The organism is Streptomyces sp. NPDC086519 (genome assembly GCF_040686075.1).
Taxonomy (GTDB): Bacteria; Actinomycetota; Actinomycetes; order Streptomycetales; family Streptomycetaceae; genus Streptomyces; species Streptomyces shenzhenensis.
The window spans coordinates 57,672-115,342 of the sequence record NZ_JBFBJL010000010.1; the positions used below are offsets into that span (position 1 = coordinate 57,672).

Consider the following 57,671-nt stretch of genomic DNA (forward strand, 5'->3'; position numbering starts at 1 on the left):
CCCGGACCCCCGAACACCCCTACACCCAAAGGCTGTTGCTCGCCGCGCCGGTCGCGGATCCGGCCGAACAGCGTCGGCGGCGCGAGGCGCGGCAACGCCTGTGACGTCCCGTCGCCACCGCAAAGGTGTCTTCACCCACGACCGCAGACCCAAAGCACCGGAGCACGAACCGCGGCGCCGCCGGCCGGGACCGGCATGCCGCAAGCCGTCGTCCGCCCGGAGCCGAAGACCTCAGAACCCGTTGATCGGAAACCCTCACATGACATCTTCAGAACGCACCTTCTGCAATCCGCTCGATATTTCCTACCGCTATCAGGACATCCGGTTCTCCGGCATGGTCCGGGGCATCAAGCTCGGCGAGCCGCGGCGGAGCGTGCACCGGGAGGCCGCGGATCCCTCGATCGTGCGGTACCGGGACCGCTACTACATGTTCGTCTCGATGTCCGCGGGGTTCTGGCACTCGGCCGACCTCGTGCGGTGGGAGTACCGCGCGACGTCCAAGCTGCCGGCCCTCGACTACGCGCCGGACGTCCGGGAGGTGAACGGGGCGCTCTACATCAGCGCGTCCCGCAAGGAGGACAACTGCCCCTTCTTCCGGAGCGTCGACCCCCTGTCCGACGACTTCGTCGAGGTCACGCCGGGCACCTTCCCCTTCTGGGACCCGAACCTCTTCCAGGACACCGACCAGTCGGTATACCTCTACTGGGGGTGTGACAACAAGACACCCCTCTACGGGGTCCGGCTCTCGGACACCTTCAGTCCGGTCGGCGAGCCTTCGCCTCTGATCAGCTCCGATGTCCTCGCCCACGGCTGGGAGCAGCTCGGCGAGGACTACGTCGTCGTACCGCCGCAGACCGAGCGGGAGAAACTGCTCAGTCAGGTCGTCGGCACCGCCCCCTACATCGAGGGCGCGTGGATGACCGAGCGCGACGGTACGTACTACCTGCAGTACTCGGCGCCCGGCACACAGTTCAACACCTATGCCGACGGGTACTACACGGCCTCCTCACCCCTGGGGCCCTTCACCTACTCCCCCGACAGCCCGTTCTCGTCCAAGCCGGGCGGATTCATCACCGGCGCGGGACACGGCAGCACGTTCCAGGACCGGCACGGAAACTGGTGGCATGCGGCGACCATGCGCATCTCGGTGAACGACGTGTTCGAGCGCCGCGTCGGGGTCTTCCCGGCCGGCTTCGACGACGACGGTGTGCTGTTCTGCAACCAGAACTTCGCCGACTACCCGACAGCCGTCCCGGACGGCCCGTTCGATCCGTGGACGCCTCCCGCCTGGATGCTGCTCTCCTACAAGGCGGATGCCGTCGCCTCGTCCGCGGCTCCCGGCCACGAGCCCGCGTCCGCCGTCGACGAGGACATCCGCACCTGGTGGGCGGCCGCGAGCAGCGAACCGGGCGAGTCCCTGACCATCGACCTCGGGGCGGTCAAGACCGTGCACGCCCTGCAGATCAATCTGGCGGACCACGAGTTGGCCGACGGCGCGCCGTACGCTCCCGACGGAGTGGACAAGGGCCATTCCTGGCGAGCCATCTTCCCGAGCCACCAGCCGGCGGAGTTCGTGGTCCAGATCTCGCGGGACGGGCAGGAGTGGACCGTCGTACGCGATTCCCGCGGGACGGGCCTCGACGCTCCCCACGCCTACCTCGTCCTGGACGCGCCGCGGCAGACCCGCTTCGTCCGGGTGACCAGCGGCCGGCTGCCGTTCGACGGCGTCTTCGCCGTCAGCGGGGTGCGCGTCTTCGGGACCGGCGACGGCGACGCCCCGCCTGCAGTCCGTGCGCGGGCCACCCGCGTGGACGACCTCACCGCCAGGATCGAGTGGGACGCCGCGGCCGGAGCCATCGGTTACAACGTCCGCTACGGCCGTCACCCGGAGAAGCTGTACCACAGCTGGCTGGTGTACGAGCGCACGGCCCTCGACCTGCGTTCCCTCAACGCGGGTGCGGAGTACTGGGTGGCCGTCGACGCGTTCGGTGAGGCAGGCGTCACCTCCGGCGAACCCGTGCCCGCGGCATGGGCCGAACGCGCCGCGGACGACGACCACATCTGACCGCCTGTCGCATCTCGTTCCGGGTCGCCTTCCCGCCGACGGCACTTCCCCCTTGTTCACGCCCAGGACTCAGGAGTACTCATGCGCGGCACAACTCCGTTCCTGTGGGGAGCCTCCAGCTCCCCGCACCAGACCGAGGGCAACAACGTCAACAGTGACTGGTGGGCCCTGGAGGGGCGGCGACCCGGGCTGGAGCGCAGCGGCGACGCACTCGACAGCTACCACCGTTTCGAGGAGGACATGCGGCTACTCGCCGACGCCGGGCTCAACGCCTACCGGTTCGGCGTCGAGTGGGCGCGCGTCGAACCGGTGCCGGGACACTTCTCCCGGGCCGAACTCGCCCACTACCGGCGGATGATCGACACCGCCTTCTCGCTCGGTCTGACACCCGTCATCACGCTCCACCATTTCTCCAACCCGCGGTGGTTCGCCGAGGAGGGGGGCTGGCTCGGCGAGCAGGCCGTCGACCGGTTCACGCGTTACGTCGAGACCGTCACGGGAATCCTGGCCGACGTCCCCTGGGTCGCCACCATCAACGAACCCAACATGCTGGCGATGATGATGACCGTCGAACGCCAGGGGCCAGCCCGCCTCAGTGGCGTGTCGCAGGGCCTGGCCGGCGCCGACAACGCGCCTGTGAAGCTGCCCGCCCCCGACCCGGAGATCGGTGCCGTCCTGGTGAAGGCCCATCACGCGGCCCGGGAGGTGGTCCGGGCGAACACCGGCGCGGCCGTGGGCTGGACCATCGCGAACCGCGCCCTCGCCGCGAGACCCGGAGCCGAGGACAGGCTCCGCGAGATCGCGTACGTCTGGGAGGACCTGTACCTCGAAGGCTCGCGGGGTGACGACTTCGTCGGTGTCCAGTCGTACACCAGCGAGTGGGTCGGACCCGAGGGCATCGAGCCGCATCCGCCGCACCCCGACAACACCATGGTGGGCAAGGCGTACCGGCCCGACGCTCTCGGCATGGCGGTCCGCCACACCTGGGACGTCACGGACGGGATCCCGATCCTCGTGACCGAGAACGGCATCTCCACCACCGACGACAGCCGACGGATCGCCTACACACAAGGGGCTCTGAACGGTCTGTTCGCCGCGATCGACGACGGCATCGACGTCCGGGGCTACCTGCACTGGAGCGCCCTCGACAACTATCGCTGGGGCGACTGGAAGCCGACTCTCGGCCTGATCGCCGTCGACCGGGAGACCTTCGAACGCCACCCGAAGCCGAGCCTCGCCTGGCTGGGCGACGTCGCCCGGCGCGGCGCTCCTGAACGACGGACACCCATGCGGTGACGGCAAGGGTGCGGCTCAGGCCCAGGGGGTCACCGGAACGAAGGAGCTGTCCTGCCGGAACAGGTCCGTCACGTCCGTCACGGTTCTGTCCGTTGGCCGACCAGACCCACGCTCAGGCGTTCCGTGCCTGCCAGGCGCGCACGTAGGCGCGGCCGTAGTCGTTACCGTGCGGAGTGCGCAGCACGGTGTGGATGTGGAACGGCTTCGGGGTGTCGTAGTCGAGGAAGACGCCGCAGTGGTGGTCGAGTTCGGCGATGAGCACCGGCGACTGGAGCCGGTAGTAGAAGACGTCGCCGGCCTCGTGGCCGCCGATCCAGCTGAGCCAGGTCTCGTCGAGGTGGTCGCGGATCTCGCGCATCCGGGCCGCGCGCGGGCCGTCCGGCAGCAGGGACACGAACGACTCGGCGATCTCCAGGAGGATCTCCCGGGCCCGCTCGGGCATGTCCGCGGCCCGCAGGCCCTCGACCGGGATCACCCGGTTGTCCTGGAAGGCCCCGGCGAGATGCCGTTCGTCGCCGGGGTGGATACGGCCGGGTGGCATGGCGGGGTCGACCATGTGCTCGTACACGGTCGCGGTGGCGCGCTGGTCCGGCGGGAGCGCGGCCATCAGGTCCGTGCCGAGCCGGATCCGGTCGGTCAGGGCCACCGTGCCGGCGCGGGGGCCGTCGTCGATCTCGTTGGGTTCGGCGCCGAGGAAGACGGGGCTGACGACCATGCGCCCCTCGACGATCAGGCAGTGCACGGCGCAGTGGTGGCCGAACAGCTGCCAGCCCCACGGAGCGGTGGGGTCGGGATTCCCGTAAAGCGCGAAGTTGTAGCTGAACTCGTTGAGGATGCTCTGCAGGCCCACGACCTCGCCGAGGAAGCCGTTGATCAGCATCATGTCGTGCACCAGGCGGAAGCCGTCGGCGCTCAGCGACGCCTCCACCAGGGCGAGGGCCTTCTGCCGGACCTCCGGTGGCTGGAACTCCAGGCGGAGGCCGGTGTCGAACTGCAGGAACTCCGGGTTGGCCCAGGTCTGCCACTCGACCGCGTCCACCGGGTGTCTCAGCTTGGCGCGACCGTCCTCGTCGAGTGCCGCCAGCAGGTCCCGCGCCGCGGCGACCATGGCGGCGACGGGAGCCTCCTCACCGGGGCGGGCCGGCTCCCAGGCGTGCGCCTCGGGCCGTAGTGTGCCGTCCTCGGTCACTCCCCGGAACTCGGCGTGCTGCAGGGGTTTCCAGCCGCGGATCAGCTCGCCGGTGAACGGGGCAGCCTTGGCCGCCTCCCGGTATTCGTAGGCGTCCAGGCCCCTGATCGAGGCCAGGCGCGGCGAGTTGGACGGGTAGAGGTACTTGCGGTACTCAGCTGGTGACATGACGGCTCCCGTGACCCCGTGCTTCAGTCGGTATGGTTGTGGCGCGCGACGGCGGCGCGAACGGCGTCCTCGTCCCCGGCGGCGATCGCCTCCACCAGGTCGGCGTGGATCCGCAGCCGCCTCGCGCGGTAGGCGCCGGCGTCCCGGTCGGCGGTGCGCGCGGTGGACGACGTGAGGTGCCCGAGCGTGCCGATGTAGACCGCGCGGGCCATGGCGTTCGGGCACAGCTGCGCGATGCGCTCGTGCAGGGCCCAGTTGGCGCGCATGAAGGTGTCCCAGTCCGGCGCGGCCGCCATGTCGTCCAGGCAGGCCCGCAGCGGCAGGATGTCGCCCGCGCCCGCGCACCGGGCGGCGCCGACGTCGACGAGCTCCTCCAGGTGGTTGCGGAGTTCGATGGCGTCCGCGACCGTGCCCGGTTCTCCCGCGACGCTGAGCAGGGTGTGGCGCAGCCGCACGACCGGGCTCTGGTCCGCGACGAACAGTCCGCCGCCGCGACCGGGGCGGATCTCGAGCACCCCTCGGTCACGCAGGAGCCGGATGGCTTCGCTGACCGTGGCGCGCGCCAGACCGGACTCTTGGCGGATCTCCTCGATGGTGCCGATCGCGGAGCCGGGACTCAGTCCGCGGACGCGGTCTTCGAGGGCGCCGGCGAGTTGCTCGGCCCGTGTGCCGCCGGGAGCGCTCAGGCCGGCCAGCACGGCGCGGTTCTCGGTAACCATGACGGCATTCAATCATAAAGGTTATAACCTTTAGAAGGTTATGGAGTTACTGTCTTCCCCGAGCGGAGGAGTGCGGATGCAGATCGTGGGAGTGGCGTACGGCGACGAGGTACGGGTGGCCAACCTGTCGCCGGACGGCGACCGGCTCACCGTGGTGGCCGGCGTGCGGGAGTTCTGGGCCGACCCCGAGGTATGGCTGGCCCGTACCCCTGCCGGCGAAGCGATATCGGCGGGTGAGGCGCGCCTGGTGCCGCCGGTGCTGCCGGAGGCACAGATGCTGTGCGTCGGTCTGAACTACCTCGAACACGCCGCCGAAGGGTCCTACCGGGACCAGGAACTGCCCGAGCACCCCACGCTGTTCGCGCGGTGGACGCGATCGCTGACGGTCGGCGGGGCCGAGATCCCCGTGCCCTCCACCGAGGACGGTCTGGACTGGGAGGGCGAGATCGTGGCCTGGGTGGGCCGGACGCTGGTGGACGCCGACCCCGCCGAGGCGCTCGAGGCCGTGGTCGGCTACTCGACGTTCAACGACGTCACCGCGCGGCGGGCGCAGAAACTGACCTCGCAGTGGACCCTCGGCAAGAACGCCGACCGCTCCGGCCCGCTCGGTCCCATGGTGCCCGCCGGCGAGGTGGGCGACCTGCGGGACGGACTGCGGGTGCGGACCCGGGTCAACGGCACGACCGTCCAGGACGCCTCCACCAGCCAGATGATCCACCACGTGGGCGAGACGCTGGCCCACATCTCGCGCACCCTCACGCTGCGCCCCGGCGACCTGCTCGCCACCGGCACCCCGTCAGGTGTCGGCTACGCCCGCACCCCGCCCTGGCTGCTGCGGCCCGGCGACATGGTGGAGGTCGAAGTCGAGCGCCTCGGGATCCTCCGCAACACGATCGTGGGCGGGGAGCACCGCCGGAAGCCCCTCTCGGGTCCGCTCGACTGAGGACGCCGGTGGCCCCGGGGTCGCCTCCGGGCGGCAGCAGTGGCCCTTCCCCGAGGGACAGGCGGGCTGCCCCGGTTCCGGACGCGGGAAGACCCCTCGCCGTGTCCGGAACGGGGGTGCTGGGCCCGCCGGCGAAGGGCCGCCTGACCGCTCCGGGCATGACCCGCGCTCAGGGTGTGGATCTCGCACGGTCGCCTCGTGGTGGACGTCAACGATCCGCGGGCGGACCTCGCGGAGGAAGCGTGCAGGTTCCCTACCAGGGCGTGCGTCAGCCGCTGAGCCAGGGATCCGGAGTGTTGCCGAAGGACGCGAGCACGTCCGGTCCGGCTCGTCCTCGCTCTGGTGCTGTCAATGATGCTGTCAATCCGTGGTGACAGTCACGGTGGGGTTCCTTCGGTGGCCGAACCGGAGTTCACGAAATGGGCACCTCCTCGGCGTCGTAGCCGTAGATCCAGCCGTTGCCCACCAGGGGGTCGGACCCGGCGAGTGCCGTGTCGCGGGCCTGTTGCTCGGGGCCGTCGGGCAGGTGGTTGACGTCGCGGCGGCCATGACTGATCTGCTGAAGACGTGTGGTGCGTTCGATGCGTACCGCCTCGTACTGCTTCAGCGCCTGCTCGGGATCGTCGGCCGACTCAGCCAGGCAGCGCGCCAGTACCGCGGCGTCCTCGATGGACTGGGCCGCGCCCTGGGCGAAGAAGGGGAACATGGGATGCGCGGCATCCCCGAGCAGGGTGGCCCGGCCCCGGCTCCAGCGCCGCAGCGGCGCCCGGTCCAGCAGAGCCCAGCGGCCGGGGACGCTGCCGGCGGCGATGAGGTCCGTCACCCGCGGGTCCCAGCCGGCGAACTCGGCGTGGAACTCCTCGATCGTGGCCTTCGCGCTCCACGACTCGTCGGTGTAGTCCCCGGCGGGGGCGAAGGCGACGACATTGACGGCCCGTCCACCATTCATCGGGTAGTGCACGAAGTGCCGTCCCGGCCCGAGCCAGAGGGTCTGGGCGGGGCGCAGGGCGAAGTCGGGTGCGGCGTCGGCGGGCACGATGGCGCGGAAGGCGCAGATGCCGGAGTACTCCGGCGGTGTGGACTCGGCAACCATGCTCCGGACGACGGAGTGCACGCCGTCGGCGCCGATGACGACGTCCGCCTCTGCGCGGCTGCCGTCGGCGAAGCGCAGTTGCACACCGTGCGGACTCTCGTCGACCGAGGTGCACCGGGCGCCCAGGCGGATCCGGTCGCCGGGTACGGCCGACTTGACGGTGTCGAGCAGGTCGGCCCGGTGGACGACGTAGGTGCGCTCGCCGTAGAGCCGCTCGCACACGCCGCTCAGCTTCTCCACCGACAGCACGCCGCCATCAGCCCAGCGGCGGAACTCCCAGCCCCAGTCCAGCGGCACGGCCCCGCGCAGGAACCGTTCCATGACGCCGAGACGGCGCAGCAGCCGTACGGCGTTGGGGGCCGCGACGAGTCCGGCGCCGACCTCGCCGAGCGCGGGCGCCTGCTCGTAGACGGTGGCGGTCAGTCCCGCGCGGTGCAGGAAGGCCGCGGCGGCCAGACCGCCGATGCCGCCCCCGACGATGGCGATCCGCGGGCCGGGCACGTGGGTGGGCATGGATCCACTCCTCTGACTCAAGGGCGAGCGTCCTACTGACCCGGATCCTTGCCCACGCCCCGACAGCCGCGAAAGGTACTATGTTCATTCAATGGACATCGTCTTTCGATGCCCCCCCGGAGTTGAGGACTGATGCCGCGTACCAGTCAGCCCGGCCGCAGCGTGAGTTCGCGGCTGCTCGACGTTCTCTTCGCGTTCCGGCCCGGCCGGTCTCGCCTCACCCTGGCCGACCTGACCAGGGAGACCGGGCTGCCCCATGCCACAGTGCGCCGACTGGCGCTGGAACTCGCCGAGGCGGGAGCGCTGGAACGGGCACCGAACGGCTCGCTCAGTGTGGGCATCCGGCTGTGGCAGCTGGGCACACTGGCACCGCTGAGCGTTCCGCTGCGCACCGCCGCGCTCCCTTTCATGGACGACCTGCACACCGCGCTGCGCCAGCACGTCCAACTCGCGGTGCTGGAGGGGACCGAGGCCGTGCTCGTCGAGCGGCTGTCGGCGGGCAACGCGGTGGACGTCATGTCGGAGATCGGCGGAAGGCTGCCGCTGCACTGCTCCGGCGTAGGCAAGGTGCTGCTCGCCCACGCCGGTTCCCAGCTGACGGAACAGGTCGTCGCACAGGGCCTGCCCGCCTACACCGAGCGCACCGTCACCGATCCCGCGCGGCTGCTGGAACAGTTGGACGAGTGCCGCGAGACCGGCGTGGCCGTCGTCCTCCAGGAGACGACACCCGGCGCCGACTCGGTGGCCACCCGCGTCCTCGACGACGAGGGCAAGGTCGTCGCGGCCCTGTCGGTCGTCGTGAGCGCCGGGTCGGTCGATCTGCGGACGGTACGGCCGGCCGTCATCGCCTCCGGACTGGCCGTGTCCCGCAGACTCGGGTGGCATCCCTCGGCGGGAGTCGAGCAAGCGCGGTCGGACAGGTCTCGATGACGGACCCGTCAGGGATCCACCCCGGGACGTCGCCGGTGCTTCGGCCAAGGCAGTGGCCGTACGTCCCGCCGGACCGCTGCGCGGCCGGTGGGGACCATCAGGCGCACCGTTTCGCCGGCTTCGGCACCGAGTCCCTCATCGCGGGCAGCGCGGCAGGACACAGGCCACCGCAGGCACCGACGACGCGTTCCGAGCACATGATGAGCGACGACGAACGGCCGACGGGACGACGGAGATGCCGAACGACATGCGACGAGGCGCCCAGCACGCCTCGCTACCGGCGGTTTGCGTCGCTCGGGGCCAGCAGGCCGTCCACCACCAGTCCGGCCAGTGCGTCCGCCCTGGCGAGACGTTCCGCGTGCGACATGTGCTCGGGCCGGCCCAGGCGCCGGGCGAGGGGCTCCTGCACCAGTCCTGACACGGGAGTGATGATGGCGAAGAACAGGACGTCCATCGGAACCCGGACCATGCGCCCGGATGCCATCAACCTCTCGGTACTGGGCGCGACGAGGGCCAGCGCCGGCTCGATGTAATGCCGGCAGAGGTAGTCCAGCCGCTCGGTGTCCCGTGCGGACTCATCCGCCATCAGCACGGCCAGGTACGGTTCGCCGATGTTGATCCGGTAGAAATCCGTGACGAACCGCCGCACCACGTCCTCGTCGTCGCTTCCGGGTACGGCCGGCGCCAGGCGCGTGACCTGAGCCCCTAGCGCGGCGTCCACCACCGCACGCCAGAAGGCCGCCTTGGAGCCGTAGCGGTCGTTGATGAAGGTGTGGCTGACGCCGAGACGGCGCGCGAGCTCCCGTGCCGACGCCCGGTCGTATCCCAGCTCCGCGAACGCCTCCAGGCCCCGCAGCAGGACGTCTTGCTCCGCGGGCACTTCGGGGGAATCCGCGCCGGGGCGCCCTGGGCGTCGAGTGGTGCTCGCCTTGCCTCCCACGTGCCCTCCTCAGACGGCTGTACGGGCGCGCGCCCGACAGTGGGGCCAGCGTAGCCGCCCGGATCGGCGCATCGCGAGCACTGCGCCTGGTCAGCGCCTCATCCCGAACCCGCCGCCCCGGCCTCATCACCGGTTGACAGATGCCGGGCAACGAGTAATCTGACAAGTGTCGGATATTGCGGCGGGCACCCCCTCGGGGTGCGACTTGAGGCCCGCCACGCCATCGAGCAGGCCGTACCGGCACACCCACCCCTCCCCCGCCGAACGGACCACCTTCCCCTCATAACCACCGACAGTACGAAACAGTTTCGTTCACATACTGACCGTATGCATCCCTGCAGGGCATCCACACAAGGAGCCGTCATGCGTAAGACCACCGTCGGCGCGGCCGCCATCGCTTCCGCGCTGATCGCCTCACTCACCCTCGCCTCGGGAGGACCGGCCACCGCGACAACCGGCGCCGGCTCGGCCGCGGCGCACAGCACCACCTCCGGGCAGGGGCCGGCCCATACGAGCCTTCCGGTCCTCGTCGACCCCGCCGCCGACCTCGCATCCAACCCCGACAGGCTCAACCAGTCCTGGTACGTGACCGCGCACGTGACCGCGGGGGGGCACCGGTACGGATTCCTGGCCCACTACCTGAGCGCCGGCGACGCCAAGCAAGGGCGCGCCCTCTCATCGGTGTCGATCACCGACGAAGACACCGGCTGGTACACGAAGTCGGAGATCGTCCTTCCTCCCGGGACGGGCCTCTCCGACAAGCAGGGCGTGGACATCCACACCGACAACATCACCTGGACGGGCAGCGCCAAGGAGATGAGGCTGCGCGCCAAGGTCCCCGAGGGGACCATCGACGTCACGCTCCGCCCCCGCGGAAACGTCCTCTACAACATGGGCACGGGCTACTTCCCCATGTTCGGCGACGCGAAGTACCCGAACTACGAGTACGCCCTCCCCGCCGTTGACACCTCCGGGACGCTGGCGCTCAACCACCGCACCGAGAAGGTCCGCGGGCAGTCCTGGGTGGACCGCCAGTGGGGACCCCTTCCCGACATCTCCTCGGGCCGCGCCTCGTGGGCCTGGATGAACCTCAACCTGTCCAACGGCGACAAGATCAGCGTCTGGAACCAGAAGTATGACAAGCAGAACAACTTTGCGACCATCCTGAAGCCCGACGGCACCCAGACCCTTGCCGAGGCGACGCTCACGCCCGACACCTCCACCCTCTGGACCAGCCCGACCACCGGAAAGAGCTACCCCACGCGCTGGAAGGTCACCATCCCGGGCGAGCACGCCAAGCTGAACGTCACCGTCTACGCCAAGAACCAGGAACTGGTGACCACCGGGCCTCGCTACGAGGGAAGCGCCGCCGTCACCGGCACCTACGACCACCGCCCGGTCACCGGCACCACCTACATCGAGGTCACCGCCCCCCAGTAGCCGTCCACGGCCGCCGAACAACGGGCCTGAACACCGCGCCAGCGTCTGTGTGACCGTGGCCCGCACAGCCGTAGCCTGTCGGCTCAAGTCCCGCTGACCGGCCTCCGCTTGCACAGGAAGCCGACGGTCGCCACCGTTCCATGACTCTCCCGACCGTCGGCGGCACGCCGCCGAGGACCCCGGCCAGGCTCCGGTGTCGACCCTCGCCGGGGTGCCGCACTGCGCCGAGCACCAGGCCTCGGGCGATCGTCACCTGCGCCGCTTCCCGCTCTTGACCACCTGCCTGATGGAGGCCTAGCTTCCCAGTGAGCCACTTATGGTCCACCGGTCCGCGATGCGGACCAACTTCCGCTTCAGGACGGGCGGTGCTCGATGAGGGAGCGACGAAAAGATGCCGACGAAGCAAACCGCCGCAAGCCGGGGACGTCGTCCACACGCACGTTCTCGTCGTCGGCGCCGGGCCTGCAGGACTGACGGCGGCTGCGTTCGGGATCTCGCCCCCGGCACCGATGTGCTGTGGAGCCCGTGGACCACCGCCGTGCCCCACACGGAATGGATGGCCCTGTTGCTGATGCACGACCCGCTGCCCGCCGACGCCTCGGACCAGGCGATCGCCGAAATCGTCCGGGCCGGAATCAGGGATCCCGACGGCGAGTTCAAGATCAAGCACATCGGGCGCCGGCAGATCAACCACATGGGGGCCGAGCAGTACCGCAAGGACCGGGTATTCGTGGCCGGCGGCGCGGCACACCGTCATCCGCCGGCCAACGGACCCGGCAGCAACACCTCGATCCAGGGCCCCCTACGACCTGGCCTGCAAACTCGCCCCCGTGCTGCGCGGAGACGCCGGTGAGGCGCTGCTGGACACCTACCACGACGCGCGCGAGCCGGTGGAGCGCCAGATGATCGACCGGGCGATCGAGAGCATCGCCGAACTCCAACCGCCCAGCGAGGCGACCTGCTCGGCTTACGGGCAGACCGCCGAGCAGGTCTGGGCGGCCGTCGACGATCTCTTCGCCCCGGGCGAGGCCGGGGCGGACCGCCGAGCCGACCTGTCTGAAGGCAGTGCGGCTGATCGACCACCAATTCAACTGCTACGGCGTGGAGTCGGGACTGCCGTACACATCCGTCGTCGACGACGGCACGCCGTTGCCCGCCCACACGCGAGCCCCCGAGCTCCACTGTCACCCGACGACACGTCCCGGCGCCCACCCGCCGCATGTCCGGCTCCCCCACGGCACCGAGTACGTCTCGACGCTCGGCCTCGTCGGGCAAGGCCGGTGCACCGTGCTCACCGGTGTCGGCGGAGCGGAGTGGACCACGGCCGCGGCGGCCGTCCCGCTCGAAACCGGTCTCACCGTCGAGGCGCGGACGGTCGGAATGCGCGCCGACGACGTGCTCGGTGCGAGGACCCGCGTCCCGGTGCGGTGACTCGGCTGTGTCAGCGTGCATCAGCCGTTTGGAGGGTGACGTCGCTGAGGCGCCCCTCAAAAGCCCTTGGCTCGGACACGGGAGTCCTCGTGGAGTCGACCGTCACCCCGAGGCCGTGCCGCTGAACCAGCGGGACCACGACCGCCCACGACTGGAGCGCTCCATGGCAGCCTCGTCCCCAACGCCTCACTCACTCCTATTGTCACGCCGTGACCTGGAGTTCATGCTCTACGACTGGCTCGGCGTCGAAACGCTCATCAAGCGCGAACGGTACGCCGATCACACGCGGGAGACCTTCGACGCCGTCCTGGACCTCTGCACCCAGATCGCCGAGGAACGCTTCGCACCGCACAACAGGCTGAACGACGAGCAGGAACCGAAGGTGGTCGACGGCCTGGCCGTGGTACCGCCCGGCATCAAGACCGCCCTCGACACGGTGGCGGACGCCGGACTGCTCAGCGGCGGCATGGACGCCCGTGTCGGAGGCCTGCAACTCCCGCAGGTCGTCCAGACCGCCTGTTTCCTCTGGTTCCAGGCTGCCAACATCAGCACGTGGGCGTACGCCATGCTGACGGTGGCAGGCGCCAACCTGCTGCTCACCCACGGCACCGACGAACAGGTCGCCGCCTACGTCCGCCCCATGGTCGAGGGTCGCTTCCACGGCACCATGTGTCTGTCCGAGCCGCAGGTGGGATCCTCGCTCGCCGACATCACCTGCCGCGCCGAGCCCCGCGACGACGGCACCTTCCGGATCTTCGGCGCCAAGATGTGGATCTCCGGAGGCGACCACGAGCTGGGCGAGAACATCGTCCACCTGGTGCTGGCGCGGATTCCGGGCGGCCCGCCCGGCGTGAAGGGCCTCTCGCTCTTCCTCGTGCCCAAGTACCTGGTGAGAGCCGACGGCGCGCTGGGCGAGCGCAACGACGTGGTCCTCGCCGGGCTGAACCACAAGATGGGATACCGCGGCACGACGAACACCCTGCTGAACTTCGGCGAGGGCGGGTACCGGCCAGACGGCCAGCCGGGCGCCGTCGGTCACCTCATCGGCGCACCGCATCAGGGTCTCGTCGCCATGTTCCACATGATGGACGAGGCGCGGATCGGCGTCGGAGCGGGGGCGACGGCACTGGGATACACCGGCTACCTGAAGTCCCTCGCGTACGCCCGGACACGCACCCAGGGACGTCCCGCGGGGGTGAAGGACCCCGCCGCACCGCCGGTGGCCCTGATCGAGCATGCCGACGTCCGGCGGATGCTCCTGTCTCAGAAGTGCTACGTGGAAGGCGCGCTGGGACTCGTCCTCTACTGCGGCAGGCTGCTCGACGACGAGCGGAGCGCGGCCGACGCCGCGGCGCGGACACGGGCCCGTCTGCTGCTGGGGGTCCTCACGCCGATCGCGAAGAGCTGGCCTTCCCAGTGGTGCCTGCACGCGAACGACCTGGCGATCCAGATCCACGGCGGCTACGGGTACACCCGCGAGTACGACGTGGAGCAGCACTACCGGGACAACCGGCTCAACGCCATCCACGAGGGAACCCACGGCATTCAGGCCCTCGACCTGCTGGGCCGCAAGGTGGTCATGGACGGCGGGGCGGGCCTCGGCGCTCTCGAAGCGCTCGTCCGGGCCACGATCGAGCGGGCCTGTGCCGTCGGCGGGGAGGCGCGCGACCTCGCGGCGGCTCTCGATCACGCCCTCACCCGGCTCGTAGAGGTGACCCGGACGATCCACACCGCCGACGTGCCCGCCGGCGTTCGCCTGGCCAACGCGTCGGTGTATCTGGAGGCCGCCGGCCATGTCGTCGTGGCCTGGATCTGGCTGGAGCAGTTCCTCGCCACCTGCGACGGCGACGATTCCCTGCGGCAGGGCAAACGGCAGGCCTGCCGCTACTTCTACCGCTGTGAACTGCCCTGCGCCGAGCCGCAGTTCGACCTCCTCGCGCGCCTGGACACGACGGCGCGCGATACCGATGACACATGGTTCTGAAGGGACGACACCGATGACATCACCGGTCCGCATCGAGTACGACAGCGACGGTGCCCTCGCGGTCGTGATACTCGACAAGCCGCCGCTGAACCTCTTCGACGAGGCGCTGTTCGCCGCGTGGGAGCAGGTCGTCGACGAGCTTGCCGCCGTCACCGATCCGGCGCGCCCCGATCGTGCCAGAGCGGTGCTCATCGAGGCACGGGGCACAGTCGTCTCCGGCGGCGTCGACGTGGCGACGTTCGCCGCGATCGCGGAGAGCCCCGGTGCGGTGCAGCGCGCCGGGGCCCTGTGGAAGCGGCTGGTGCGGATCGTCCAGGCGCTGGAGGAGCTGCCGGTGCCGACGGTCTTCGCCGCGCACGGGCTGACCCTCACCGCGGCGTTCGAGATCGCTCTGGGGTGCGACATCCTGCTTGCTGCTCAGTCCGCGTCATTCGGGCTGGTGGAGATCGTCGTAGGGCTGACGCCCTCGATGGGAGGGCCTCAGCGCCTGGCCGAACGTGCCGGGCCGGCCAGAGCCCGTGAGCTGATCTACACAGGGGAGCGCTGTTCGGCGGCGACCCTCGAGCGCTGGAACGTGGTGAACCGCGTTCTCCCGGACGAGGGTTTCACCGAGGCGGCGCGGGAGTACGCGCGCCTCGTCGCAGCGGGCCCTACCTGCGCCCACGCGGCGACCAAGCGGCTGGTCGCGACGGCTGTCCGCGACGGCGTGCGGGCCGCGGACGACGCCGTGCCGGCGGTGTCCGGTGCCCTCTTCGCCACCGACGACCTGCACGACGCGGTCACCTCGTTCCTCCGTGACGGCCCGGGCAAGGCGACCTACCAGGGCCGATGAACCGGCCGCTGGTCAGCGTCGGCTGCTGGCGGGGCAGTCCGTGCGGGACATGCGGCACGCCTGCCGCTACCGCCCGGTGTGTGACCGGTTCTCCGGCCACACACCGGGCGGTCATCCGGCCTGCGGCGGATCCACGAAGAAGTCGAGCTCCGGCTGCGGCCCCCCGCCGTACCCGGCCAGGTCCGTGATACCGGCTTCGGCCAGGACTTCGGCGTCGACGAGGGTCTCGCCGGTCCGCTCGCGCGGCGGGCGGGAGAACACGGCGAGGGCCGCGTCCGCCGTGATCTCGGGGCTGCGTGACCGGGAGGCGACGTTCTCGCCGCCCAGGACGTTGGACACCGCGGCGGTCGCGATCATGGTCTGCGGCCAGAGGCAGTTCGCGGCGATGCCGTGCTCCGCGAACTCGGCTGCCCAGCCGAGGGTGAGCAGGGTCATTCCGTACTTCGTGTGTGTGTAGGCGGGGTGGACGCCGAGCCAGCGCGGGGCGAGGTTGAGCGGCGGTGACAGGGTCAGGATGTGGGCCTGGTCGGACTGTTTCAGGTACGGCAGGCAGGTCCGGGTCAGCAGGAAGGTGCCCCTGCTGTTGATCGACTGCATGAGGTCGAAGCGCTTGAGGGGCAGCTCCTCGGTGCCCCGCACATCGAGGGCACTGGCGTTGTTGACGCAGATGTCGACGCCGCCGAACCGATCGACCGCGGTGGCGACCGCCCGCTCGACGTCGGCCTCCTCACGGACGTCGCCGACCACGGCGACGGCGGATCCGCCGGCGGCCTCGATCGCGTCGACCGCTGTGTGCACGGTGCCCGGCAGCCTCGGGTCGGGCGTGTCGGTCTTGGCCAGGAACACCGCGTTGGCGCCCTCGCGGGCCGCGGCGGTGAGGATGGCGAGCCCGATGCCGCGGCTGCCGCCGGACATCACGATGGTCCGGCCCTTCAGTGATGTCCCCATGACGGGGTTCTCCCATCGTCGGTCTTCGGGTGCGTGTCAGTGGCCCTTGAAGCGCGCGGGCCTCTTCTCCAGGAAGGCCAGGGCGCCTTCGCGGAGGTCGTTCGAGGTGCGGCAGCGGGCGACGGCCTCGATCGCGTGGCCCAGCGCGACGCTGCCTGCCGCTTCGTCGCCCTCGCTCAGGCGTCGGACGGCTTGTACGGACGCCTTGGCGGCGCGGACCGACAGAGGGGCGTTCGCGGCGATGGTCGCGGCGAGTTCGTCGACGGCCTTGCCCAGCTCGTCGGGTTCGACGACGCGGTCCACCAGCCCAACGGCGTGTGCCTCCGCAGCCGGGAGACGACGTCCGGTGAACAACAGGTCGCTCGCGACGGCCGGGCCCACGGTCTGTACGAGTGCGGCGGTCTGCTCCAGCGGGTAGCCGACGCCCAGTCGGGCGGCCGGGATGGCCAGGACGCTGCGGGTGTCCGCGTAGCGGAGGTCCGCGCCCAGCGCGAGGGCCATGCCCGCGCCCAGGCAGTAGCCGTGGATGCGGGCGATGACGGGCACGGAGAGCGCGGACAGCCGTGTGAACAGCGTCGTGGCCGCGTCGTCCGCCGCCCGCCGTGCGGCATCGTCCTGTCGCCCCGGGAACTCGCTGATGTCCGCGCCGGAGACGAAGGCCCGTTCACCGGCGCCGCGCAGGACGACCACGCGTACGTCCGGATCCTCGTCCATCGCCCTTAGTGCGACGGCGAGTTCGGTCATCATCGCCACGGACAACGCGTTGTGCCGAGCCGGGTTGCTGATCTCCACGGTGCAGACCGCGTCCCGTACCTCGGTGCGGATCCTTGGTGAGAAGGTCACGGTCAACGCGGTCATCCGGTCTTCTCGTCGACGAAGCGGTTGCGCAGCGCGCCGATCCCCTCGATGCGCACTTCGAACTCCGAGCCATGCTGGAGAAGGACCTTCGGCTCACGCACGAACCCCACCCCGGACGGTGTGCCCGTGATGATCAGATCACCGGGCTCCAGGGTCATCATGGTGGTGATGTAGGCCAGCAGCTCCGGTATGCCGAAGATGAGCCGGGAGGTGCGGTCGTCCTGGAGCACCTTCCCGTCGAGCGTGCCCTTGATGGCGAGGTCGGGCCGTGCGCCGCCGAGTCGGGCGGCGGGCACGACAACCGGGCCGAGGGGAGTGAGACCGTCCCATGCCTTGCCGGCGATCCGCCCCGGCGTGTGGAACTGGAAGTCGCGGACGGAGACGTCGTTGGCCGCGGTGTACCCGAAGACGACGCTCTCCGCGTCCTCGACCGCGATGCGACGCGCACGGGCACCGATGACCACGGCGAGTTCGCTCTCGTAGTCGATCTGGTCCGATTCCGGCGGCAGTGCCACGTCGGCGTAAGGCGCTGCCAGCGAGGTGTGCCACTTCGGAAACAGATCGGGATGAGCGGGTCCCGCGTCGCGTCCGCCCTCGTGCACGTGCGCGAGGTAGTTCTGGCCGAGGCAGATGACCTTGCCCGGCCGACCGACCGGACTCAGCAGCTGATGGTCCGGCGCGTCGATCACGGTGCCGGCCTCGATGGCCGCCGGGTCGCCGCCAGCCGCCTCCAGCAGCAGGGGCAGGTCGTCGAAGACCTGGCCCTCGACCAGGGCGAGGCGCGCCTTCGGCGCCCCGTCCCGCCGCAGCGCGACCACGGGTCCACCGCCGTGCAGGACCCGGGCGAGACCGAGCCCGTCCGTCCAGTCCAACGGTGAAGCGTGAGTTGGAGTGGTCATGAAGGTGCCCTCCTGATTCATTTCCGCGCCTCGGCGCTCCGGGCGGTCGCGGTGGCCGCCTCCGTCCTCGCGCGAACAGCGCCGGTCGCGGCCCCACCGGCATCGTGCACTCCGACGACGCCTTCCTCGGCCAGGTCGGCGATCCGGTCGTCGTCGTATCCCAGTTCGGCGAGGATCGCGACGGTGTCCGCGCCCACTTCGGGCGCGCGGCCACGGGCACGCGGCGCCCCGTCGGCGACGATGGGTGTGTTCACGATCGTCGGTTCCGCGAAGCGCTCCTCGTCGTGCACGAACAGGCCGCGTACGGCGAACTGCTCGTCGGTGAGGATGTCGCCGATGCCGTTGACCGGGCCGCAGGGGACACCGGCCGCACGGAGCGCGCTCATCCAGTGATCCCGTGGAGCCGCGGCGAAGCGTGCCTGGATGATCTCCGCCAGGGGCACCCTGTGCAGGAAGCGCTCGTACTCCGTGGCGAAGCGCGGATCGTCGCGCAGATCGAGCTCCAGGACGGCGCAGAGCGCCTCCCACGCCCGGTCGACCGCACCGAGCACGAGGGTGGCGCCGTCTGAGCAGGTGAACGCCTCGTAGGGGGCGGCCAGTCGGTGTGCCGTGCCCAACGGGGCCGGTTCCACCCCGGTCGCCACGTAGTCGGCGACCTCCCACAGCGACCAGGCGGCCACCGAATCCGCGAGCGCGACGTCGACGTACGCACCGCCGCCGCCGGCACGTGCGCGCAGCAGGGCGGCCAGGACACCGATCGCGCCCCACATTCCGGTCCCCACGTCGGACACGGGGAACCCTGCCTTGGCCAACCGCCCGTCGGTGGTGCCGGTGACCGACATCAGCCCGCTGTAAGCCTGCGCGATCAGGTCGATGCCCTTCGCGTCGCGCATCGGCCCGAACTGCCCGAAACCCGAGATCGAGCAGTAGACGAGGCCGGGGCACTCCGGACGCAGATCCTCGTAGCCCAGTCCGAGCCGCGCCATCGCGCCCGCCCGGAAGTTCTCCACCAGGACATCACTGCGCTGTGCCAGGGACCGCACGATGTCGGCTCCCGCCGGCGACTTCATGTCGACCGCGAGGCTCCTCTTGTCCCGATGAGTCAGGTCGAAGGGGATCGGTCTGCGATCCGGGCCCATCCGTCGTGCGCGCATGCGGTCACCCGTGACCGGTTCGATCTTCAGGACCTCCGCGCCGAGGTCGGACAGGACGGTCGTGCAATAAGGGCCGGCCAGGGCCCCGGTCACATCGAGGACCCGCACACCCCGTAGGAAGGCCGGGCCGGGCTCGGCGGACTCCGCGGTCGCTGTCATTGCGCCCCTTCATTGGAGACTGGTCCGCAATACGGACCAGTGGACCGTCTTGTGAACCCCTGGCAAAGTTAGGCCTGGGATTCCGGGAGCGTCAAGCGGGTGGGACGGGGGCCCTTGGTCCCGCGAGCCGATGTTGTCCCGCACCCCGCTTCCGGAGGCGTTCTCGCCCAGCGGCTCTTCGAGACCGGGCGCGACGGGGGCACGGAGATCCGCACCGTCTCGACGGACCCGTCCAGGGCGGGGCGGCCCCGGCACACCGTCCCGCCGGTGTGGGAGCATCACGGGGAGAGGCGCCCAGCGAGATGCCCGGAAACGAAGCGAGGACGATGCGAAGCGTCACCACCGCACTGCAGGTACTGGAAGCCGTGGCGGTCAACCAGCCGGTCGGGTTGAGCGCACTGACGCGGACCCTCGGCCTGCCGAAGACCACCGTGCAGCGCAGTCTGGCGACACTCGCGGAGTCCGGCTGGATCGAGCAGCAGGCGGGCACGGGCCGGTGGCAGGTCGGCGTCCGGGCCTTCGTCGTCGGCAGCGCCGTCGGCGCCCGCGGAGGACTGCACTCTGCCGCGCTGCCCACGATGAGGGACCTCGGTTCCGAAGTCGGCGAAACGGTGCACCTGATGGTTCCCGCCGGCCGGGAAGTCGTCCTCGTCGAGCGGGTCGACAGTCCCCAGCCGGTCCGAGCCGTGGCACCCCTCGGGGCACGGGGACCGCTGCACGCCACGTCGAACGGCAAAGCCGTCCTCGCCGCCCTGCCGCAGGAGGATGTGGACGCGTACATCGCCGGCGGCCTGCCCGCGGTCACCCCGCACACGATCACCGACCCCGACCGACTCCGGGCCGAGCTCCGCGCCATCACCGAGGCCGGCTTCTCGGTCTGCCGGGAGGAACTGGAGGAGGGCGTCGTCTCCGTCGGCGCCGCCGTCCACCCCGGACACGGGCAGCCGGTCGCGTCACTGTCGATCTCGGGCCCCAAGAGCCGCATGTCTCCCGAACTCCTCACCCCGTACGGCGAGAAGGTCCGCCTAGCCGCAGAGGCCATCGCCTTCGCCCTGCCCGTCGGCGCCGACGTGCCCTGACCCGGGTCCGGAGCGCACGGGTCACGGCCGGCGACGGTTACGCAGGCGCCAAGGCGTACAGCCGCGCCGGCGGGGTCCCGCGATCTCGCCGGGGCTTGTCCGCCCCTTCGGCTTCGGCGTCGTCGGACGCCACGCCATCAGCTCCGCTTCAACCGCGCAATCGGATCCTGGTAGTCGGGCCGTCCGCGGCATGTGGCCGCGGTACGCCTCAACTCTCGCGGGATCGCGCGGCGACCTGCCCGGCCACCACGCGGTCCCGCCCCCTCCCACGTCCCGGTCTCTGAGCAGCACGGCCGGCGCGCACAAGGGGAAACAGTGATCGGCCGACTTGGCACGCGGCCATTGACAAACCCTTTTCGTCGCTGTTTCGTGGACCCCACAACTTGAAGTATCAGATAAGGCGATCTGAAATTCCAGAGTTGGCCTTCCCCACGACGGCACCCCCTGGGCGGACGCCCGAGCCCCTCGCGCGCGAGACCACGGACGACGCGACCATCCCATCCGAGCTCACCCCCCACGGAGCACACCATGACTGCCCCTCCCCCGGTCCGGACACCCATACCGTCGCCTGCTCGAGCGCACTGCCCAGCGACCTGACGCATCGCGCCCGCGTCCCGGGCGAGGACCTGATCGCCTTCCACGGAAAGCAGGCATGCCGCTCTGTCCGGCCGTTCAGCCGTCCCCGGCCTTCGAGCGGCCGACATCGATCGACCGGGTGACGGCCGGAAGAAGGCGGCGACAGACGTACCCGTCGCAGCCCCCTTCGCACCGGAGCCGTAGCAGGCGGCCTGCCTTGAGCCACGCACAACCCATCGCCGTCAGCAAGAAGGAAAGTGAGAGGAAATTGGCACTCCTAGAGGGCAAAGTCGCGATCGTTACGGGCGGTGGCCGCGGCATAGGCAGAGAGCACGCCTTGGCACTGGCCGGCGAAGGTGCGGCCGTGGTCGTCAACGATCTCGGTGAGTCAGAGTTCAACGGCGAAGGCGACTCGAACAGCGGGCCGGCCGAGGAGGTCGCGCAGGCCATTGTCGCCGCCGGCGGCCGAGCCGTGGCCGACACCCACGACATCTCCGACTGGGACGGCGCCGGTGCCCTGGTGCAAGCGGCGTTGAAGGAGTTCGGACGACTCGACATCGTCGTCAACAACGCCGCCATATCGCGTTTCGGAACCATCGACGCCATCTCACGGCTCGACTGGGAGCGAACCATCGCGGTCAACCTCACCGGCACCGGTGCGGTCTCCCATTGGGCTGCCGCCCATTGGCGTGAGACGGGGCCGCAGCCGGGGCGCAGCATCGTCAACATGACGTCCGGCGTCGGGCTCAACCCCTGGCCCGGCAACCCCATGTACACCGCCGCCAAAGCCGGCGTTGCCGCCCTGACCGTCCAGTGCGCGCTGGACCTCGCCGAGCTCGGCGTCCGCGTCAACGCCGTGGCACCGGCCGCGCGGACGCGTGTCAGCGCGACCGTCGCCCCCGATCTCATGAAGCCGGTCGAAGAGGGCTTCGACCGCATGGCCCCGGACAACGTGGCGGCTGTCGCCCTGTATCTCGCGTCGCCGCTCTGCCCCTACACCGGCCGGGTCTTCGGCATCGTCGGGGACGATCTGACCGTGTTCGACGGCTGGACTGTCAGCCATCACCTCAACAACGCCGAGCAGCGTTGGACCCTGAAAGGTCTGCAGGCCGCACTTGCGGACGTTCCGTTGCAACAGGAGCTGACAGCACAGGCGGTGACCGGCGTGCAGGCCGCGTCGTCGCCGCCGCAGGAAGTGCTGGCGGCACTCGCGGCACTCGAGAAGCCGTAGCCCCTGAAGCACGAGCGAGCCGCGCCGGTCCAGTCGTGATCAGAGGCGGTCCTCCCGGAAGGCCCGTGATGGCGGTCCTCTTGGATACGCGAATGTCCTTGGGGACCGCCATCACAGCTTGATGGCCCCTCGTCGAGGGCCGGAAGCCGGTGACGTGTGCTCAACAGAGGCTGCGTCAACACGCTTACCCACCACCGATCCGAGCGCCCCGTCCCTGGCAACACGGACGACGGGGCCGCGCCTCAGTACGCCCTGCCGGATCATACGAGAAATCCATGGTCAGACGCGGGACCAGCACAGGAAATCGGCTGCCGAACCTTCTCCACCGGGATCTCGGCGTGCCGGCTCGGCAGGTCGCTGGGGCGGCTGGGCAGCCCCGGTGCTCACCGAGCCCATCCAGCCCGGCGACGGGCAGGGTGCCGCGGCCGAGCCGACCGGTGCCCCGTGTTCCCCTCGGCGAAAAGGCGGTGGGCGAGCACACCGTCAGATTCTCATCGAAAACCCCGACACGAAAGGCACAACAACCATGGAATCCCCCTACGACAAGATCGGGAAGGTCCCGGCGTTCACGCTGAAGAGCAGTGACGTACAGGACGGCAAAGTTCTTCCGATCGCACAGATCAGCAGCCGGATCGGTGGCACCGACACCTCCCCGCACCTGAGCTGGTCGGGTTTCCCCGCCGAGACCAAGAGCTTCGCCATCACCGTGTACGACCCGGATGCGCCGACGGCGAGCGGGTTCTGGCACTGGGCGGTCGCCGACGTCCCGGCATCGGTGACGGAACTCCCGGCAGGGGCGGGCGACGACTCCGGCCCCGGTCTGCCGGCGGGGGCCTGGCAACTGGCCAACGACGCGGGCCTGAAGCGCTACGTCGGTGCCGCACCGCCTCCCGGCACCGGCGAGCACGTGTACTACATCGCCGTGCACGCGGTCGACGCGGAAAAGCTCGACCTGAACCCGAATGCCACCCCGGCATACCTGGGGTTCAACCTCTGGATGCACACCCTCGCGCGTGCGGTGATCACCGGACGGTTCGCCGCGCAGTCACAGGAATGACGCGCAATCCGAGGCAGTGAAGAGCCATGTCGACAGACCGAACGCCCCGTGCTGACGCAGCTCGGGGCGTTCGCTGCAGGAGCAGGGCCTTGAAACGCACGCTTCCCCAACGCGGTCCCGGAGCTGCGCCGGCCCTCACGCTGAAGCCTGATCAAGTCGACCGGCAACGGACACCTGCGAAGCTCGGCAGGTCGGGCACACGTGGCCGGTCCGGCGCAACCGATGCCGATCAGGTCGCACCGCCTCCACAGGTGTCCAGCCCCTGCTCACGAAGCCTCCTCGAGCCTCACATGCGTTCCGAACTCCCGGTTGTGGTAGGTCAGAGGTGTACTGGCGGTGCTGTCCGCAGCCACGACATCACCGAACACCACAAGGTGGTCACCACCGTCGACCAGGCGTGCGACCCGGCAGTTGAGGAACCCGGCAAGACCCGGAAGGCGTGGCAGGCCGGAGTCGTCGTACCAGGCGACGTCAGCGAACTTCCCCGTTCCGCCCTTACGCGCGAAGTGTGCCGCGAGAGCGGCCTGCGTACTGCTGAGGATGTTGACTCCGAACGTGCCGCTGACACGAACGACCTCAAGCAGTTGCGAGCGCCGGTCGAGCGAGACCAGCACCATGGGCGGGTCCATGGACAGTGACGTGAAGGCGCTCACGGTGGTTCCGTACGGCAGGCCTTGCCCCCGGGTGGTGATCACCGCGACCGGCGTGCACACGACGGCCATGGTCTCTCGGAACGCGGTCTGGAGCGGGTCCGCGATGCGCATGGTCATCCGCCCGCCCCCGCGACCGCCACTCCCGCGGACTGGCCGTCCCAATCCAGGTATGACCAGTTCGGGTCGCACGCTGTCACCCTGGCACGCAACCCGTCGGTGGTCGAGGAAACGCCAGGCACTGCATCCGGCATCGAACGGCCCTCCTGTCTGCGACTTTGGTGCCGGCAAGTCGACCCGGCAGCCATCAAGGCACATTTGATGTGTCACAATATAAACTCTGACACTTCAGATGGGAATGGCTCAGACGGGTCGGAGCAAGAATGTTCTTGCAACCAAGCGCGACACCACAGCCCGGCCCCCCGGCGCCGAACGCCGGGCGACTCCAAGCGCTTCCGGGAAATCGAGGCCGCCCAGTCCCTCCGGCGCGGGAAAGCACCTGACATGACAGATCAGCGCAGTTGACGTAGCACCGAGCGCATGAGAGATGCTAGCTTCGAAGTAGTGTGAGAAGCGGAGATCGTTACCGACAGACGAAGGTGACACATCGTGGTCGTTTACGAGCCTGAGGCAATTCCGCTGCGCGAGATCGCCTACCGTCGCCTCCGCGAGGACATCCTTTCGTGTCGCCTCCCCCCTGGACAACGGATCACCGAGCGCCAGATCGTCGCTGAGACCAAGCTGGGCATCTCCGCTGTTCGCGAGGCGCTGACGAGACTGGACCATGAAGGACTGGTCGACACGCAGCCTCGCCGGGGGTACAGGGTGAAACCGATGACACTCAAGGGAGTCGACGACCTTTTCGACTTCTGGGAGCTCCTCGGACCGGAGACGGTGCGCCGCGGTATCACCGGAGCCCCCCGGGGGCAGCTCGACCGTGTGGTCGCGGGGTTTGAGCAGTTCCTGGAGCTGGCACCCACCGGCTTGCCCAGCCGCGAGTTGACCCAACGGTGGCTCGAACTTTCGGAGGACACGTTCGCGGTACTGGTGGACGCCACGGACAATCCCTACATCATCAGTGCGTACCGTGCCGTGGCCGGCGAGCTGAGGCGGGTGCTGTCGCTCCTCAACGATGCAGTGTTGATCTTCTCCGTCTCCCCTCAGTACATAGCGGGTTGGAGCGAGGCGCTCAGTCGCCGGGACGGCGAAACGGCCGCCGAGCTCACACGCAAGTACATCCAGCAGTCACACAACCGCGTCCTTCACACACTCGCACGGTGGCCATCGGTCACCACCACGGAAATCGTGCCACTGCGTGATTCGGCTCTGTCGGAGATCTTGTTTGCCCCGTGAGGCGCTGCTGGTTCGAGTGGAGGTGGGAGACCTTCGCCAACGCCGTGTCGCAGCAGGGTTGTTGAAGCCGGGGGGCGATCCGGGTGGTGTCGGGTCCTTGCCCCGGCACGCCGCATCCGGCCGTGGTGGCAGGGGCTGACGCCACCGACGACCGGGACGGGGCGGAGCCGTGGTAGTACCCCGAGGCCAGGAAAGCCGGTCGCATGGGGGAGGGCGGCACCGCGATGGGCACGCCGAGCACGTCGGCGGCGATGCCCCCGCCCGCCGGCGGGGACGCGCATCAGCACATCGCGACCGTCACGCTCATGCCCGGCCGGCTACGCCGCACCCCACTCATGGGCGAGGGCTGCCGCCTCACCTCGGGAGTTGACGCCCAGCTTGTCGAGGATCTTCGCCACGTGGAACTTCACCGTCGACTCGCTGATGTGCAGTTCCTGGGCGATGTCCCGGTTGCGCCGCCCACGGGCCAGCTGTCCCAGCACCTGAAGCTCCCGTGCCCCCAGTCCGGTCAGCGGGTCCTGGCGCGGTGTGTCGGGTGGTGTGAGGGGAACTTCGATGGTCACCGTCGTGCCCCACTCGGGTATCGAGTCCACCTCGAACCGCCCGCCGAGCGGCGTCAGCCGGTCGATGACCTTGCGTGCGTCGAGAGAGCTCCGGGACAGGGTTCCGGGTCCGTCGTCCCGTACGGTGACCCGCAGGGCGTCCGCATCCACTTTCCAGCCGATGTGGATCCGGCTCACCTGACGACCCTCCGGCCCGTGCCCCTCGTCCTCCAACGAGGCGTGCACGGTGGCCCGGACCGCCGAGGACGCCGTGTTGACGACATCGCCGGGCAACAGCCGGTCCACGCCTTCCTCCGCGCCAGGGGTGCCGAGGTCCAGCCGTACGCCGCGGGCGCGCAGGATCCGGCGCAGCGAGTCGGCGAGCCGCTCGAAGGCCTGTCCGGCCCGTTCCTCCACCAGTGCCTGGTCGAGTTCGGCGTGTGAGCGCAGTTCGGCCTGGGCGGTGACGGCGAGGTCGATGGCGCGTATCCGGGCGTTGGTGTCGTCCAGGCCACGGTCGCGCAGGACGCCGAGCAGCGCGGTCAGCGCGGCGCCGTGGGCGTCGCCGAGATCGGAGATGGCCACGGCGCGTGCGGAGGCCGCCGCGCGCGACACGCCCAGCGTCACGGGGATCGCCTCGGTGCTCAGTCCCTCCCGGTGCGCGGTCAGCAGGTCCCACAGCGCCTGGGCGTCCGCCAGGTGCTCCTGCTGTACGGGGGTGTCCTCGGTCCGTACGAGCACCAGCAGCGCACCCTGCTCGGTGATGTCGTTGGCCAGGGCCAGCACGGGCACGTCGACGCCCGCCATCCTGGCCCGGCCCTGCCAGCTTCCCTCGGCCGGCACCAGCAGCCGCAGCGCTGCCACTTCGGCGGTGGTGATGGCCGAGCCGGGTTTGCCGGGGGACTCCCCGTGGACCTTGAACGGCGCGTACGCGCAGTTGGCGGACAGATCGGCCAGCCCTCGGTGGGGAATCGCCCCGGCCAAGGCGGCGGACAGGCGCGGCAACGTCTCGATGAGCGGCGCCCGGATCACATCGACAGCGGCCATCAGGTCCATGGCCACCAGCCTAGCCAGCCCACCCCGTACTTCGGCTGTCCTTTCGGCCAGCAAAAACCGTCCGAAAGGACAGCCGAAGTGAAGCCGTCCCTGCCGAGGATGGAGTCGTTGCCCACGAGCCGCTTCCCCGGCGGCATACGCATACAACGGGATGTGACATACATGAAGGCGATCGTGTACGCGGAGTACGGCGGCCCCGAGGTCCTGCGACTCGCGGAGGTCGAGGAGCCGCACGCAGGCCCCGGACAGGTCCGGCTGAAGATCGTGGCCGTAGGCATCAACCCTATCGACTACAAGATTCGCCGCGGCTGGTTGCAGCAGATGATCCCCGTGACCTTCCCCGCCGTCCCGGGCTCGGAAGCGGCCGGCATCGTCGACGAGGTCGGTGAGGGAGTCACCGGCGTCTCGGTGGGGGACGAGGTGCTGGGCTTCACCGTCACCGGCGCCTACGCCGATTACGCCCTGGCCACGGACTTCGCGCCCAAACCGGCCGGCCTCGAGTGGGAGTCGGCCGCCGCGCTGCCCGTCGCCGCCGAGACCTCCCACCGGGTGCTGGACGCCCTCGGGGTGACGGACGGAGAGACGCTGCTGGTGCACGGGGCCGCAGGCGTAGTCGGCTCCGTCGGCGCCCAGCTCGCCGTGGCCCGCGGCGCCACCGTCATCGGAACCGCGTCCGAGGCCAACCACGACTATCTGCGTTCCCTCGGTGTCACGCCCGTCACCTACGGCGACGGCCTCGCCGACCGAGTCCGCGCCGCCGCCCCGCAGGGCATCGACGCCGTGTACGACGCCGCGGGGTACAACGCCCTGGAGGTGTCCATCGACCTGCGCGGCGGCACCACCGAACGTATCGTCACCATCGCCGACATGCGAGCCGTCGAACTGGGCATCCCCATCTCCGCCGAGGCCAGCAGCCAGTTCGGGCCGACGCTCGCCGGCTACGCCCGCCTCGCCGCCGACGGCCGGCTGCGCGTCCGTATCGACCGGGGCCTCCCCCTCGCCGACGCTGCCAAGGCCCAGGAACTGAGCGAAGCCGGCCACCCGCACGGCAAGTTGGTCCTTCGCCCATAACCACCTGCGGCGGGCTACCGCCGCCTGCCCGGGGAGCACCACGCTCGACGCCCGTGTCCACGGGATCGCATCCCCCGGCCCGGGGGGATGCGGCAGAGGCCGGACCGGTTGACTCAGGCCGATGTCTCCCGGTCCAGCCGTGCTGTTACCTCGATCAGATCGGGTAGTGCCGCTCCCCCGACTGGATCGTCACCCAGCGGAGTTCGGTGAACTCCTCCAGCGCCGCCCTGGAGCCGAAGCGCCCGAAGCCACTGGCACCGACGCCTCCGAACGGCATCTGCGGCTCGTCGTGGACCGTGGCGCCGTTGATGTGACAGATCCCCGACCGGATCCGGCGCGCCACGTCCAGCGCGACTCCGCCGTCCCGGCCGAACACCGCGGCGGACAGCCCGTACTCGGTGTCGTTGGCCTTGGCCACGGCATCGTCGATGCCGTCGGCCTCGATGATCGAGACGACCGGCCCGAACGACTCCTCGGCATAGATCCGCATCTGCGGTGTCACGCCACGAAGAACGGTCGGCTGGACGAAGAGCCCGTCCGCATCGCCACCGGCCAGCACCTCGGCGCCGTGCGCGCGGGCGTCCTCGACCAACGCGAGCACATGGTCACGGGCCTGCGTGTGCACAAGGGGACCGATCTGGGAGGACGGGTCATCGGGCGGTCCGACGACGAGTTTGGCGGCGCGATCGGCCAGGCGTTGGCTGAGCTCGTCGGCCACCGTACGATCGACGATCACACGCTCGGTCGACATGCAGATCTCGCCCTGGTTCATGAACGCGCCGAAACTGGCCGCCGCCGCGGCGGCCTCCAGGTCGGCGTCGGGCAGCACGACCAGAGGCGCCTTTCCGCCCAGTTCCAGCACGACACGCTTGAGGTGGCGACCAGCCAGTTCGCCGATGATCCGGCCGACCCGCGTCGACCCGGTGAAGTTCACCCGAGCCGTGGCGGGATGAGCGACCAGGGCCTCGACGATCTCGGCGGCGTCCTCGGGCGCGTTGGTGACCAGGTTGACGGCCCCGGCCGGCACGCCCGCCTCGTGCAGCACGTCGACGATCGCGGCCTGGGTGCACGGCGTCTGCTCGGACGCCTTGAGTACCACGGTGTTGCCGTAGACGAGCGGCATCGCGATCGCCCGCACGCCAAGGATCAGCGGTGCGTTCCACGGTGCGAGGCCCACGACGACCCCGGCCGGCTGCCGGATCCCCAGGGCGGTCAGCCCCGGCACGTCGGACGGGATCACCTCACCGACCGCGGAGTACGCCTGCGCCGCTGCCTCGACGAGCATGCCCTTGGCGACGTGCACGTTGAACATGCACCACGGCCGGGTCGCCCCCATCTCCGCGCCCATGACCGCGGAAATGTCCTCGGCTCGCGCCTCCAGCAGCGCCGCCGCCCGCTCCAGAACCGCCCGGCGCCGGGCCGGAGGAAGTCCTGACCATGCCTGAAGTGCCCCGGCAGCGGCATCAACCGCGCGGCGGGCGTCGGCGGCCGAAGCGGCCGCGACCCGAGCGATCGGCTTGCCCGTCAGTGCCTCCCTGGTGTCGATGTACCGCTCGGCCTCGGCCGGGACCCGGCGCCCGTCGATGAACAGGTCGCAGGTCGGGGTGGCGGGCTTGGGTTCGGTCCCTGACATTGGTGTCTCCCTTGACAAGACGGGCTGCCCGCCACGCCGACGAACAGTGACCGCGGGTATGTGACATCGCGCCGACAACCGCAATGGCGCTGCTTGTTCGGCGAACGAGGAGTTCCGGCCGGATGGTGGCCGAGTGGCCACAGTGAGGAATCAGAATCGGAAGTCGGTCGACAGGTCAGGCCGCGGCCGATTCCTTCGAACGTTCAGTTCGGACCCTCCGGTGCTGCCACGATTTCGTTCCGGAGGACACCGATACCGGAGACCTCGATCTCGGTCACGTCACCGGGAGCGAGAAAACGCGGCGGTTTGGCGGCCAGGCCGACCCCGCCCGGCGTCCCGGTGACGATCACATCGCCGGGAGCCAGCCGGGTGAACCCGGTGACGTACCGCAGAATGGCCGTGAAATCGAAGATGAGGTCGTCCAGTGTGGCGTCCTGCCTCACCTCCCCGTTGACTCGGGTGGTGAGCCGCACCGACCCGAGGTCGTCGAATTCGTCCATGGTGACCAGCCAGGGGCCGAACGAACCGATGCCGGCGAAGTTCTTGCCCGGCAGCCACTGGCTGTTGTGCAGCTGCCAGTCCCGCACGCTCAGGTCGTTGTAGCAGGACAGGCCCGCGATCGCCGCCCGCGCGTCGGCGTCCGTCTCGATCGCCGACACATGACGTCCGATGACGATCGCGACCTCGCCCTCGTAGTCCAGCTGCTTCGAGTTCGGCGGATGCACGACGGGGTGTCCGTGGCCGACCTGGGTGTCGGCGAACCGGCTGAAGACGGTCGGGTGCTCCGGTTTCTCGGTGTGCCCCGTCTCCTCCCGGTGGTCGACGTAGTTGACCCCCACACAAAGGATCTTCGCGGGGTCGGGGACCGGCGGCAGGTACTCGATGTCCGCCAGTGGGTGGGTGACCGCACGCCGCTCGCTGAGCCGCTCCAGCGGACCCAGCAGGTCTCGCTCCAGCAGCTCGCGGATCGAGGTCGCGTCCCCGGCGAGTGCCGCGGCACCGTCGATGACCACGTCACCCGACAGCACACCGAACGACTCCTCGTCACCGATGCGATACGTCAACAGCTTCATGAACGCCTCCTTCGCGCTCAGCCGCCGCGTCTCGGCGGAACGGACCTACGCGAGTGCCTGATTCCCGGTCTCCAGACCCACGTATCGACCGCGGTGGAACACCAGCGGCTGCTCCCCCGGAACCGCGTCGAAGTCGACCGCTTCCCCGATGGCGACGAAGTGGTCGCCGTGCTCGTGCACGGCCGTGAGCCGGCAGTCGATCCACGCCGCCACCCCTTCCAGCACCGGTGAGCCGGTCACCGGTGCCGGACGCCACGACAGGCCGGCGAACTTGTCGCCCCCAGGCTTGGCGAGGGCGTTGGAAACGTTCTCCTGCCGCGCGGTGAGCACGTTCACGCAGAAGGAACCGGACCGGCGTATCCGGGTGAAGCTCGTCGACGAGACTCCGGGCAGAAACCCGACCAGCGACGGGTCCGTCGACACCATGATGAGGCTGCCGACGGTGAGCCCGACCGGTTCGCCGCCGTCGACGGCGGTCACCACGGCGATGCCGCTCGGCACCACCGACAGCACTTCACGGAAACGGCCGGGATCCTTTCGGACCTCGCCGTGCGCCGGTTCGGAATTGTCAACCACGGAACTCTCCCATCCCGTGATCGCGGCGTTCTCCGCGATCACGATGGCCGTTGTGTCGATGTTGGCGGCGGGCAGGCCAGGCATGGCCCAGGCCTCGGCGGCCCGGACTCCGTCCGCCCATCGGACGCGCGGCTCCGGATCCATGACCGCCGCGATGCCGCCATCGAGGAGATTGATATGTCAGTGCATCATAATTGAAACCTCAGGTGCTGGGTAGAGTCCCGGGTGTTCTCGCGGACAACGACCTTCCCCGCGTCATGTCCGAGATCGCGCGGTGCCGCCGCGGCCGAGGCGGCAGCAGACCCCGGCCCACGATGGCGACGCGGGGACGGGGCTTGACGCCTCACACGTCCGCCGACGAGCCGGACGGGGATCCCGGCGTACGTGTTCACCATCGTGTTCAGCATCGCGTTCTCCGCGATCACCGCATCGTCGGTGAGTTGCCGGCGCGGCCGTGCGTGCCGTGTCCGAACCCGAGGTGGTCGATCGGATCACGGCGGAAGTCGACCCCGTCGGCGCGCTCCCGCTTCCGCTCGTCACTGCCGGCGTGCGGGCTTTGGCGTGAGCGCGCCGACGAGGCTCAGCTCAGCAGGTAGCTGTGGAAAAGGCCGCTCGGGTCGTACTTCGCACGTAGCTGCTCCAGGCGCTCCAGATTCTGGGGCGCCATGAACGGAGCAGGGCGATTGACGAGGTTCTCGTCGGCGAGCATGATCCCTACCGAGTACGGCTCGAGCCGCCGCATGTGCCCGGTCGCCCACTCGATGCAGTGTGCGTCATCCTTCTCGTCGTCCCAGACGGCGACCGGCGATATGTAGAGCGGGGCCTGCAGTGAGAAGGCGCCGTTCGGCACGTCCGCGTCGTGCCACGGATAGAAGCCGATGTGGCACTTCGGGTTGGGAAAACTGTCGAACAGTTCCTGGAACTTCGGCACGAGCGTGGCGGGAGACTCGTGCGTCCACATGCCGTCCACGCAGTAGCGGCCAGGGACAGCCGCCGCGCTCATGAAGGCGTAGAGCTCGTCGAAGGAGGCCGGCTTCGCGTAACGGTGCTCCAGTGCCCGGTCGATCGCCGGACAGGTCTCGAACGGAGCGAGCGCGTCACGTCCTTGCTGCTCGGTGTCGGTGAAGGAGACCGCGAACACAAGCAGGAGGCGCTGGTCGAGGCCGGGCGGTGTCGCGCACATCAGGAACGGCTCGACCGACCGGGGCAGTGAAGGCCCGGTCTCCAGGAACCACGGAAGCACGTCGTCGAGCGCGTCCATCGGATAGGCGTAGAGGCTGGACAGAATCGACGCGGGCAGCGGATGGAGGTCGAGGTAGAAGCGTGTGACGACACCGAAGAAGCCGGAACCCGAACCACGGGCGGCCCACATATAGTCCGCGTTGGTCGTGTCATCGCAGTGGATGAGCTCCCCGTCGGCGGTGACCACGTCGATGGCCCGCACACTCGAGCAGGCCATTCCCATCGCCTGGCCGTTCCAGCCGAAGCCGCCCTGGAGCAGGAATCCGCCCAGGCCGACACCCGGGCAGTGGCCGCCGGGGAAGAAGAGCCCGTGCTCGCGCACCGCCGCGCCGAAGTCGTCCCCGGTGACGCTCGGCGTCACCGTCGCCGTGCGCGCCTGCGGATCGATCGTGTACTCGCAGAACTCCGAGAAGTCGATCATCAGCCCGTCCCGGACCGACGACGCGGTCATGCTGTGGCCGCCACCGCGCGCCTTGACCTTCAAGCCCTCCTTGCGCGCACGACGCACAGCCTCGACGACGTCCTGCTCGTTCTTGACCCGGACTATGACGTCCGGATACCGATTGGGCTTCAGCTGGTGCCAGACCGCAGCCTGCCGCGCGGCCTCGTACCCTTCGTCGCCCCTTCGCCAGACATCGCCCGCGACGACGGGGTCCGGTTCGCTCTGTCCAACCATGGATCTCCTCCTTGAAAGGTTGCGGAATTTCACGGTCCCCACACCGCTGGACGGCGTGAGCGAGGCATCGGCGGCCGGGAAGTCCGTCCGCCCTCGCGGGCGCGCGGCTCCGAATCCACGACCGCCGCGCCGGCCCACCGAGCACACTGGTGTACTCGCGGTCGAGCCCGGCGGCCGAGGGCACACCTCGGCGAAAGACCAACCGCCTTGCCGGCTCCTTGGTACGCGGGGAGAAAGAAGAACCCTCGGGCCGCGAGTCCGTCGACGGGAGAGGGCCGGGCCTGTGGTCTCCCAGTGAGCACGAAGGCAGCAGCGACCCGAGCACGCCATCCACGACGATCGGGCGTGATGTGTCACATCTTACTTACTGATACCCTTAGGGAACAGAGTCTCGTGTGTTCTCGCGGATCATGACGGCCTCGACGTCATGTCCGAGATCGCGCCCTGCCGCCGCTGCCGAGGCGGCAGGGCCGACAACGACGTCGCGGGAAAGCGGCTTTACGCGTCACACGTCCGCCCGCACCGGCAACGCGGCCACAGGGCAGACACCGGCACCGACAACCGCGGCATCCTCCCTGTCCGCCGGCACCTGCCGGTTCTCGTACACGAAGGCCACCCAGCCCTCGTCGTCAGGACCGTGAATCGTCGGCGCCCGCTCTCGGCGGAGGCCGTGTCCTTCACAGCGCTCACGGACCACCTCGACGCGCATCAGGCCGCGTTCCTCGCCACGAGCCGGACGGGGATCGCGGCATACGTGTTCACCATCGTGTTCTCCGCGATCACCGCATCGCCGGTGAGCTCGATGCGCTCGACGGACTCCAGCAGCGCGTGGATCAGCGCGTGCAGCTCAAGGCGGGCGACACCCTGGCCGGCGCAGCCGTGCGTGCCGTGTCCGAACCCGAGGTGGTCGATCGGATTACGGCGGAAGTCGAACTCGTCCGCGCGCTCCCACTTCCGCTCGTCACGGTTCGCGGAGGCGGTGAGCGGCCACACCCGAGCGCCTCGCGGGATGGCCACCCCGCCGAGCTCCGTGTCACGCGCGGTGACGCGGGTGAAGCCCCGGAAGGGACTCTCGAACCGGACGACCTCGTTGATCGTGGAAGCGACCAGCCCGGGCTCGGCGCGAAGCGCTGCCCACTGGTCCGGGCGCTCGGCGAAGATGACGAGCAGATGGCCGATCGCCGCGGCCGTGGTCTCCAGCGAAGGACCGATGTAGTCGATGAACAGCAGCGGGCACTTCTCCGGGGAGATGACACCCTGATCGGCTGCCTCGAGCATGTCCGCGCAGATGGTGCCCGGCGTGACCTCCCGGTTCTTGGCGAGCTCATGATTGAACTCGAGCATGCGCATGGACATCTCGATGTTGTGCGGAGTGCGCTCTGTGACCGGGCCCAGCAGGTCGGTGCCCACCTTCGCCCACTCGTAGAGCTTGTCCCGATTGCGGTCGGGGAGGCCGAGGAAGTCGGGGATGACCGACATCGGCATCGCCTCGGCCAACTCCTTGACACCGTCGATCTCGCCCCGGGACACGACTTCGGCGACCAGGCTCCGTGCCTTCTGGGTGATCTCCTCGGTACGACCACGTATGGCACGGGGCTTCAGCCCGGCCGCGACGACGGAGCGCAGCAGGTCGTGCTCCGGCGGGTCGCTGGCGAGAGTGGTGCCTCGGATCATCTGGTTCACCTCGGCGTTGATTCCCACGCCGTCGCCGGAGATGAACGACGCGTGATCGGCCAGCGCGGCTTTGACCTCGGCGTAACGCGTGATCACGTACACGTCCGGTTCACGCAGCCGGACCACGGCGCCCAGATCCCGCAACTGTCGATACTGCTCGTGGCGAGTGCGCTGATCCGAGGTCGTGAACATGTCGATGTCTGTCATGGGTACAACGGCCACGGTTCCTCCTTGAACTACGCGGCTAGGGGCATAAACCTTGGGATGGGTGTCGATTCACGAGCGTTTCCTGGCAACCTTTCCGACGACGTCCATGAGTCGCCGGGAGCCGCTCGCGGCGAGCACGGCCCGCTCGATGGGGGCCTTGACCAGGCGGTCGACCGGGGGGAGCCCACCGGGCTGTCGGCTCTCGCGGCCCATCCGGGGATTCGCGGTGCAGCGGATGGGCATCCCCATGATCATGCGGCGCATGCACTGGTTGTGGTAGTCGCACTGGACGATGTCCTGGACGCGCCCGTCGCGGATCTTGTTCGCGTACTCGGGGTCGGCGAGCAGCGGACGGGCGAGCATCACCGCGTCGGCATGGCCTTCGGAGACGATCTGCGCTGCGCCTTCGGGGATCTGGACGCTGCCGATGATCAGCGGGCAGGACAGGGCTTCGCGGAAGATCTTCGCCTCTCCGTGCGCGACCGTCGGCGTGTCTGTCTCCATGTGGTCCATCGCCTCGTAGTTGCCGTCGGTCAGGGCCACGTAATCCAGCCCCGCGCGCTCCACGTGCCGCGCGATGGCCGCGAACCCCTCGGGCCCCTGGCCGCCTTCGACATGCTCGTTGGCACTGATGCGCAGGCCGATCGGGAACGAGTCCCCCACCTGCTCGCGAATGAGGCGCACCATGTCCACCAGAACCCGGGCGCGATTCTCGACACTCCCGCCGTAGTCATCGGTACGCCAGTTCGACCTGGGCGAAAGAAACGACGCGAGGAAATAGCTCATCATCGCGGCGACCTCGACCCCGTCGAAGCCGGCCCGCTGTGCGCGCACGGCGGCCATGGCCATTTCCTCAGCGATCTGACGAATCTCCTCGACCGTCGCCTCCCGCGGCGTCGGGGTGGCCACCTCGAACGGGGCGATGACACCTCGGGGCAACCTGCCCGGCTTGACCACGACGTTCTTGGGACTCGCCGCGATGAGCGGCAACTTCGAGGAGGGCTTGGCCATCGTCCCGAACGAGGCGGTGAGCTCGGCGAAGATCGGCGTCCCATGGGCGTGGACCGCGTCCGTCACCTGCTGGAGGTCAGGCACGAAACGATCGTCATCGAATCGGAGGATCGCCTTGACCCGTGATTCGGCGTAGGCGCGGCGAGTCGCCGTCGTGCCGCCCAGGATGATCAAGCCGACGCCGCCCTTGGCCCGCTCACGCAGAAACGCGATCGTCTGCTCGCTCGGCCGACCGTCCGGGCGCGCCGACAACGCCGCCATCGGGGCCATGACGATCCGGTTGGCGAGCGCCACCTTGTTGATAGCGAGCGGGGCGAACAGAACAGCGGCCGACTCGGCGTTGTCAGTCATGAAATCCCACCTCTTGATGGTTGATGCCTCATGAATCCTTGTTGGTTGATCCCGGCCGCGGGACCAGCCGGCCGAAGTCGCATCCGGCCCCGGCTCACCAGGGCGCCCTTCGGCGAGGTGACATCGACCCCGTGTTCACGCAGCTGCGCGGCCGGACCGAAGCGCCTGAGCGCAGCAGCAACTGGGCCGAGCCACAGGTGCCAGCGGAGAGCAGGACCTCCCGCGACGCGCGAAACCGGTGCCGCCGACTACCGCCCAGGACCTCGATCCCCACGGCCCGGCCCACTGCCAACGACAACCGAGTCCGCCAGGACGCCGGTCGGCAGGGTGAGGTCGGCCCCTCGTTTCAGCCGCGGGCGCAGGTACGCCGCTGCCGTGTTGTGCCACCTGCGACGGCGAGGAGTGGCCTCGCCCTGACCGGACCCCGCGGCCTCTCCGGCCTGAGTGTCGGCCGGGAAGGCGTGGTCGAAGGTCGAGAACAGCCTCGTCCAGGCGGCGCCCGTTGGGACCTCGGGTAGCCGGTTCGTCCCCTGGCAGCGGGAGGCCGGCAGGAGGTCGGCGTACCCCCGCCTCCTGGCGCCCCGGGTGACCCCGCCGTCACGGTCGAACTGGTGCCCTCGCACACGGTTGTTGCCGTTGATCACTCCAGAGCCCCCGACGAGCCGGTCCCGCAGTGGGGCGGTGTCCGGCCACCCGGAACCGGCTCGGGCTCCGTCTCATGCCCCTGGCTGAATCCTGCTCTCCCCGGCAGAAGGCCATGCCACAGGTGAACCGGACGAGCAGGTGGCGATTCGCGGCCGGCCCGGCGTCGATGGGCGGCACGTTCATCGAAGTAACGGCTGACACTCGAACGGCAGGGACGCAGCCCGCCGTGCCGGCGCCGACCACCACGTAGCCGTGCTTGCGGTCGAGCAAGGCCGACCGTGCACCCCGGCCGTAGATCAACTTCATTGTCGCTCCTTGCCCGGGTCAGCGAAGGATCTCGGACCGCAGTCCGAACAACCGTTGACAAGTTTTCGTACAGCGAAGGTATCTTTGATGTGTCAGCCCGACAAGGTTGATGTGTCAAAATCCCGGAGTGAGGTAGCTGGGCACGGGAAGCCCTCGGCGGACGGCCGAACGACTTCGCCCTACAACGCCCTCCTGAGGCGACCAGCGCTTTCGAGCTCAAAGGAGAGAACGATGACCGTCACGTCTTCTGGTCCGGACAGCGGTACCGGCTACGGCCGTCCCGCCTCGTCGCACGATGCCCGTCTGACCGAGGTGGGTCCGGGGACACCGTTGGGCGAGGCGCTGCGCCGCTACTGGCACCCGATCGCCTCGTCGAACGCGCTGACCAGCGACCTGCCGCACCGCACCCGCGTCCTGGGCGAAAACCTGATCGTCTTCCGCGACGGCAGTGGCCGCCCCGGCGTGGTCTTCGAGCGCTGTGCGCACCGTGGCAGCAGCCTCTTCTACGGCCGCGTCGAAGAGGACGGCATCCGCTGCTGCTACCACGGCTGGAAGTTCGACGTGCAGGGCCACTGCCTGGAACAGGCCTGCGAGCCCGACCGCGGTCGGCGTCGCGAAGTCGCCCGCCAGCCCTGGTACCCGGTCGAGGAGCGCTACGGCCTCGTCTTCGTCTACATGGGCCCGCCGGAGCACAAGCCCCCGCTGCCGCGCTACGACTTCTTCGAGGAGCTCAGCGAAGGCGAGGCCATCTTCGCCGAACTCCCCGCCCCGGGAGCCAACGTGACAGGACTGGTCTCCGACTTCAACTGGCTGCAGGCCTTCGAGAACGCTATGGACCCGGTGCACGCCATGTGGCTGCACTACACCCACAGCGGCCCGCAGTTCGACGGGGTCGGCACGACCGGAGCGCCCCACTCGTTCTACGACCCCTACACCGTCTCTGACAAGATCGAGTACTACAAGACCGAGCACGGGGCGGGGTACCGCCAGCGGTACGAGCAGGAGCTGCCGGACGGCACGACCGTCGGACGGTACTGGAGCCCTGAGGTGCACGTACCCAACATCATCGCGCTGCCCGACTTCGTGAACTCCGCCCCGGACCAGCCCCATGACTGCCTGATCTGGATCGTGCCGGCCGACGACACTTCCCACAGGGCTTTCATGGCGGTGCGGGCGACAGGAATCGACCGAATGCTGCGGGTCATCGCCAGCATCAAGCAGAACGGCAAGCAGTTCTGGGAGCTGACCGAGGAAGAGAAGCAGCGCTTCCCCGGCGACTTCGAGGCCCAGGGCTCCCAGGGCCTCATCACGCAGCACTCCGAGGAGACCCTGGCCACCTCGGACAAGGGTGTGGTGATGCTGCGCCGCCAGCTGCTGCAGATGGTCGACGACGTCGAGGCCGGCCGCACCCCGCAGAACGTCGACAGCGGCGAGGCCAAGCCACGCAGGTCGACGGCGGGTACCTTCACCATCGGCGCGGCCACGCCCGTCGCTGCCTCCTGACCGGGGTCGATCGATGACGACTACCTGGATCGACGCGGTCGTCACCGACCGAACCATGACGACCCCGCGCGTGGTCGTGCTGAACCTGGAACCGATCGACGGCACCCCGTTTCCGGAGCACGAGGCCGGGGCGCACATCGATGTGCTGCTGGGCCCGCTCGGGTCCGATACCGCGCTGGTCCGGCAGTACTCCTTGTGCGGCGAGCCCGGCAACCGCAAGCGGTACCGGATCGCGGTCCTGCGCGAGGAGCAGTCCCGGGGCGGGTCGGCGGCGATACACCGGCTCGAGGTCGGAGACCACGTGCAGATCTCGGCTCCGCGCAACAACTTCCCGTTGACGTCGGCGCGCCGGCACCTGCTGTTCGCGGGCGGGATCGGCATCACCCCGCTGGTGGCAATGGCCCAGCAGCTCGACGCCACCGGCGGGGACTACACACTGCACTACTGCGCGCGCTCCGCCCCGGAAGTCGCGTTGGCCGAGTTGTTCGCCGACCACCCACGGGTCGTCCTGCACCTGGACGACCAGCCGGACGACCAGAGACTCGGCCTGCGCCGGGACCTCGGGCCCCCGGCCGAGGACACCGCTGTCTACGTCTGCGGCCCGGGCCCGTTCATCGACTACGTCCTCGACGGCGCCCGCGAACTCGGCTGGCCACCGAACGCACTGCACAAAGAACGCTTCACCCCGACAGCGACAGCCGCCGACGCCGGCCCCGGTGACGGATTCACGGTCCGGCTGGCCTCCACCGGCGCCGAGTACCACGTCGCGCCGGAGGAGAGCGTCCTCGACGTCCTGCTCCGCAACGGCGTCGACGCGCCTTCGTCCTGCCAGCAGGGCATCTGCGGCGCATGCGTGCTCCGCGTCCTCGCCGGTGAACCGGACCACCGCGACGACGTCCTCACCGACGAGGAACGCGCCGACGGACTGTTCGCCACCTGCTCCTCCCGCGCACTGGGCCACCACCTCGAACTCGACCTGTGACCCCACACCCCCCACCCCGCGAAAGGGATCCCCCGTGACCGCCCCACCCCCGACGACCGTCGACGACGCCGAAGCGGCCTTGCTCAAGGCCCTGCTCGCACCCACCGCCGAGCCCCTACGGGAATTGCTGCATCCGCAGTTCGTCGTCGTCCACTCCCCTGTCGGACTGATCCACGACAAGGAGCAGTTCCTCACCGACACGGCCAAGCGCCCCACACCCCACGGCATCAAGATCCTGACCTCCACCGTCCGCCACTTCCCCGGCATGGCGACGGTGAGCTGCCTGCAGGAGATGCTCATCCCGTTCGTGCCCGACACGCCCCCCTTCGCCATCCAGCAGGCCGTCTCCCGCGTCTGGGTCCGCGCCGACGACGGCTGGCAGCTCGCGCACCTGCAGATGGCTCGGCGTCTGCCGCCCGGATGAACCACACCGGCCGGTCCCCGTCGGCCGGCCGTCACACCCTCGATCCGAATACACCCCCCAGCAGGAGACGCACATGACTGCCACCTCATCGCGGGCACTCCCGCCCCCCAGGCACGCCCACCCCCTCGTCGGCGGTGCGGCATGAGGGCCCCCCTGACCTACGAGGCGGCCCGCGCCGCCGCCGACGCCGTACTCACCGCGGGCCGCGCCGAAGGACTCGCGCTCGCCGTCGCCGTCGTCGACCGCGGCGGCATCACCCGGATCCTGCTCGCCGACGACGGCGCCGGACCCATCGCCATCGAGACCGCCCGCCGCAAGGCCTACACCTCCGCCGTCACCGGATTCACCACTGCGGCGTTCGCCCAGTTCGCCGCCAGCCCCCAGATGGCCGTCGCACCGCCCCACCTCATCGACCCCAACCTGCTCCCCGCCCCCGGCGGACTCCCGATCACCGTCGACGGCACGGAAAACATCGGCGGCATCGGCGTCGGCGGCGCCGACGGCGAAACCGACGACCGCATGGCCGCCGTCGCCGCCAAGAGCATCACCGACCTGCTCGCCTGACCGACCGACCCCCAAGGATGTACAGACCATGACGACTGTCCGTGACGTGACGTACGAGCTGTTGCGAACACACGGCCTGACAACCGTCTTCGGCAATCCGGGCTCGAACGAGCTGCCCTTCCTCGCGGGCATGCCGGACGATTTCCGGTACGTCCTGGGGCTGCACGAGGGCGCGGTGCTGGCCATGGCGGACGGCTACTCGCAGGCATCCGGCGGGCCCGCCGTGGTGAACCTGCACGCCGCGGCCGGAACCGGCAACGCGATGGGCGTGCTGACGAACTCGGTGTACTCGCACACCCCGCTCGTGGTGCTGGCGGGCCAGCAGGTCCGCAGCACCGTCGGGCAGGAGGTGGTGCTGTCCATCGTCGAGCCGGAGACGCTGCTGCGGCCGCTGGTGAAGTGGAGTTGCCAGCCGGCCTGCGCCGAGGATGTGCCACGGGTGATCAGCCAGGCGATCCACACGGCGACCCTGCCGGCCCAGGGCCCGGTGTTCGTGGCGGTGCCGTACGACGACTGGGCCCGCGAGGCGCCCGAGGAGACGGCGCACCTGCTGCGCCGCCGGACCGCCTACGGGGGCTGTCTGAGCGCCGACCAGCTCGGCGAGCTGGTGACCGCGCTGGACGAGGCGGCCAGCCCCGTGCTCGTGCTGGGGCCCGAGGTCGACGCCTCGGGCGCGAACGGCGAGGCGGTGCGGCTCGCGGAGGCCCTCGGCGCACCCGTGTGGCTCTCCCCGTTCTCGTCGCGCTGTTCCTTCCCGACCCGGCACCGCGGCTTCCGCGGCGTGCTCCCGTCATCGGTGCGGGGGGTGACGCAGGCACTGGCCCGGCACGACCTGATCCTGGTGATCGGAGCCCCGGTGTTCCGTTACCACCAGTTCGAACCGGGCCCCTACCTCGCGCCCGGTGCCCGGCTCCTGCACGTCACCAGCGATCCGGGCGAGGCGACTCGCGCTCCGATGGGTGAGGCCTTCGTCGGCGCGAGTCATGACACCCTCACCAGGCTGGCGGACGCCGTCACCCCCGACCGGCGTCCCCAGCTTCCTCCCCTGCCCGACTTCCCGGTACCAGCGGCGTCGAACGGCAGGGTCCACCCGGAGCAACTGTTCGCCGACCTGCGTGCGCTCGCGCCCGCCGACACCGTCTGGGTGACGGAGTCAACCTCCACGACAAGCGCCTTCTGGGCGCAGACGGACATGCAACACCCCGGCAGTTACCTGTGGCCGGCGGCAGGCGGTCTCGGCTTCGGTCTGCCCGCCGCTGTCGGCGCCCAACTGGCCCGCCCCGAACGGCAGGTCGTCGCGCTCATCGGCGACGGTTCGGCGAACTACGGGATCACGGCGCTCTGGACGGCCGCCCAGTACGACATCCCCGTCATCACGGTCATCCTCAAGAACGGGACCTACGGGGCGCTGCGCTGGTTCTCCGAAGTCCTCGACGTCGGCGAGGTGGCCGGGATGGACGTCCCCGACATCGACTTCACCCTGCTCGCGCGCGGCTACGGCATGAACGCCACCTCGGTGAGCACGCCCGAGGACTTCGCCGCGGCGTTCAAATCGGCCCTCGGCAGCGGGAAACCCACCCTGATCGAAGTCGAAACCGAACGCACCCGGCCGTGATCGCGGTCCGGCCGGCGCGGAGCGGTGGCCGACGCATTCCAGATCCCCGCAACGGGATCCCTACAACCGACTAGGAACCCTTGATGATCAAGCCTTGGCTTTTCGAGTTCTTCCGCGCGGTCCACGACCCGGTCGGTCGTGAGGATCCCGCCACCGTGCACGAACAGTTCCGCCGCTATCTCGATCTGTGGGTCGACGACGAGGCGCTCGGGTTCGAGGGCATCTTCTTCAGCGAGCACCACTTCGGACCCGGCTACAGCCCGTCGCCGAACCTGGTGATCGCCAACCTCGCCGCCCGCACCACCACCCTGCGCCTGGGCGTGCTCGGCTCCGTCTCGGGCTACGCCACCCCGTGGCGGGTCGCCGAGGAGTTCGCCATGCTCGACCACCTCACCGACGGACGCCTGGAGATGGGAGTGGTCAGCGGCATCCCACCCGAGCTCGGCATCGTGGGCATCTCCCGTGAAAAGGCGGCCGAGGTGCACGCCGAAACACTGGAGGTACTGCTCGCCGCCACCACCAAACCGGTCGTCTCCCACCAGGGCAAGCACTTCTCCTTCGAGGACATTCGGATCACACCGAGCTTCCTGCGACCCTCGCCGCCGGTCTGGACCGCCTCCACGAGCGTGGCATCGGCCAGCCGCGCCGGTGCCCTGGGACTGAAGATGTGCGGCGGCTTCGTCAATGTCGAGAAGCTGGTGCCGGTGTACGAGGCCTACCAGGAGGCCGCCCGCTCGGCGGGTATGCCCAGCGGGCCCGACCAGGTCGGCATCCGTCGCGCGGTCATGATCGTCGAGAACGAGGCGGACCGCGACCGAGCCGGACAGCTCGGCAGGGAGGGAATCGAGAAGCACACGCGCGTCACTTTGGACAGCCTGAAGATCCCCGACGCCCCGCACACGACACTCGACCCCGACGAGCTCATCTACGGCACTCCCTCGCAGGTGGCCGACGAGATCATCCGCCAGTGCCGGGCCCTCGGCGTCGGCAACTTCGTGGCCATGTTCAACATCTTCGAGCCGGACGAACTGCGCAAGGTACACGAGTTGTACGGTCGCGAGGTCGCCCCCCGGCTGCGCGCGGCCGAGATCGGCTGACCCGGCGATGAGCGAGTTCTCCACCTTCGACTACGTTCCCGGCGGCGACCCGCGTCAGCAGCTGGACGTCTTCACCCCCGACCCGGCCGCCGATCTGCGCACCACCGTCCTGGTGCTGCACGGCGGCGCCTTCCGGCACGGTGACCGTACAGCCGTGCACGCCCGGTGCCGGGCACTCACCGCACGCGGCTTCACCACGATCGCCGTCGGCTACAGGTTGTTCGACTCCGCTGCGTGGCCCGCGCAACTCGACGACGCCCGGGCGGCTCTGCGGTGGACACACGAGCACGCCGACGAACTCGGCCTCGACGCCGGCCGCATCGTGCTGCAGGGGCACAGCGCCGGCGCCCAGCTCGCGCTGCTCGTGGCCGGAACCGCGGGCCACGACGAGCCCGACGGGCTCGGCGGCGCGGCGCCGTTGCCGGCCCCGGCGGCCGTGATCGCGTATTACGCTCCCACCGCGCTGTCCCTGACGCCCGGTCACGGCGAGCTGCCGGCCCAGCAGATGCTCGGGCCCGATGCCACGGCCGACGACGCCTCGGCGGCCAGCCCGATCAACCACGTCGACGAGCACTACCCACCAACCGTCCTGGTCCACGGCACTGCCGACCGGTTCATTCCCCCCGTCACGAGCCTGTGCCTCTTCGACGCCCTCACCGCGGCCGGGGTGACCAGCGAGCTCCACCTGATCGCCGGCCAGGACCACGAGTTCGACGCGACACCGCGCTACACCCGCAGCAGCACCGGACTCGTCCTCGAGTTCCTGCGCGCGCAGGTCATCGAACCCGACCAGGTCGCGAAGGAAGTACTCGAGGGCAACCCCCTCGCCTCGATGCCTCCGCCGGGGGGCGAAGCCGGTCGGACACCCAACCACGCCTGACACATCACGAACTCAGTTTTGCTCTTTGCGGGAGGTCCTGGATGACACGCATGCGTTATGTTCGACCGCTCGATATCGACCAGGCGATCGATACCGGGTTCAAGGGTTATCGGGCGCAGTTCCTTTCGCATCTCGAAAGCGCGCTGATGATCGCGAGCACCATCGAGGAGGGCGGCTGCGGCCCGGGCCTGCACTACCACCGCAGCGATCAGTTGTACTACCTGATGCGGGGCTCGATGAAGGTGCGCCTCGGCGACGAGGTCCATCAGGTCGAGGCGGGCAGCCTGGTGTTCATCCCGGCCGGGCTGGCGCACTGCAACTGGAACGAGGGTCCTGGCGCCGAGACCCACTTCGAGATGATCGTTCCCGCGCCGGCGCCCTTGACGCAGATCGCGATCATGGTCGACTCGCCGGCCGACATACCGGTAGAGGACCGGACCGATCGCCCGGGTCTCGTGCGCGCGCTCGATCTCACGGCCGTGCCCGAGGTGTTGCCCGGCATGCGGATGCAGCCCCTTGTCGACCCCGAGTCCGGCTCCCACCGCACCGTCGTCAACTACATGGAAGTCGACCCCGGCAAGGCCGGGCCCGGCACCCACGTCCACGAGTTCGACCAGTACTACCTCGTCCTGGAGGGCCAGCTCACCGTCGAGGTCGCGCTCGAAAAGCACATCGTCGAGCCCGGAACACTCGTCGTCCTTCCCGCGGGCGTGCCGCACCGGCAGTACAACGAGGGCGACGTGACCGAAAAGCACCTGGGAGTGCTGGCGCCCGCGCCCGAGCCGGGCAGGCCATGGGACCGCGGGGTCACCTTCGCCGTCAACGGCGAAGAGTTCGGCAGCACGATCACATCGGCCGCAGCGACCAACGGAGCGACGCGATGACCGGGCTCGGCTCCTACGGCCCGCGCCCGGCGAACCTGCCGCTGCGGCGTGGGGCGGTCGACTTCTCCGACGAAGCCGGTATCGCGGCGGTATTCGCACTCATCGGCGACGCCGAGCTGCCGCCCGTCGCGGAAACCGCGGGCCAGCCCTTCGTCGGTGTCACCACTGACGGCAACCCGGTACCCGGGCTGTTCGAGTTGCGCGACGAGGGCGCACCGGTCGCCCACGCCGCGCAGGCGGCCCGCGACTACCTCGCCGGCCTGAACACGCGGCAGCGTGCGAAGGCCGCCTTGCCGCTGGACGCGGTCGAGTGGCGCATGTGGAGCAACGCCTTCCTGACCTTCGAAGAGCACGGTCTGCTGTTGCAGGAGCTCACCGACCCGGAACGCGAGGCCGCGCTGGCCGTCATCGAGTCCTCGATCAGCGGAGCCGGATTCGAGCAGGCGCGCCACGCCATGCGCCTCAACGGCGCGCTCGGGGATCTGGTCGGTGGCTACAGCAACACCCTGACCGAGTTCTGTTACCGGTTCACCGTCTTCGGCGAGCCCTCGTCCGACCGGCCATGGGGCTGGCAGCTGCAGGGCCATCACGTGGACCTGCACTGCCTGTTCATCGGCGGACAGATCGTGCTCACACCGGCGTTCCTCGGCGTCGAGTTCGACGGCGACGTCGTCTTCGCCCAGCATCAGGACCGCGCGCGGGAGCTGATGGCGTCCCTGACCGCCGTACAGCGCGACCGGGCACTGCTGTACGGGTCGATGCTCTCCACCGAGCTCCCGCACGAGCTGGCGGGAGCCGTGGACGGCCGGCACCGTGCCGGAGCCGGGCGCGACAACCTGGTCCTGCCCTACACCGGCCTCGCCGGCGACCAGCTGACAGCCGGTCAGCTCGAACTGCTCCTCGCGCTCACCGACCCCTACCTGGAAGCCCTGCCGGAAAAGCCGCGTGCTCACCGCCGGGCGCAGGTAAAGCAGCACCTCGACACCACCCACCTCGCCTGGATCGGCACCTGGGACGAGGGCGCGCCCTTCTACTACCGGGTGCACAGCCCGGTCGTGCTCATCGAGTACGACAACCACCCCGGCATCTTCCTCGACAACGACGAACCCGAGCCGTTTCACGTCCACACGATCGTGCGCACGCCCAACGGCGGTGACTACGGCAAGGACCTCCTGCGCCAGCACTACGCCCACCATCACCACTGAGTGAGCGATGCCACGGCCGCTCGGGTCGTGACCTTCCCAGTACGAGAAGACGTTTCCGAAATGTCAGTTGCCCCGGGGAGCTCCCAGGTGAACACCTACCATGACCTGCCGTGGCTGGCCCACTACCGCACAGGCCAGCCGGCCTGCATCGAGCCCGAGCACCACACCATGCTCGAGTTGTTCCGTGCCTCCGTCGAGCGCGTACCCGATCAGATCGCGCTCCACTACTTCGACGGCCGGCTCACCCTCACCGAGCTCGACCGCTCGTCCGACGCGCTCGCACTCGTCCTCCTGGAGAGCGGTTTCCAGCGCGGCGACCGGCTGGCCGTCTACGTGCAGAACGATCCGGGTTTCGTCATCGGTCTGCTCGGGGTCTGGAAGGCCGGCGGCGCCGCGGTCGCCATCAACCCGATGAACAAGGCCCGGGAACTGGAGTACCTGCTCGCCGACTCCGGCGCGAAGGCACTGCTCTGCCTGGACAGTCTGTACGAGGACATCGCGCGGGATGTCATCGCCACCGGGCGGACGAGCGTCGACACGGTGATCACCGCCTCCGAATCGGACTGGCAGACCCGCAACGACGAACGAGTGCTCCAGGCACCACGCGTGCCCGTCGCCGACGGCACGCTCGACCTGCTGTCGCTCATCGAGGTCCACAGCGGACAACGACCTGGGGTCGCGCCCCCGGAACCGGACGACATCGCGGTGCTGACCTACACGTCGGGGACCACCGGCCGGTCCAAGGGCGCGATGAACACCCACCGCACGATGGTGTACGGCTGCTACAACTTCCGCGAGTGGCTCGGCCTGGCCTCGGCCGACAGCGTGCTCGGCATCGCCCCGCTGTTCCACATCACCGGTCTGGTCGCACATGTGGGCCTGTCGCTGCTGCTGCCATGCCCGCTCGTGCTCACCCACCGCTTCCATCCCGCGGTCATGCTGGACGCGCTGCGCGAGCACCGCCCCACCGTCACGGTCGCCGCGATCACCGCGCTCACCCGGCTCGCCGAAGAGTCCGGCCATCCGGCGGAGGACTTCTCGTCGCTGCGGATCGTGTACTCCGGTGGCGCGCCGATCGCGCCCGCCGTCAATGACGCGTTCCAGGCCAGAACGGGGATCTACATCCACAACATCTACGGGCTGACCGAGACCAACTCGCCGACCCACGGGACACCGCTCGGCGCCAAGGCACCGGTCGACCCGACGTCGGGCGCGCTCTCCATCGGGGTACCGGTCTTCGGCACCGTGGCCCGCATCCTGGACGACGACGGCGAGGAACGAGCAGTCGGCGAGATCGGCGAGATCGCGATCAGCGGCCCGCAGGTGGTCCCCGGCTACTGGAACCGGCCGGAGGAATCGGCAGCGGCCTTCCCGGGCGGCGAACTGCGCACCGGCGATGTGGGCTTCATGGACGCCGAGGGCTGGTTCTATCTCGTCGACCGCAAGAAGGACATGATCAACGCTTCCGGGTACAAGGTGTGGCCACGTGAAGTCGAGGATCTGCTCTACACCCACCCGGCGGTCCGGGAGGTGGCCGTGGTGGGGGTCCCCGACTCCTATCGCGGCGAGACCGTCAAGGCCTTCGTCTCGCTGCAGCCCGGCGCGACGGCGAGGCCGGACGAACTCATCCGGTACGCCAAGGAGAACATGGCGGCCTACAAGTACCCACGGCTCGTCGAGATCGTCGACGAACTTCCCAAGACCGCGACGGGCAAGATCCTGCGGCGGCAACTCCGCGACAACCCCCCGCAGGCAAGCGCCGGCCGCTGAGCGCACCATCGAAAGGACACGACGGAGCAACCATGGATTTCACGGAAACCGAGAAGATCCGGGATCTCAAGCGACGAGCCACCGAGTTCCTGGACGAGTTGGCCATCCCCGCCGAACCGGTCTACGCGCAGCAGAAGACCCAGGTCGGGCCGTGGGACACCCCGCCGGTCATGGCGGAGCTCAAGAAGGCCGCCCGTGACCGTGACCTGTGGAACCTCTTCCTTCCCGGAGAGCGGGGCGCCGGACTGACCAACCTCGAATACGCGCACGTCGCCGAGATCACCGGCCGAAGCCCGTGGATCATGCCGGAAGCGCTGAACTGCTCCGCGCCCGACACCGGCAACATGGAGACGCTCGCGCATTTCGCCACGCCGTCGGTTCAGAAGCGGTGGCTCGAGCCCTTGCTCGACGGTGAGATCCGCTCCGCCTACTCGATGACCGAGCCCCAGGTCGCCAGCTCCGACGCGAGCAACATCGACACCCGGATCACCGAGGACGGCGACGGGTTCCGCATCAATGGCCGCAAATGGTGGTCCAGCGGCGCGATGAGCCCCGCCTGTCAGGTCGCCATCGTGATGGGCCGCTCGAACCCGGGCGGAGAACGCCACCGCACCCACAGCATGGTCGTGGTCCCGCTCGACACCCCCGGGGTGAAGGTCCTGCGGTCGACCAGCGTGTTCGGATACTCCGACAGCGGTCACGGTGGTCACGCCGAGATCGTTTACGACGACGTCCGGGTCCCTCGGGAGAACCTCCTGGGCGAGCTGCACGGCGGTTTCGCGATCGCCCAGGCACGCCTCGGCCCCGGCCGGATCCACCACGCCATGCGCCTGATCGGCATGGCCGAACGCGCCTTCGACCTCATGTGCGCCCGAGCCCACCAGCGCACCCCCTTCGGCAAACCGCTCGCCGAGCAGGGCGTCTTCCAGGAGTGGGTGGCGGAAGCACGCATACGTATCGAGACGACCCGCCTCCTGGTGCTGAAGACGGCATGGCTGATGGACACCGTCGGCAACCGCGGCGCGGCGATCGAGATCTCGGGTATCAAGGTGGCCGCACCGCGGATGGCCACCTGGGTCATCGACCACGCGATCCAGGCGCACGGCGGCGGTGGCGTGAGCCAGGACTTTCCCCTGGCCGAGCTGTACGCCCAGGCCCGCATGCTGCGTATCGCCGACGGACCCGACGAGGTCCACAAGATGTCCCTCGCGCGCCGTGAGCTCCGCAGGTTCGCGCCAAATATCCCGTGATTGGGGTCGTGACACTTCAGTTACGCTGTCGTAGCATGACGCTCGTTAGGCCACGCCGGTGTGGCCCGCTGCACCGGTCGCGCGACGTTCGGCCGAAGGGCGGGACCATGGCAGACAGACGTGTGTTGGCGACGGATGTTCCGTCGTCCGAGGCTGTGTACCGCATGCTGCGGAACCGGATCATGAGCTGCGAGCTGGTTCCCGGCCAATTGCTCACCGAGCGCCGGAGCGCCGTCGAGCTCGGACTCGGGCTGCTCCCGGTCCGTGACGCGCTGACGCGCCTCGTGCGGGACGGTCTGGTCCAGGCGGTGCCCCCCAACGCGTACCGGATCACCCCGCTCACCCCGAAGTCCGTCAACGATCTGCTCACTGTCTGGGAATTGCTCGGCCCGGAGATGGCCGCGCTGGGCACCAGCCGGGCCGATCCGGAGCAGGCCGCTGAACTGCGACAGCTGGTGGTGGACGGGAACACGACGCTCGCCGGCCCACTGGACCGGGATCGCGTCGTCCGGTTCGTCGACATCACCGAACGGGTCTTCGGGCTGCTCGCCATCGCCTCCCGCAACGACCGGCTCATCGAGGTCTACCGGTCACTCGCCGGCGAGACATGGCGCGTCTTGACTTTGATCCTCATCGCGGCCGACTCCGTGGACACGTTCCTGGCCGCGGGCGTGACATGGGACTCGACCTTCGACCGTCGCGACGGTCTCACGGCCACGCGGATCATCCGCGATGTCACCGCGGCAACCCACGCGTCGGCGATGCTCGTGCTGGGCGACCTGCCGAAGACCGGCGAGGGCGTGGTGCTTCCGCTGCGTCGCTGAGCACCCCCCGCCCGCGCCACGTCGTCGGGTGACGTACCCCACGGGGCCACCCAGAGCCGCTCGGTGAAGCGGTATCATCAACCCGCTGGTATGTCACCGAGTCTTTCCATCGTCCGGGAGCGAGCAACGTGTCCGTGCCCTCGTCCGAACCCGTGTCACTCGGCGACGCCGCCTACCGACAGCTACGGGCCGACATCGTGTCCTGTCGGCTCGTCCCGGGCCAGCGGCTCACCGAACGATCGCTCGCCGAGACCACCGGCTTCGGCATCTCGCCCATCCGTGACGCGCTCACCCGCCTCAGCCACGAGGGTCTCGTCCTGACGTTGCCCCGCAAGGGCTACCAGGTGACCCCGCTGACCCTCAAGACCGTCGACGACCTGTTCACACTCTGGCGGATCGTAGGGCCGGAGACCGCCCGCCTTGGCGTGCAGGACGCCACTGCCGAACAGCGCCAGCAGATCATCGCCGCGTTCTCCGCCGCCATACCCGGCAGCGACTCGACGGGCAGCGAGGCCGGCGAGCAGCCCCTGCGACGGGTCGAGGCGGCCACCGCGGCCTTCGCCAGCCTTGCGGCGGCGACAGACAACGACTACCTCATCCGGGTCCACGACCGACTGCACAACGACATCGCCCGGATCCTGGCGCTCATCACGGCCGAGGCCAGTACCTCGATGCCCGATCCATCAGTCGACAAGGAGTGGATCGAGCTCGTCGAACGCCGCGACGGAGATGCCGCAGCGGCACGCGTCCGCGACTACATCGGCGACTTGCACGCGCGCGTCCTGAGAGTCCTGACCCGCTGGCCGTCGGTCGTCGCCAGCGAGATCACCACGGTGCGCGGCTGACCTACGTTGAGGTGTGCCCGGCTGAGACACGGACGCTGGTCCGTTCCGTGGTCGCAGCCGATCCGCCTGTCCGAACTCGACCGATCGCTCGCCCTGTCCAGGACGACCGTCCGGCGCGGTCTGGCCACGTCCGCCGAGCGGGCCGGCTGGAAAGCGATCCACTGGGCGCTCACCCCCGGGCGTTCCAGGTAGGAAGCGCGGGAGGCGAGCCAGGCAGGCTGCGGAGGCAGGCGCTGCCGCACATCGACGACCTCGCCACCACCACGGGGGCCATCCGTCCCACGGTCCGCGGCGGCGACAACGTGGTGCGGATTCGGACGAATCGACAGTCGACACCTGGTAGTTGCCATCGCGCCGCCAGGCGCTCGTGTCTCTTGTCGCATGCCAGCCCAGTGGCAAGGCAGGGCTCGCGTCACGCGATCAGCGCCGACGAACTCCAGGACCGGGTCGCATCCCTGGCCACGCCCATCCAGCCGGGTGACGGCCGGCCGGGGGCCTCGTTGTCGATTCCGGGACCGTGGTCGCGGATGCCGAGAGCAGCGCATCGCGACTACGGTCGGAAGGCCGTCATCGCAACGACAGACCGTATCGCGGCTGCCCTGCCGGGCGGTAAGCTTCGTGACCGCCCGGCAGGGCCAGTTGCCTCACACGGGTAGAGCGGGTTCCTGCGCGGATACCGCCGCCTGCCTCTCGGCCGCACCGCCGTCGTGCGGGCGAAGGAAGACCGCCCCGATCAGCAGGGTGACGAAGGTGATGACGGCGAGGACCAGCAGGCTGGTGGAGATTGCGGAGTCGCCGTAGACGAGCACGCCGGGCACCGGGGACTTGGCGCTGGGTGTCATGATCGCGAAGGTCACCGTGGACAGGGTCGCGCCGATGAACCCCGAGCTGAGCCCGCCGGCCGATGACATCGAACCCTGCTCCGACTCAGGCGTTCCCGCGATGACCAGGTTCGGCATGGCGCCCATCGCGAAACCGGTCCCGATACCGAGGATCACGACCCCGACGAGTATCTTTGCGACCGTGTCGTGCGCGGACATCAGTACCAGCGAGCCGACCGTGAGCACGCCCAGGCCCACGTACATGAGCAGCCGGGGGCCGGTCCGTCTGACCAGCACGCCGGCCACGAGGCCGGCCACGACGCTCCCGAGGGCGAACGGCGCCAGCACAAAGGCGTACCGGGTCGCCGAAAAGCCCAGGCCGTAAGTGCCGCCCAGTTGCCGGGGCGTCATCGCAAGCAGCGCCATCAGCGTCGTGATCACCGGTGCGAGACCATTGCCCAGGCCCCCGCCCAGCACCCCGAACAGGACGGTCCGGCGGACGAGGACCCGCAGGTTGAGCACTGGTTCGCTGACTCGGAGCGAGACGACCGCGTAGATCGCGAGCGCGGCCGCTCCGGCGATCAGCAGGCCGACGACACGACCCGAACCCCACCCCCACTCCGTGCCCTTGCTCACCGGGAGCAGGATCAGCGTGACACCGCCGGCCAGCAGGAGTATGCCCAGCGCGTCGATCCGCGCGGGACGGCGCACGGGGGTCTCCGGGGTGGTCAGGAGCATGAGTGCCCCCATCACGACCAGCCACGCGAGGTTGAACACGTAGAGCGAGCGGAACCCGAGGTGATCGAGCAGGACGCCGATGAGGAAGGGTGCGCCGACCATGAGAAGCCCGATGCCTGTCACGGAGACGCTCGCGGCGAAGGGAACCAGCCTCTTCGGATAGACATCCCGGATCAGCGAGTAACACAGGAACAGCAGGCCGGTGAGCGCGCCGAGCAGAATGTGGGCGACGATCATGGCCCAGAACGCGGGCGCGGTCGCGCCGACGATCTCACCGAGGCCTGCCACGACCAGCGTGATCAGGATCATCCGGCGCTTGCCGTACAGGTCGGCAAGCTTGCCGAGCAGCGGGGCGGAGGCGGCTCCGGCCAGCAGGGTGACTGTCACCAGCCAGCCGCCTTGTGTGGTGTGGAAATGGTTGATGATCTTGGGTATCGCGGTGGCGGTGCTCACATTGGCGAACGCCGCCGACTCGACGAGGCAGACAAGCGATACCAGGGACAAAACCAGTCGCGGAGTCCATTCGGCAGTGCCGAACGAGACCACACCGGCGGGGACGGGAGTGGACGAGCTCAAGGGGTCCTCCGAACGCATCGTCATTGAGACGCCGTGGATTCTTGAAATATCAGCCACCATGTCTGAGATGTCAACTAGGCTGATTGACCTCTCTCATCGACATCGTTGACATCCCACTACGCCCTCCCGGTGAGCGCCCGCTCCAGCAGCCGCCTGCGGCATCTGCCGCCACGAGGTGCGGCTGATGTGACACGACGGCTTGGACTCGGCCCGCCGTCGCGGTGGACTGGGACTTCATCCCCCATGCCCGGCTGCCCGGGCATCCCACGGGCACAGCTCGGAACGCTGTCCAGGTCCTGTGGATCATGGCCATGGAGAACATCACGCGCGAGCGCGAGGCGGCGTGGCCCGGTCCTGCGACCAGCAACTTCCGCCACGGCGACCGAGCTGGATACGACGCCCTGGTGGATCGTGCTGCCGCGACGGCCCCACCTCGGCCGGTTGACTGTCCCGCAGAGACAGGTCGACAGACTGTGCGTCATCCACACTGCCGGATCTGCCGATCAGTTCGCCCCGGTAGGTGTCACCACCGCCTGATCGCGCATCACGGCACGGCTGAAGCGATACGTCAGCCAAGCCGTACCCACAGGGCCGACCGCGGCGCCCTGTGCTTGCCGGAAGCCTCATCCATGCAGGTGAGGGTCTGTCTGGGCGGGGCAGGGTACTCATATCGGCTCATCCACGGTGAGATGCCCGTCCTGGGCGTGCAGGTGGCCGCCTCCACCGTGTGGGAGATCCTGAAGGATGCCGGGACCGGCCCGGCGCCCGAACGCGCCGTAACGACCTGGGTCGGCTTCCTGCGCTCCCAGGCCGATGCCCTGCTGGCCTGCGACTTCTTCGCGACGGTCACTCTGACGGGCACGCGGCTATACGTGTTCGCCGTGCTCGGGCACGCCAGCCGGCGTGTTCGCATCCTGGGCGCCACCGCACACCCGACCGCCTCCTGGGTGACACAGGCCGTTAACCTCGCGCTTTCGCGAGTGGGATTGTCCGGGTCTTGATCAAATAAGCGGAGAGTGCTGCTGACCTGCAACGATGGGACGTGTCGAGGGTCCTGTCAGCTGCGAGGAAAGAAGCACTCTCCAGGTGAAGGTGCGACACGAGGTCGCGTGTGTTGAGTGGATGCTCTTGGAGAGGGGGTCGGCGGTGTCGCCGATGACAGGGTAGTCCCGGGTTCGTGTCCGATGACCCGTCCCCGCCTGGACGTGCGTCGCTGGCAACGGCGGGGTGCGAAGCTCCAGGAAGAAGCCCAAGGACCTCCGTTCCACCCGGGGGTGACAGGCAAGGGGAAGGCCGGACGGGCGAAGTGCGCCGTGAGGCGCTCTGTTGTATCCCCGATTCAATCGGGAAGAACTTGGAAGAATGTTCCTGGGTCCAATGGCTAACCTGGATTCGAAAGACGAAGGGGACAGTAGCATGTCAGGAAAGCAGCGACCGCGCGAAGACGTCGAAGCGGGGCGCTGTGGGACCCGTGCGATAAGGCAAAAGCTAGACTGCTTGAAACCTAATCTCCGATCGGTGAATGTCCGCGCCCACCGGAAAGACGTCTGTAACCGGTGCCGCTCCATGCGTCAGTATCGTTCGCCTGCTGATGCAACTTCCGTGGGGCGGGTGATGCCCAGTGAGGGCAGTCAAGGAGATGAGTGGGTTGCCTAAGTCGTGCTCGGACGTACAACAGAGACGTACCGCGGGATCACCTAAAGGGTGCGAGCCCCATGGTGACGGAGCGCCAATAGTAGTCGCAGGAGTAACGACCTGCCGGGGAGTCCGGGAAAGCCGGACACAGGGCAAAGTGGCGCAGGTGACAGGACCTTCCGGACGCGTGAGGGATGCGTAATGCAGAACGCCGAAACCGTCTTAGAGGTCATTCGTGAGCGCGGCAGGAAGGGTCTGCCGCTGGAACGGCTGTATAGACAACTGTTCAATCCTGAGCTTTACCTACTGACCTACCGGAAGTTGTACTCAAATGCGGGTGCGATGACTCCCGGCGTCACGGGAGAGACCGTGGACGGCATGTCCTTAGAAAAGGTCGAGAGCATCATCAATCTCGTTCGGTCTGAGCGGTACCGGTGGGCTCCCGTCCGGCGGACGTATATTCCCAAGCAGAACGGGAAACGGAGGCCATTAGGACTGCCTGGATGGTCGGATAAATTGCTGGCCGAGGTGGTGCGCATGTTGCTCGACGCGTACTACGACGTTCAGTTCTCCGACCGCTCCCACGGGTTCAGGAGGGGCCGAGGGTGCCATACTGCGCTGCGTGAGATAGCAGATACGTGGCAAGGTGTGACCTGGTTTATCGAGGGCGACATTACCCAATGTTTCGACCGACTTGACCATCAGGTCGTGATCGAGATTTTGGGTGAGAAGGTCCACGACGGCCGGTTCCTTCGGCTGGTGAGCAACATGCTCACGGCGGGGTATCTGGAGGACTGGAGGTGGCACGCCACTCTGAGCGGCGCGCCGCAAGGAGGGGTGGCAAGCCCCACGCTTTCCAACATCTACCTTGATCGACTCGATCAGTTCGTCGAATCTCAGCTACTGCCGCAATACAACCGAGGTCGTCTACGGAGGACCAACCCTGAGTACAAGAGGGCCGAGAACGCACTCCTGCGAGCGCGGAAACGCGGGGACAAGAAGTCGGTACGTGCGCTGTCACAGGTACGCCGCGCATTGCCCAGTCAGGACCCGAATGACCCTGACTACCGTAGGTTGCGTTATGTCCGGTACGCAGACGATATCCTGCTCGGTTTCAGCGGCCCCAAGTCCGAGGCCGTGGAGATCAAGGAGTCGCTTGGCGAGTTCCTGCGCTCGGAACTGAAGCTGGAGCTCTCCGAGGAAAAGACTCTGATCACCCATGCTCGAACAGAGAAGGCTCGGTTCCTCGGATATGACATCGTGGTTCAGCACAGCAATGACCGAATCACCCGTGGTCGGAGATCGGTCAACGGTGTCGTCGGGCTGCGTGTCCCCGAGGAAGCGATCACGCGAAGAAGTGCCTTGTACATGCGGCGGGGTGAACCCGCACATCGGCCTCAGATGCTGAACGATCAGGACTTCACGATCATCAGCAAATACCAGGCCGAGTATCGAGGCGTGGTCCAGTATTATCTTCTGGCCTCCAATGTCTACCGCCTTGGCAGGCTGAGGTGGGTCATGGAAACCTCGCTATTGAAGACCCTGGCTTCCAAGCACCGAGCCACGGTTTCCGCGACGGCCCGTAAGTACAAGGCCGTTATGCAGACCGATGAAGGGCCGAGAGTGTGCTTCCGCGCAGTGGTTGAACGTGGCGAGGGGAAGGAGCCGCTGGTCGCGTGGTTCGGAGGAATACCGCTGAAGCGGAAAGTAGAGGCGAAGCCCGTTGACCGGGCGCCCGTCTTGGCGACCACGCAAGGGAATGAGCTAATCCACAGGCTCCTTGCCGGGAGCTGTGAACTATGCGGATCTGCCCGGAGATTGGAGGTCCATCACATCCGCAAGCTCGCAGACCTGAACAAGCCAGGGCGCAGAGAGAGGCCCACATGGGTCAAGACCATGGCAAAGCGGCGACGGAAGACCCTTGTGGTCTGCCGTCCCTGCCATGAGAGTACGCATGCCGGGCGGCTCGCAGTCGTTCCGCTCAAGTAGTCACTGGAGAGCGGTATGCGATCAAAGTCGCACGTACCGTTCGGCGGGGGGCCGTTGGAAAAGGACCTGCCCAGCAGGCACCTCGCCAGCGGCCTACCCGACCACCAGTGAACCCTCGATGACGCCTCGTGAGAGAAGCCCCCGCGGGTGGGATGCGGAAGCGGGGTGAAGGGCGGGCCGCTGTGAGGCGGCAGGCGCCGGGCGGATGTTTCACGCCGTCCGGGTGGACACCGCCGCCCCGGGGCATAGAGGGCGCCCACCCCGGCCGCATCTCGCATGCGCGGAACGTGGAAACCCCGACGGAGGCCGCTGCCCTTGGCGGGGCGGCGGTGGGCCGACCGTGAGGAAGGCTGACGTCTCCGGCGGGACAGGACGGCTCAAGAAGCGAATGCCGGTGGGCCGAAAGGCCAGGGGAAACCGGGACGGCACGTGCGGCGGCCTCTCCGCTGCGGTCCTGGCCAACTCGCCGGATACCGGGCCTTGTTGCGCGGGTCCGAAA

48 protein-coding genes and 1 pseudogene (1 of these 49 only partly in view) are annotated in these 57,671 nt (G+C 68.9%); 30 read left to right on the plus strand and 19 right to left on the minus strand.

Annotated features, from left to right (window positions below):
• The 3 genes from AB0P24_RS12290 to AB0P24_RS12300 form a co-directional block, all read left to right on the plus strand.
• A protein-coding gene (locus AB0P24_RS12290; RefSeq protein ID WP_365792914.1) for an ATP-binding cassette domain-containing protein crosses the window boundary here: on the plus strand, window positions 1-104 show its final stretch. It extends 712 nt beyond the left edge of the window; only the last 104 of its 816 coding nucleotides appear in the window; its start codon lies off the left edge, out of view; its stop codon occupies window positions 102-104.
• Window positions 105-259: 155 nt separating this feature from the next.
• On the plus strand, window positions 260-2,065 hold the full coding sequence (locus tag AB0P24_RS12295; protein WP_365792916.1) for a family 43 glycosylhydrolase: 1,806 nt from the start codon (window positions 260-262) through the stop codon (window positions 2,063-2,065).
• Window positions 2,066-2,146: 81 nt separating this feature from the next.
• On the plus strand, window positions 2,147-3,361 hold the full coding sequence (locus AB0P24_RS12300; protein WP_365792918.1) for a family 1 glycosylhydrolase: 1,215 nt from the start codon (window positions 2,147-2,149) through the stop codon (window positions 3,359-3,361).
• Window positions 3,362-3,473: 112 nt separating this feature from the next.
• Here AB0P24_RS12300 and AB0P24_RS12305 read toward each other — a convergent pair whose 3' ends face one another.
• Window positions 3,474-4,718, minus strand: coding sequence for a DUF3500 domain-containing protein (locus AB0P24_RS12305; protein WP_365792920.1), 1,245 nt, complete (start codon window positions 4,716-4,718; stop codon window positions 3,474-3,476).
• A 23-nt stretch (window positions 4,719-4,741) separates the two neighbouring features.
• Window positions 4,742-5,437: an FCD domain-containing protein gene (locus AB0P24_RS12310; protein ID WP_365792922.1), complete on the minus strand. Its 696-nt coding sequence runs from the start codon at window positions 5,435-5,437 to the stop codon at window positions 4,742-4,744.
• A 76-nt stretch (window positions 5,438-5,513) separates the two neighbouring features.
• Here AB0P24_RS12310 and AB0P24_RS12315 point away from each other — a divergent pair, with 76 nt between their 5' ends.
• Window positions 5,514-6,380, plus strand: a complete 867-nt coding sequence (locus AB0P24_RS12315) for a fumarylacetoacetate hydrolase family protein (RefSeq protein ID WP_365792924.1) — start codon at window positions 5,514-5,516, stop codon at window positions 6,378-6,380.
• 412 nt (window positions 6,381-6,792) lie between these two features.
• Here AB0P24_RS12315 and AB0P24_RS12320 read toward each other — a convergent pair whose 3' ends face one another.
• The gene (locus AB0P24_RS12320) at window positions 6,793-7,986 is read right to left on the minus strand and encodes an FAD-dependent monooxygenase (protein ID WP_365792926.1); all 1,194 of its coding nucleotides are present in this window, start codon (window positions 7,984-7,986) and stop codon (window positions 6,793-6,795) included.
• Window positions 7,987-8,118: 132 nt separating this feature from the next.
• On the opposite strand from AB0P24_RS12320, the gene AB0P24_RS12325 reads away from it, so the two are divergent.
• Window positions 8,119-8,916, plus strand: coding sequence for an IclR family transcriptional regulator (locus AB0P24_RS12325; protein WP_365792928.1), 798 nt, complete (start codon window positions 8,119-8,121; stop codon window positions 8,914-8,916).
• A 274-nt stretch (window positions 8,917-9,190) separates the two neighbouring features.
• Here the strand turns inward: AB0P24_RS12325 and AB0P24_RS12330 are convergent, their stop codons facing one another.
• On the minus strand, window positions 9,191-9,796 hold the full coding sequence (locus tag AB0P24_RS12330; RefSeq protein ID WP_365792930.1) for a TetR/AcrR family transcriptional regulator: 606 nt from the start codon (window positions 9,794-9,796) through the stop codon (window positions 9,191-9,193).
• Window positions 9,797-10,219: 423 nt separating this feature from the next.
• Here AB0P24_RS12330 and AB0P24_RS12335 point away from each other — a divergent pair, with 423 nt between their 5' ends.
• The 5 genes from AB0P24_RS12335 (at window position 10,220) to AB0P24_RS12355 (ending at window position 15,543) form a co-directional block, all read left to right on the plus strand.
• Window positions 10,220-11,296 carry a lipocalin family protein gene (locus AB0P24_RS12335; protein WP_365792932.1) on the plus strand — a complete coding sequence of 359 codons (1,077 nt, stop codon included), beginning with the start codon at window positions 10,220-10,222 and terminating at the stop codon, window positions 11,294-11,296.
• A gap of 538 nt (window positions 11,297-11,834) precedes the next feature.
• Window positions 11,835-12,149 carry an FAD-dependent monooxygenase gene (locus AB0P24_RS12340; RefSeq protein ID WP_365792934.1) on the plus strand — a complete coding sequence of 105 codons (315 nt, stop codon included), beginning with the start codon at window positions 11,835-11,837 and terminating at the stop codon, window positions 12,147-12,149.
• 212 nt (window positions 12,150-12,361) lie between these two features.
• Complete coding sequence (locus AB0P24_RS12345; protein ID WP_365793128.1) at window positions 12,362-12,727, plus strand: hypothetical protein; 366 nt, start codon at window positions 12,362-12,364, stop codon at window positions 12,725-12,727.
• 199 nt (window positions 12,728-12,926) lie between these two features.
• Window positions 12,927-14,711 carry an acyl-CoA dehydrogenase gene (locus AB0P24_RS12350; RefSeq protein WP_365792936.1) on the plus strand — a complete coding sequence of 595 codons (1,785 nt, stop codon included), beginning with the start codon at window positions 12,927-12,929 and terminating at the stop codon, window positions 14,709-14,711.
• Between the two features lie 13 nt (window positions 14,712-14,724).
• Entirely contained in the window at window positions 14,725-15,543 is an 819-nt protein-coding gene (locus AB0P24_RS12355) for an enoyl-CoA hydratase/isomerase family protein (RefSeq protein WP_365792938.1), read from the plus strand.
• Between the two features lie 111 nt (window positions 15,544-15,654).
• Here the strand turns inward: AB0P24_RS12355 and AB0P24_RS12360 are convergent, their stop codons facing one another.
• From AB0P24_RS12360 to AB0P24_RS12375, 4 genes are read right to left on the minus strand one after another with little or no spacing between them, the layout of a single operon-like run.
• On the minus strand, window positions 15,655-16,491 hold the full coding sequence (locus AB0P24_RS12360; protein WP_365792940.1) for an NAD(P)-dependent oxidoreductase: 837 nt from the start codon (window positions 16,489-16,491) through the stop codon (window positions 15,655-15,657).
• Window positions 16,492-16,527: 36 nt separating this feature from the next.
• On the minus strand, window positions 16,528-17,349 hold the full coding sequence (locus tag AB0P24_RS12365) for an enoyl-CoA hydratase-related protein (protein WP_365792942.1): 822 nt from the start codon (window positions 17,347-17,349) through the stop codon (window positions 16,528-16,530).
• Entirely contained in the window at window positions 17,346-18,248 is a 903-nt protein-coding gene (locus AB0P24_RS12370) for a fumarylacetoacetate hydrolase family protein (RefSeq protein ID WP_365792944.1), read from the minus strand. The genes AB0P24_RS12365 and AB0P24_RS12370 overlap by 4 nt, the downstream gene beginning before the upstream one ends.
• A 17-nt stretch (window positions 18,249-18,265) precedes the next feature.
• Window positions 18,266-19,561 carry a CaiB/BaiF CoA-transferase family protein gene (locus AB0P24_RS12375; RefSeq protein WP_365792946.1) on the minus strand — a complete coding sequence of 432 codons (1,296 nt, stop codon included), beginning with the start codon at window positions 19,559-19,561 and terminating at the stop codon, window positions 18,266-18,268.
• Between the two features lie 326 nt (window positions 19,562-19,887).
• Here AB0P24_RS12375 and AB0P24_RS12380 point away from each other — a divergent pair, with 326 nt between their 5' ends.
• The 3 genes from AB0P24_RS12380 (at window position 19,888) to AB0P24_RS12390 (ending at window position 23,504) form a co-directional block, all read left to right on the plus strand.
• Window positions 19,888-20,640 carry an IclR family transcriptional regulator gene (locus AB0P24_RS12380; protein ID WP_365792948.1) on the plus strand — a complete coding sequence of 251 codons (753 nt, stop codon included), beginning with the start codon at window positions 19,888-19,890 and terminating at the stop codon, window positions 20,638-20,640.
• A gap of 652 nt (window positions 20,641-21,292) precedes the next feature.
• Window positions 21,293-22,447, plus strand: coding sequence for an SDR family NAD(P)-dependent oxidoreductase (locus AB0P24_RS12385; RefSeq protein ID WP_365792950.1), 1,155 nt, complete (start codon window positions 21,293-21,295; stop codon window positions 22,445-22,447).
• 526 nt (window positions 22,448-22,973) lie between these two features.
• Window positions 22,974-23,504, plus strand: a complete 531-nt coding sequence (locus AB0P24_RS12390; protein ID WP_365792952.1) for a YbhB/YbcL family Raf kinase inhibitor-like protein — start codon at window positions 22,974-22,976, stop codon at window positions 23,502-23,504.
• Between the two features lie 266 nt (window positions 23,505-23,770).
• Here the strand turns inward: AB0P24_RS12390 and AB0P24_RS12395 are convergent, their stop codons facing one another.
• Window positions 23,771-24,226, minus strand: a complete 456-nt coding sequence (locus tag AB0P24_RS12395) for a flavin reductase family protein (RefSeq protein ID WP_365792954.1) — start codon at window positions 24,224-24,226, stop codon at window positions 23,771-23,773.
• 537 nt (window positions 24,227-24,763) lie between these two features.
• On the opposite strand from AB0P24_RS12395, the gene AB0P24_RS12400 reads away from it, so the two are divergent.
• Window positions 24,764-25,507 carry a GntR family transcriptional regulator gene (locus AB0P24_RS12400; RefSeq protein ID WP_365792956.1) on the plus strand — a complete coding sequence of 248 codons (744 nt, stop codon included), beginning with the start codon at window positions 24,764-24,766 and terminating at the stop codon, window positions 25,505-25,507.
• Between the two features lie 317 nt (window positions 25,508-25,824).
• Here AB0P24_RS12400 and AB0P24_RS12405 read toward each other — a convergent pair whose 3' ends face one another.
• Window positions 25,825-27,105 (minus strand): LuxR C-terminal-related transcriptional regulator, encoded by a 1,281-nt coding sequence (locus AB0P24_RS12405; RefSeq protein WP_365792958.1) that lies wholly within the window; start codon window positions 27,103-27,105, stop codon window positions 25,825-25,827.
• A gap of 162 nt (window positions 27,106-27,267) precedes the next feature.
• Between AB0P24_RS12405 and AB0P24_RS12410 the strand changes: the two genes are divergently transcribed.
• Window positions 27,268-28,176 (plus strand): NADP-dependent oxidoreductase, encoded by a 909-nt coding sequence (locus tag AB0P24_RS12410; protein ID WP_365792960.1) that lies wholly within the window; start codon window positions 27,268-27,270, stop codon window positions 28,174-28,176.
• Between the two features lie 154 nt (window positions 28,177-28,330).
• Here the strand turns inward: AB0P24_RS12410 and AB0P24_RS12415 are convergent, their stop codons facing one another.
• From AB0P24_RS12415 to AB0P24_RS12450, 8 genes are all read right to left on the minus strand, one after another.
• Entirely contained in the window at window positions 28,331-29,809 is a 1,479-nt protein-coding gene (locus tag AB0P24_RS12415; protein ID WP_365792962.1) for an aldehyde dehydrogenase, read from the minus strand.
• Window positions 29,810-30,012: 203 nt separating this feature from the next.
• Window positions 30,013-30,882 carry a fumarylacetoacetate hydrolase family protein gene (locus AB0P24_RS12420; RefSeq protein ID WP_365792964.1) on the minus strand — a complete coding sequence of 290 codons (870 nt, stop codon included), beginning with the start codon at window positions 30,880-30,882 and terminating at the stop codon, window positions 30,013-30,015.
• 45 nt (window positions 30,883-30,927) lie between these two features.
• Entirely contained in the window at window positions 30,928-31,602 is a 675-nt protein-coding gene (locus AB0P24_RS12425; protein ID WP_365792966.1) for a flavin reductase, read from the minus strand.
• A gap of 436 nt (window positions 31,603-32,038) precedes the next feature.
• A complete protein-coding gene (locus AB0P24_RS12430) occupies window positions 32,039-33,514 on the minus strand; it encodes an FAD-binding oxidoreductase (protein ID WP_365792968.1) in 1,476 nt (491 codons plus the stop codon).
• A gap of 367 nt (window positions 33,515-33,881) precedes the next feature.
• Entirely contained in the window at window positions 33,882-34,085 is a 204-nt protein-coding gene (locus AB0P24_RS12435; protein WP_365792970.1) for a ferredoxin, read from the minus strand.
• Window positions 34,085-35,272 (minus strand): cytochrome P450, encoded by a 1,188-nt coding sequence (locus AB0P24_RS12440; RefSeq protein ID WP_365792972.1) that lies wholly within the window; start codon window positions 35,270-35,272, stop codon window positions 34,085-34,087. Before AB0P24_RS12440 ends, AB0P24_RS12435 begins: the two co-directional genes overlap by 1 nt.
• Before the next feature lie 54 nt (window positions 35,273-35,326).
• Entirely contained in the window at window positions 35,327-36,619 is a 1,293-nt protein-coding gene (locus tag AB0P24_RS12445; protein WP_365792974.1) for an NADH:flavin oxidoreductase, read from the minus strand.
• Between the two features lie 94 nt (window positions 36,620-36,713).
• Window positions 36,714-36,905, minus strand: a complete 192-nt coding sequence (locus tag AB0P24_RS12450; RefSeq protein ID WP_365793124.1) for a GMC family oxidoreductase N-terminal domain-containing protein — start codon at window positions 36,903-36,905, stop codon at window positions 36,714-36,716.
• Between the two features lie 896 nt (window positions 36,906-37,801).
• On the opposite strand from AB0P24_RS12450, the gene AB0P24_RS12455 reads away from it, so the two are divergent.
• The 13 genes from AB0P24_RS12455 (at window position 37,802) to AB0P24_RS12515 (ending at window position 51,413) form a co-directional block, all read left to right on the plus strand.
• Entirely contained in the window at window positions 37,802-39,073 is a 1,272-nt protein-coding gene (locus AB0P24_RS12455) for a Rieske 2Fe-2S domain-containing protein (protein WP_365792976.1), read from the plus strand.
• A 13-nt stretch (window positions 39,074-39,086) separates the two neighbouring features.
• Entirely contained in the window at window positions 39,087-40,055 is a 969-nt protein-coding gene (locus AB0P24_RS12460; protein WP_365792978.1) for a PDR/VanB family oxidoreductase, read from the plus strand.
• Between the two features lie 34 nt (window positions 40,056-40,089).
• Window positions 40,090-40,479, plus strand: a complete 390-nt coding sequence (locus AB0P24_RS12465) for a nuclear transport factor 2 family protein (protein ID WP_365792980.1) — start codon at window positions 40,090-40,092, stop codon at window positions 40,477-40,479.
• 141 nt (window positions 40,480-40,620) lie between these two features.
• The gene (locus AB0P24_RS12470; protein WP_365792982.1) at window positions 40,621-41,043 is read left to right on the plus strand and encodes a heme-binding protein; all 423 of its coding nucleotides are present in this window, start codon (window positions 40,621-40,623) and stop codon (window positions 41,041-41,043) included.
• Between the two features lie 28 nt (window positions 41,044-41,071).
• Complete coding sequence (mdlC, locus tag AB0P24_RS12475) at window positions 41,072-42,658, plus strand: benzoylformate decarboxylase (RefSeq protein WP_365792984.1); 1,587 nt, start codon at window positions 41,072-41,074, stop codon at window positions 42,656-42,658.
• A gap of 83 nt (window positions 42,659-42,741) precedes the next feature.
• On the plus strand, window positions 42,742-43,755 hold the full coding sequence (locus AB0P24_RS12480; RefSeq protein WP_365792986.1) for an LLM class flavin-dependent oxidoreductase: 1,014 nt from the start codon (window positions 42,742-42,744) through the stop codon (window positions 43,753-43,755).
• A 7-nt stretch (window positions 43,756-43,762) separates the two neighbouring features.
• Window positions 43,763-44,635, plus strand: coding sequence for an alpha/beta hydrolase (locus tag AB0P24_RS12485; protein WP_365792988.1), 873 nt, complete (start codon window positions 43,763-43,765; stop codon window positions 44,633-44,635).
• Window positions 44,636-44,676: 41 nt separating this feature from the next.
• Window positions 44,677-45,519 (plus strand): cupin domain-containing protein, encoded by an 843-nt coding sequence (locus tag AB0P24_RS12490; protein WP_365792990.1) that lies wholly within the window; start codon window positions 44,677-44,679, stop codon window positions 45,517-45,519.
• Complete coding sequence (locus tag AB0P24_RS12495; RefSeq protein WP_365792992.1) at window positions 45,516-46,724, plus strand: DUF3500 domain-containing protein; 1,209 nt, start codon at window positions 45,516-45,518, stop codon at window positions 46,722-46,724. The genes AB0P24_RS12490 and AB0P24_RS12495 overlap by 4 nt, the downstream gene beginning before the upstream one ends.
• 87 nt (window positions 46,725-46,811) lie before the next feature.
• Window positions 46,812-48,494 carry an AMP-binding protein gene (locus AB0P24_RS12500; protein ID WP_365792994.1) on the plus strand — a complete coding sequence of 561 codons (1,683 nt, stop codon included), beginning with the start codon at window positions 46,812-46,814 and terminating at the stop codon, window positions 48,492-48,494.
• 32 nt (window positions 48,495-48,526) lie between these two features.
• Window positions 48,527-49,744, plus strand: a complete 1,218-nt coding sequence (locus AB0P24_RS12505) for an acyl-CoA dehydrogenase family protein (RefSeq protein WP_365792996.1) — start codon at window positions 48,527-48,529, stop codon at window positions 49,742-49,744.
• Window positions 49,745-49,851: 107 nt separating this feature from the next.
• Window positions 49,852-50,568 carry a GntR family transcriptional regulator gene (locus AB0P24_RS12510; protein WP_365792998.1) on the plus strand — a complete coding sequence of 239 codons (717 nt, stop codon included), beginning with the start codon at window positions 49,852-49,854 and terminating at the stop codon, window positions 50,566-50,568.
• Between the two features lie 128 nt (window positions 50,569-50,696).
• Window positions 50,697-51,413: a GntR family transcriptional regulator gene (locus AB0P24_RS12515; RefSeq protein ID WP_365793000.1), complete on the plus strand. Its 717-nt coding sequence runs from the start codon at window positions 50,697-50,699 to the stop codon at window positions 51,411-51,413.
• Window positions 51,414-52,057: 644 nt separating this feature from the next.
• Here AB0P24_RS12515 and AB0P24_RS12520 read toward each other — a convergent pair.
• A complete protein-coding gene (locus AB0P24_RS12520; protein ID WP_365793002.1) occupies window positions 52,058-53,608 on the minus strand; it encodes an MFS transporter in 1,551 nt (516 codons plus the stop codon).
• Between the two features lie 599 nt (window positions 53,609-54,207).
• On the opposite strand from AB0P24_RS12520, the pseudogene AB0P24_RS12525 reads away from it, so the two are divergent.
• Both AB0P24_RS12525 and AB0P24_RS12530 read left to right on the plus strand, forming a co-directional pair.
• A pseudogene (locus tag AB0P24_RS12525) lies at window positions 54,208-54,507 on the plus strand (IS481 family transposase); the annotation flags it as partial.
• An 877-nt stretch (window positions 54,508-55,384) separates the two neighbouring features.
• Window positions 55,385-57,172: a reverse transcriptase domain-containing protein gene (locus tag AB0P24_RS12530; protein WP_365793004.1), complete on the plus strand. Its 1,788-nt coding sequence runs from the start codon at window positions 55,385-55,387 to the stop codon at window positions 57,170-57,172.
• The last annotated feature ends 499 nt before the right edge of the window (window positions 57,173-57,671 follow it).

Bases quoted from the DNA above. Each gene is read 5' to 3' on its own strand.
- AB0P24_RS12425 (WP_365792966.1), bottom strand. From the start codon at position 31,602: ATGGATCCGGAGCCGCGCGTCCGATGGGCGGACGGAGTCCGGGCCGCC.
- AB0P24_RS12390 (WP_365792952.1), top strand. From the start codon at position 22,974: ATGGAATCCCCCTACGACAAGATCGGGAAGGTCCCGGCGTTCACGCTG.
- AB0P24_RS12395 (WP_365792954.1), bottom strand. From the start codon at position 24,226: ATGGCCGTCGTGTGCACGCCGGTCGCGGTGATCACCACCCGGGGGCAA.
- AB0P24_RS12415 (WP_365792962.1), bottom strand. From the start codon at position 29,809: ATGTCAGGGACCGAACCCAAGCCCGCCACCCCGACCTGCGACCTGTTC.
- AB0P24_RS12355 (WP_365792938.1), top strand. From the start codon at position 14,725: ATGACATCACCGGTCCGCATCGAGTACGACAGCGACGGTGCCCTCGCG.
- AB0P24_RS12505 (WP_365792996.1), top strand. From the start codon at position 48,527: ATGGATTTCACGGAAACCGAGAAGATCCGGGATCTCAAGCGACGAGCC.
- AB0P24_RS12405 (WP_365792958.1), bottom strand. From the start codon at position 27,105: ATGGACCTGATGGCCGCTGTCGATGTGATCCGGGCGCCGCTCATCGAG.
- AB0P24_RS12295 (WP_365792916.1), top strand. From the start codon at position 260: ATGACATCTTCAGAACGCACCTTCTGCAATCCGCTCGATATTTCCTAC.
- mdlC (WP_365792984.1), top strand. From the start codon at position 41,072: ATGACGACTGTCCGTGACGTGACGTACGAGCTGTTGCGAACACACGGC.
- AB0P24_RS12490 (WP_365792990.1), top strand. From the start codon at position 44,677: ATGACACGCATGCGTTATGTTCGACCGCTCGATATCGACCAGGCGATC.
- AB0P24_RS12445 (WP_365792974.1), bottom strand. From the start codon at position 36,619: ATGACTGACAACGCCGAGTCGGCCGCTGTTCTGTTCGCCCCGCTCGCT.
- AB0P24_RS12310 (WP_365792922.1), bottom strand. From the start codon at position 5,437: ATGGTTACCGAGAACCGCGCCGTGCTGGCCGGCCTGAGCGCTCCCGGC.
- AB0P24_RS12495 (WP_365792992.1), top strand. From the start codon at position 45,516: ATGACCGGGCTCGGCTCCTACGGCCCGCGCCCGGCGAACCTGCCGCTG.
- AB0P24_RS12510 (WP_365792998.1), top strand. From the start codon at position 49,852: ATGGCAGACAGACGTGTGTTGGCGACGGATGTTCCGTCGTCCGAGGCT.
- AB0P24_RS12375 (WP_365792946.1), bottom strand. From the start codon at position 19,561: ATGACAGCGACCGCGGAGTCCGCCGAGCCCGGCCCGGCCTTCCTACGG.
- AB0P24_RS12470 (WP_365792982.1), top strand. From the start codon at position 40,621: ATGAGGGCCCCCCTGACCTACGAGGCGGCCCGCGCCGCCGCCGACGCC.
- AB0P24_RS12420 (WP_365792964.1), bottom strand. From the start codon at position 30,882: ATGAAGCTGTTGACGTATCGCATCGGTGACGAGGAGTCGTTCGGTGTG.
- AB0P24_RS12530 (WP_365793004.1), top strand. From the start codon at position 55,385: ATGCAGAACGCCGAAACCGTCTTAGAGGTCATTCGTGAGCGCGGCAGG.
- AB0P24_RS12300 (WP_365792918.1), top strand. From the start codon at position 2,147: ATGCGCGGCACAACTCCGTTCCTGTGGGGAGCCTCCAGCTCCCCGCAC.
- AB0P24_RS12380 (WP_365792948.1), top strand. From the start codon at position 19,888: ATGCGAAGCGTCACCACCGCACTGCAGGTACTGGAAGCCGTGGCGGTC.
- AB0P24_RS12485 (WP_365792988.1), top strand. From the start codon at position 43,763: ATGAGCGAGTTCTCCACCTTCGACTACGTTCCCGGCGGCGACCCGCGT.
- AB0P24_RS12305 (WP_365792920.1), bottom strand. From the start codon at position 4,718: ATGTCACCAGCTGAGTACCGCAAGTACCTCTACCCGTCCAACTCGCCG.
- AB0P24_RS12370 (WP_365792944.1), bottom strand. From the start codon at position 18,248: ATGACCACTCCAACTCACGCTTCACCGTTGGACTGGACGGACGGGCTC.
- AB0P24_RS12335 (WP_365792932.1), top strand. From the start codon at position 10,220: ATGCGTAAGACCACCGTCGGCGCGGCCGCCATCGCTTCCGCGCTGATC.
- AB0P24_RS12460 (WP_365792978.1), top strand. From the start codon at position 39,087: ATGACGACTACCTGGATCGACGCGGTCGTCACCGACCGAACCATGACG.
- AB0P24_RS12385 (WP_365792950.1), top strand. From the start codon at position 21,293: ATGCCGCTCTGTCCGGCCGTTCAGCCGTCCCCGGCCTTCGAGCGGCCG.
- AB0P24_RS12315 (WP_365792924.1), top strand. From the start codon at position 5,514: ATGCAGATCGTGGGAGTGGCGTACGGCGACGAGGTACGGGTGGCCAAC.
- AB0P24_RS12480 (WP_365792986.1), top strand. From the start codon at position 42,742: ATGATCAAGCCTTGGCTTTTCGAGTTCTTCCGCGCGGTCCACGACCCG.
- AB0P24_RS12455 (WP_365792976.1), top strand. From the start codon at position 37,802: ATGACCGTCACGTCTTCTGGTCCGGACAGCGGTACCGGCTACGGCCGT.
- AB0P24_RS12435 (WP_365792970.1), bottom strand. From the start codon at position 34,085: ATGCGCGTCGAGGTGGTCCGTGAGCGCTGTGAAGGACACGGCCTCCGC.
- AB0P24_RS12320 (WP_365792926.1), bottom strand. From the start codon at position 7,986: ATGCCCACCCACGTGCCCGGCCCGCGGATCGCCATCGTCGGGGGCGGC.
- AB0P24_RS12360 (WP_365792940.1), bottom strand. From the start codon at position 16,491: ATGGGGACATCACTGAAGGGCCGGACCATCGTGATGTCCGGCGGCAGC.
- AB0P24_RS12520 (WP_365793002.1), bottom strand. From the start codon at position 53,608: ATGGTGGCTGATATTTCAAGAATCCACGGCGTCTCAATGACGATGCGT.
- AB0P24_RS12325 (WP_365792928.1), top strand. From the start codon at position 8,119: ATGCCGCGTACCAGTCAGCCCGGCCGCAGCGTGAGTTCGCGGCTGCTC.
- AB0P24_RS12410 (WP_365792960.1), top strand. From the start codon at position 27,268: ATGAAGGCGATCGTGTACGCGGAGTACGGCGGCCCCGAGGTCCTGCGA.
- AB0P24_RS12365 (WP_365792942.1), bottom strand. From the start codon at position 17,349: ATGACCGCGTTGACCGTGACCTTCTCACCAAGGATCCGCACCGAGGTA.